Raw genomic sequence first — 55,944 nt, forward strand, 5'->3', positions numbered from 1 at the left:
AAAAGACTATTGGGCGACGCCACTGGAAACCTTAGGGCGACGTATGGGCGATTGTGAAGACTATGTCATTGGTAAGTACTTCTCGCTAATTCATGCGGGCATGCCGTCAGAGAAGTTACGACTGATCTACGTGCGCGCGCAGGTAGGGGGGCGCAGTATTGCACACATGGTGCTGGGCTATTACAGTCAACCCAATGCCGAGCCGTTGTTGCTTGATAATCTAACCAGTTCCATCCGACCCGCCAGCCAGCGTCCCGATTTAACCCCAGTGTTTAGTTTTAACTCGCAAGGTGTCTATGTGGCAGGGGCGGCGCCTGCATCGGTGGATAGCATTGGTAACTGGCGGGGGTTATTGGTGAAGATGCGCAACGAGGGGTTTAGGCCATGAGCAACTGGATGAAGCTAGGGCGAGCAATTTCCGCCTCATTAACGAGGCTCGTACACGTAGGAAGACCATGTCGTTACTGAAACACCTGCTATTAAGTGTCACCGTCATTATCCTGACTATTCTTCTGGGTACGGGGTGGTTTAGTGTGGACTCGGCGCGGCAATACTTAAGCACCCAGTTGCAAGCGCAAAGTGATTCGGCCGCCACCTCTTTGGCTCTCACCTTATCGCAACCTGCCAACCAAGACCCCGTAACGCAAGAATTACTGGTGTCGGCGCTTTACGATACAGGGCAATTTCATCGCATTCAGTTAATGGATACGTCCGGCGAAAGTATCGTTGTACGCGCACAGCCCGAGCGCACGGCTCAGCGCTCCGTTGCGCCCCAGTGGTTTAGTAATGCGTTGCCCATTCAGCATTCGGCGTCGGTGGCGCATGTTAGCGATGGTTGGAGGCAGTTGGGGCAAGTCGTGGTGCAGGCCGATGCGGCGTATGCGCGCGACACGCTCTGGTCAAGCTTTTTACGGGTGTTTACGTGGGTGCTTGTGGCGGGTCTGGTGTGGGCTTGCGTTGTCATTGTGCTGATACGATGGCTCCGCCGTGCCTTGCGTGTAGAGGTGGCCGATCGTGTGGCTGGGATGTTAAATGAACAGCCCGCCACGACGAAGCCTGCCCGCTCACGGTTTGCCGAGCTCGACGCCGTTAGCCAAACCATCGACGATGTACAAAAACGCGTGTTAGCAACCTCTCAAGAGCAGCATGCTCGTATCGAATCCCTTGAGTTCGAACTTCATCGTGACGAGGTCAGCGGCTTAGCAAATCGTCGTTATTTTGTGAATGAGTTACGCAAAGCCTTAAGCTCAGAATCACAATCTGAACAGAAGGTGGGCGGCCACGTTTTACTGTTTAGACAGCGAGATTTGGCGGCGATTAGCACGGTCATGACCCGAATGAATGTGGATGCATGGCTGCGTAATGTAGGAGATCAACTTAGCGAGACCTTAACGAAGAATACGACCACACCTGCGCAATTGGCACGTTTGAATGGGTCTGATTTTGTGGTGTTATTGCCCAGTCTTGAGGGGCCCGCTGTGTCGTTGTTCGCACAGCAGCTTAAGACCTGCTTGCTACAGTTGCGCGTTCAATTGCCAAGCGGGCAGTTTTGTCGCTGGGCGATGGCGCTGACGGATTACGGGGTAGGGGACACGTTGGCCATGGTGCTAGGGCGTTTGGATCAAGCCTTAATGTCAGCCGAAAGTGCAGGCCACACCGAGATTGAGTACCTATCGCGTAGCGCGAGTTTGCACAGCGCGATGGCGCAGGGGGTGGGTGAAACGCAATGGCGAGAGCTGATTCAAGACGGTTTGGCTCAAGATGCGTTTACGCTTGCCGTATTGCCGCAACCATTGGTCGATAGCAATACTACCGAGCCACATTATGAAGCCACATTGATGCTTCGACGCCCTCACGCTGACGGCGCTCAGACTGCACCTGAGGCCTTAACGTCTGATGCCTCCAGTATTTCTGCCTACCTTTTTATGCCGGTTGCCGTGCGGCTTGGCTTATCCGCGGTTTGTGATTTACGTGCCGTTAAGTTGGGACTGGATTGGCTAGCCCATAACGAAGGCCGTTTAGTGTTACGGGTATCCGTGCCGTCAATATTACAGGCCCGTTTTCTTGAAGAGCTTGAAAACGAATTAACGCAATCCAAGGTCGCGGCAGGCCGTCTCTACCTTGAGCTTGATGCCTATGGCGTGGTCAGTTACACCGAGCCTGTCGCGCACTTCGTGCAGACACTTACTGGCTTAGGCGTGCAGTTTGGTTTGCGCCGAGTCGTCGAGCAGCCCACAGCGCTTCAGTTTTTACACCGTTTTCCGATTGCTTATGTGCGGATCAATGCCGACTTTGTTCAAGAGCGCTTTGATGGCGTCGGTGGACGCGAATTAGCCTTGGCCACGTTTAAGACGTGTGCAGCTCTGGGTATCACGCTGCGATTCAATGTGGCCCCACAAGAGTTGCCACAGGCGATTCGCTCCTTGTTGCAAGAAAGTACTGTAAATCCAACAATTTAAGCGATTAATACTTGCGTTAAGGGGTTGGTTTCAGGTACTATTGTTGACTTACTTGTCTTTGGGGGCGCACAAGCCCGCACGTACAAGTAAAAAATAAACGTTTTGTCTCTCGCAAGATTTCAACCCAGGGTTCGGCGGATAAGCCATTTCAGCACAATGCTTGGTGTGGTAGAAGCGTCGAATCTGACGGGACCAAAACTGGTTGCGTTGTACTGTAAGCTATCTGCTCTCGGGGAAAACGCGGTTAAGTTGGAACAGGAAAAATCATGATTCAAATGCAGACCACGCTTAATGTGGCCGACAACACAGGTGCGCGCTCCGTTATGTGCATTAAAGTGTTGGGTGGCTCCAAGCGCCGTTATGCCGCTATCGGTGACATTATTAAAGTCACTGTTAAAGAAGCGGCCCCGCGCGGACGCGTCAAGAAGGGCGAAATTTACAACGCTGTGGTAGTTCGTACTGCCAAGGGTGTTCGCCGTAAAGACGGTTCGCTGATTAAATTCGGTGGCAATGCTGCCGTTTTGCTAAACGCTAAGCTGGAGCCTATTGGCACTCGCATCTTCGGACCCGTTACGCGCGAATTGCGTACCGAGAAGTTCATGAAGATCGTGTCTTTGGCACCAGAAGTGCTGTAAGGAGCCGAGGATATGCAAAAAATCCGTAAAGGCGACGAAGTTATTGTGTTGGTTGGTCGCGATAAAAAGCGCCGCGGCACAGTGCTTAACGTTGGTGCAGACCGTATTTTGGTTGAAGGTATCAACGTAGTAACTAAACATGTTAAGCCAAATCCTATGGCTGGCACGCAAGGTGGATTCGAGAAAAAATCCATGCCTATTCATATTTCTAACGTTGCTCTCTACAACCCGGAATCGGAAAAAGCCGATCGCGTGGGTTTTAGCGAAGTCGACGGCAAGAAAGTGCGTGTATACCGCTCCAACGGCAAAGTCGTTGGCGCGAAGGCTTAAGGGGCAAATCATGGCACGTTTACAAAATTACTACCGTGAAAAAGTGTTGGCCGAATTGCAAGGTAAATACAATTACGACAGCGTAATGGAAGTACCTCGCATCACGAAGATTACCCTGAACATGGGTGTGTCTGAAGCTGTTGCCGACCGCAAAGTTATTGATCAAGCCGCAGGTGATTTGGCAAAAATTTCTGGTCAAAAACCAGTAATTACCAAAACACGTAAAGCGATCGCTGGCTTTAAAATCCGCGAAGACTACCCAATTGGCTGCAAAGTCACATTGCGTGGCCGTCGCATGTACGAATTCCTGGATCGTCTGATTGCCGTGGCACTGCCACGCGTACGTGACTTCCGCGGTATTTCGGGTCGTGCGTTCGATGGACGCGGTAACTTCAACTTAGGGGTAAAAGAGCAAATCATTTTCCCTGAAATTGAATACGACAAAATTGATGCGGTTCGTGGTTTGAATATCAGTATCACCACAACTGCCAAGACCGACGACGAAGCAAAAGCGCTGCTTACAGCCTTCAGCTTCCCGTTCCGTAACTAAGGGGCGATGACGTGGCTAAACTTTCACTCATCAATCGCGATATTAAGCGCGCTAAGTTGATCGAAAAATTTGCTCCTAAGCGCGCTGCGCTGAAAGCAATCATTAACGATCAATCAAAAACCGACGAAGAGCGTTTTCAAGCTCGTCTGGAGCTTCAACAGCTTCCACGCAACTCGAGCCCATCTCGCTTGCGTAATCGTTGTGTAGTTACAGGCCGTTCGCGCGGTGTATACAAGCAATTCGGTTTGACTCGTCACAAAGTCCGTGAAATGGCTATGCGTGGTGAGATTCCGGGTATGACCAAGGCCAGCTGGTAGGAGAAAACACATGAGCATGAGCGATCCAATCGCCGACATGTTGACCCGCGTTCGTAACGCTCAAATGGTCAATAAAACGTCGGTTAGCATGCCCTCCTCGAAGCTGAAAGCAGCCATTGCTGCTGTGCTGAAAGACGAAGGCTATATCGAAGATTTCCAAATCGTTGGCGAAGCCGCGAAGCCTGTATTGGAAGTTAAACTTAAGTACTACGCTGGCCAACCAGTTATCGAGCGCATTGACCGTGTGTCGCGCCCTGGTTTGCGCGTCTACAAAGGCAGCAACAGCATACCTCAAGTCATGAATGGCTTAGGTGTTGCTATCGTGTCTACGTCTCGTGGCGTAATGACCGATCGCAAAGCTCGCGCAGCCGGCGTGGGTGGCGAAGTTCTTTGCTACGTGGCATAAGGAGAATATCAATGTCACGTATCGCAAAGTACCCCGTCGCACTGCCTAAAGGCGTAGAAACTACCATTGCAGCCGATCAAATCGTTGTTAAAGGTCCATTGGGTACATTAAGTCAGTCCTTGACTGGCGATGTAAACATCGAGCTAAACGACGGTCAGCTATCCTTTGCTGCAGCCAACGATTCCCGCCAAGCTAACGCCATGGCCGGTACAGTTCGTTCACTGGTTAACAATATGGTGACTGGTGTTAGCGCTGGGTTTGAGCGCAAGCTTAACTTAGTTGGCGTGGGTTTCCGTGCACAAGTTCAAGGCACAGCTTTGAAATTGCAGCTTGGTTTCTCGCATGATGTTATTCACGATCTACCTGAAGGCGTAAAAGCCGAATGCCCTACACCTACAGAAATTATTCTGAAAGGTTCGGACAAACAGGTAGTTGGTCAAGTTGCCGCAGAAGTTCGTGGTTACCGTCCACCAGAGCCTTACAAAGGCAAGGGTGTACGTTATGCCGACGAGCGCGTCATCTTGAAAGAAACCAAGAAGAAATAATCGCACAGGCAAGGACGAATTATGGATAAGAAACAATCTCGTTTGCGTCGTGCAGTGGCAACTCGCAAGAAAATCGCCGAGTTACGCGTACATCGTTTGGCGGTTCACCGCACGAATCTGCACATTTACGCCAACATTATTTCGCCAGAAGGCGACCGCGTGCTCGTTAGCGCTTCAACGCTCGAGCCCGAAGTTCGCAAAGAGTTGGCCAACGGCGGTAACACCGCTGCGGCTAGCATTATTGGCAAACGTGTCGCCGAAAAAGCGAAAGCGGCAGGTATTGAAACCGTCGCATTCGACCGTTCTGGCTTCCGTTATCATGGCCGCGTCAAGGCGCTGGCCGACGCCGCGCGTGAAGCCGGCTTGAAGTTCTAAGCAAGGAATTGTCAAATGGCTAAAGCACAAGGCAGACAAAATGCCGATCAAGAGCGCGACGACGGCCTGCGTGAAAAAATGATTGCGGTTAACCGCGTCAGCAAAGTCGTTAAAGGTGGCCGCACCATGAGCTTCGCTGCACTAGCAGTAGTAGGCGATGGCGACGGTCGTATCGGAATGGGTAAAGGTAAAGCACGTGAAGTGCCAGTGTCCGTTCAAAAAGCTATGGAACAAGCTCGTCGTGGTCTGTTCAAAGTGGCTTTAAAAGACGGTACGTTACATCACACTGTCGTAGGTAAGCACGGTGCCTCTACCGTACTTATTTCGCCTGCAGCTGAAGGTACTGGCGTTATTGCTGGTGGCCCAATGCGCGCGATTTTCGAAGTAATGGGTGTACGTAACGTGGTTGCTAAAAGCCTAGGCTCAAGCAACCCGTACAACATGGTACGCGCAACGCTAAATGGTTTGCGTGCTTGCTCCACACCAGCTGAAATTGCGGCTAAGCGCGGCAAATCAGTTGAAGAGATTCTGGGGTAAATCATGGCACAGAAGCAAGTCAAGGTCACACTCGTGCGCTCTGTTATTGGTACTAAGCAATCACACCGCGACACCGTTCGTGGGTTGGGTTTGCGTGGTATTAACAGCAGCCGCGTTTTGGTTGATACTCCCGAGGTTCGTGGGATGATCCGTAAAGTGGATTATCTCGTGACCGTTTCGGAAGCCTAAAAGGAACCGGTATGTCGCAATTGCAACTAAATTCGCTAAAACCCGCGGCAGGTGCTAAGCACGCTGCACGTCGCGTGGGTCGCGGCCCAGGTTCCGGCTTGGGCAAGACCGCAGGTCGCGGTCACAAAGGTCAAAAATCACGCTCTGGCGGTTTTCATAAAGTCGGTTTTGAAGGCGGTCAAATGCCTTTGCAACGACGTTTGCCTAAACGTGGTTTTACGGCTCCTGGCGGCCATTTGCATGCCGAAATCCGCTTGTCTGACTTACAACGCCTTGATGTCGAAGAAATCGACGTTAGCGTGTTGAAGCAAGCAGGTGTAGTCGGTCAACTGGTGCGTTCCGCTAAAGTTATTAAGTCCGGCGAGTTGTCGCGCAAAGTGGTGCTGAAAGGCATCGGCGCTACAGCAGGTGCCCGTGCTGCGATTGAAGCCGCAGGCGGTTCGCTAGCTGAATAAAAGGGGTTACGGTGGCTAAAGCACAGGCACAGGGTAAAGCAGGATCAGGTCTCGGCGATTTACAACGTCGAATCATTTTCCTATTGCTCGCGCTGGTTGTTTATCGTTTAGGTACTCATGTTCCTGTTCCGGGTATCAACCCGGATGCGCTAACCGATCTGTTCCAACAAAACCAAAGTGGTATTTTGGGTTTGTTCAACATGTTCTCGGGTGGTGCGTTGGAACGTTTCTCAGTGTTCGCGCTGGGAATCATGCCCTACATCTCTGCATCGATTATTATGCAGTTGGCGTCGGCAGTAGTGCCTACGCTTGAAGCAATCAAGAAAGAAGGTGAGTCGGGTCGGCGTAAAATTACGCAATACACCCGTTACGGTACTGTTTTCTTAGCATTATTTCAGGCCGTTGGTATTTCCATTGCTTTGGAGTCACAGCCGGGGCTCGTTATCGATCCTGGTTTGTTATTCCGCTTCACCGCGATAGTAACGCTGGTTACTGGCACCATGTTTTTAATGTGGCTGGGCGAGCAAATTACTGAGCGGGGTATTGGTAACGGTATATCTATCCTGATTTTTGCTGGGATTGTAGCTGGCTTACCTAGCGCGCTAGGTGGGATGCTCGATTTAGTGCGTACGGACGCAATGTCGATTTTATCGGTATTGTTCATCCTAGTGCTTGTCGCCGCCGTTACTTACTTTGTTGTTTTCGTCGAACGCGGTCAGCGTCGTATTACAGTAAACTACGCGAAGCGTCAGGTAGGTAATCGTGTTTATGGTGGTCAAAGCTCGCATTTGCCACTTAAGCTGAATATGGCTGGGGTAATTCCTCCCATTTTTGCTTCATCGATTATTCTGTTACCAGCAACGATTGCTAGCTGGTTCGCTACCACGCCAGGCTTGGGTTGGTTACGTGATTTGGAAGCTGCGCTTTCTCCACGCCAACCGTTGTACATCACGCTCTTTTCAGCGTTGATTATTCTGTTTTGTTTCTTCTATACGGCTTTGGTGTTTAATAGCCGCGAAACAGCAGATAACCTCAAGAAAAGTGGTGCGTTCGTACCTGGCATTCGCCCCGGTGAGCAAACAGCACGCTATGTAGATCGTATTCTTACTCGCTTAACATTGGCGGGCGCTATCTACATTACGTTTGTATGTTTGGTCCCCGAGATCATGCAGATTCGCTGGAATGTACCGTTCTATTTCGGTGGTACGTCCCTGTTGATTATTGTTGTAGTTACCATGGACTTCATGGCACAGGCTCAGGCCTACGTGATGTCCCAACAGTACGACTCGTTGCTCAAGAAGGCTAACTTCAAGGGTTCGGGTATGCCAATGCGATAGATAGACGAACAACGATGGCAAAGGACGACGTCATACAGATGCAAGGGGAGGTCATCGAAAACCTCCCGAACGCAACCTTTCGTATCAAGCTAGAAAATGGCCACGTGGTGTTAGGCTACGTTTCAGGCAAGATGCGTATGCATTACATCCGGATTCTACCGGGTGATAAGGTCACGGTGGAGCTCACGCCCTATGACCTATCCCGAGGCAGAATTGTATTCCGCTCTAAATAGCGGCCGGTAACAGGAAACTAGGAGTCAACCATGAAGGTAATGGCATCAGTAAAGCGGATCTGCCGCAACTGTAAAATCATTAAACGTCATGGCGTGGTACGTGTAATTTGCACCGATCCACGTCACAAGCAGCGTCAAGGCTAATAGGCCGAAACGCAACCGATTTAACAAGGAACAACCATGGCCCGTATTGCTGGCATAAATATCCCGCCGCATCAACACGCCGAAATCGGTCTTACCGCGATTTTCGGCATTGGTCGCACCCGCGCTCGTCAAATTTGTGACGCCTCGGGTATTGAGTATTCTAAAAAGGTCAAAGACCTTAGCGACGCTGAGCTGGAAAAAATTCGCGAACAGATTTCTCAGTTTTTAGTTGAAGGTGACTTACGCCGCGAAGTTCAACTATCTGTGAAACGTCTAATAGACTTAGGAACGTATCGTGGCATGCGCCATCGTCGTGGACTGCCAGTGCGCGGTCAACGTACTCGTACAAACGCTCGTACCCGTAAGGGACCACGTCGCGCTGCGCAGTCCCTGAAGAAATAATCGAGGAATAGAAGATGGCTAAAGCTTCTGGCGCATCGCGCGCTCGTAAGAAAGTTAAAAAGAATGTTGCGGACGGGATCGCTCACGTCCAAGCTACATTTAACAACACAATCATCACCATCACTGATCGTCAAGGCAATGCATTGTCTTGGGCGACCTCTGGTGGCGCGGGCTTTAAAGGTTCGCGTAAATCGACGCCGTTTGCCGCACAGGTCGCCGCCGAAGCGGCTGGTCGCACTGCGATGGAATACGGTATCAAAAACTTGGAAGTACGCATCAAGGGCCCAGGCCCTGGCCGTGATTCGTCGGTTCGCGCTTTGAATGCACTGGGTATTAAAGTAACCAGCATTGCAGACATCACGCCGGTTCCGCACAACGGTTGCCGTCCACCCAAGCGTCGTCGTATCTAAGGGGAAGCTAAGTGGCTCGTTATATTGGACCTAAATGTAAACTCTCGCGTCGCGAGGGTACCGATCTCTTTTTAAAGAGTGCTCGCCGTTCACTGGATTCCAAGTGCAAACTTGAATCCCGTCCTGGTCAACATGGTCGCACCTCCGGTGCTCGTACCTCTGACTACGGCTTACAGTTACGCGAAAAGCAAAAACTTAAGCGTATGTACGGTGTGCTAGAAAAGCAATTCCGTCGTTACTTCTCAGAAGCTGAGCGTCGTCGTGGAAACACAGGTGAAACGCTGATTCAACTTCTAGAGTCTCGCTTAGATAACGTGGTGTACCGCATGGGTTTTGGCTCTACACGTGCCGAAGCTCGTCAGTTGGTTACACACCGTGCTATCGAAATCAATGGCCGTACTGCTGACATCGCTTCGATGTTGGTTAAGCCCGGTGATGTGGTTTCGATTCGCGAAAAATCTCGCGGTCAAGGCCGTATTAAAGAAGCGCTTGATTTAGCTTCCAGCGTAGGCCTGCCACAGTGGGTTGACGTTGACAGCAGCAAATTAAGTGGCGTATTTAAACAAGTTCCAGATCGCGCTGATGTAGCCCGTGATGTGAACGAGTCACTCGTTGTTGAGTTGTACTCACGTTAATACGTAGCTGCTTTATTGCCAGTTCGCTACTCACACCCATGGCTTCTTAAGTCGATGGGTGTGAGTGGTTTTATAAAACGGTCTTTGTACCGGTTTTTCCATCAGCCTTATCGGTGTAACGAGCCGAGGGTATTGAGAAGGAATTTAAATGTCTCAAGGTTTTCTAAAGCCGCGTTCCATTGAAGTTGAACCCATTAGCAAAAATCATGCACGGGTCATTATGGAGCCGTTTGAGCGTGGTTACGGCCACACTCTAGGTAATGCATTACGTCGTATTCTGCTGTCATCCATGACAGGTTACGCACCGACTGAAGTTCAAATCACGGGTGTGGTACACGAATACTCGACGCTGCCAGGTGTACGTGAAGACGTTGTTGATATCATGCTGAACTTGAAAGGCGTGGTATTTAAATTGCACAGTCGTGAAGAAGTTACGTTGACGCTAACTAAGTCTGGCGCTGGTCAGGTTTTAGCAAGCGATATCGATCTTCCCCACGATGTAGAGATTATTAACCCTGATCACGTTATTGCTCACCTAAGCGAAGAAGGTAAGCTAGAAATGACGATCAAGGTAGAACAAGGCCGTGGCTATGTGCCTGGTAATGTTCGTGCGTTATCCGATGATCGCCAGCACACGATTGGTCGTATTGTGCTAGATGCGTCATACAGCCCAGTGCGTCGTGTTAGCTATGCGGTAGAAAGTGCTCGTGTAGAGCAACGTACTGACTTAGATAAGCTGGTGCTCGACATCGAGACTAACGGTGTATTGAACCCCGAAGAGGCAGTTCGTCAGTCGGCTCGTATTTTGATGGATCAAATTTCTGTGTTCGCAGCATTGGAAGGCGCAGAAGATCCGCTCGAGACACCTGAGCGCGCTACACCTCAGATTGACCCTGTGTTGTTACGTCCTGTAGACGATTTAGAACTCACCGTTCGTTCGGCAAACTGCTTGAAAGCCGAAAACATCTACTACATTGGCGATCTCATCCAGCGTACAGAAAACGAATTACTCAAAACGCCAAACTTGGGTCGCAAGTCCTTGAACGAAATCAAGGAAGTGCTTGCTGCACGTGGTTTGACATTGGGTATGAAGTTAGAAAACTGGCCGCCTCTAGGTTTAGAGCGTCCATAATCGTTCCGATTGGGGCTTTTAATACCTTATTAAAGTGTGTTATAAGTCCCATTCCCTACTTGGCCCGCAGTGCAAACTGATAGAAGAGCCAATGGGGGGTAACGGAATATTTTCCGTTCAAATAAGATTTATTTTTTTTAGGATAGTTATCATGCGCCATCGTCAAGGCCTACGTAAGCTGAATCGTACCAGCAGTCACCGTCTCGCTATGTTCCGTAACATGGCAGTGTCCCTCATTACTCACGAAGCGATCAAAACTACATTGCCTAAAGCAAAAGAGTTGCGTCGTGTCGTAGAACCCCTCATCACGCTAGCTAAAGAGCCTACCGTTGCAAATCGTCGTTTGGCCTTTGCTCGTTTGCGTGATCGTGATGCGGTCACTAAACTGTTTAATGATATCGGCCCACGCTTCCAAGAGCGTAACGGTGGTTACACACGTGTATTGAAAATGGGTTTCCGTCAGGGTGACAATGCACCCATGGCGTTCATGGAATTGGTTGATCGTCCAGAAGCTCAGGAAGACGCTGCTGAATAAGCACACGTTGTAGTAAGACCAGAAAACGGGCCTATAGGGTCCGTTTTTTTTTGAAGGCTACTTCCCTATGTCCAATGAACATCATTTAAGCGCTTTGAGCGCGCTAAGCCCTGAATCTGTCGTGATGGTGTTTAGTAATGCGCCCGATACCTTAACAGCGAAACGTATCGCTCATTACGTAGTCGAGGAAGGTTTGGTGGCTTGTGCGAACCTTGGCGCAGCTTCGTTGTCTATGTACATGTGGCAGGGTGACTTAGAGGGGGCCTCTGAGATACCACTTACGTTTAAAACCACGGTTCGTCGTATTGATGCACTACTGACTCGCATTACCCAACTGCATCCTTACGATGTCCCTGAAGTGCTTGTGGTGCCCGTGGTTGCAGGTTTAGATACCTATGTGCGGTGGGTGCAAGATGAAACGGCTGCTACGCCCACGTCAAAAGACTAATACTAGGATGTATTCATGCAGTCAGAAGTACCTCAGCAACGCTGTTTGTCTCGTCTCGCTTCACCAATCCTAAGCTCTGATGCGAGCTCTTGTGCGCGGCCTGTGCAGGCTTTGTCGTGCGATGCACTGGTGTTGTCGTTAAGGCGCTTCTTACTGCTTTTGCTTAGTGTCTTCGTTTTTGCATTACCTCAGGTGGCCCACGCGGGCGATGAGTACGATTACCTTGACCCTGAGGATGCCTTTCAGTTAAGTGTGGCAATGGCCACCGATACGCAGTTGCACGTGCATTTCGCGATCGCGCCCGATTACTACATGTATCGCGATCGTTTTGGGTTCGAGGCAAAACCCAGCTCTGATTGGTTGGGTGATCCTGAGTTCCCCCCAGCGAAGTTTGTTTACGATCCAAATTTTGATGAAACCATGGCGACCTATAGGCGTGAAGCCACCGTCGTGGTTCCGCTTAAGCGGGGATCGGCATTGCCATTAACGTTGGCCATTACCAGCCAAGGGTGTGCGGACGCGGGCTTGTGTTATTCGCCTATCGTTAATGAAATAACCCTTACCCCTACTGCTTCGGGTTACGAAGTGGGGGGTAAATGGGCGAAAAGTGATGTGCCAGCACCGTTAACAGAAGTGGTGCAAGAACATACGCGCTCTACGATGTCGAGTGTGTTTAGTGCGAATGACATGGGGGTAGCGCAATACTTAAACGACGCCAGCTTTTTGCAGGTGGTGGGTTTAAGTTTTGTGTTGGGGTTATTGCTTTCGTTTACTCCGTGTGTGCTGCCAATGGTGCCTATTTTGCTGGGCATTATCGCCGGACGCTCGAAAGATCAGACCTTAAGTCGACGCAAAGGCTTTGCGTTGGCCTTTGTGTATGTGCTGGGCGTGGCGTTGGTGTATTCCGTGCTGGGGATCAGTGCGGGGTTGGCGGGTGCCAGCTTGGCGATGTGGCTACAAAACCCTTGGGTACTTAGCATTTTTGCTGGGTTGCTTGTGTTGCTGTCACTGTCGATGTTTGATGTGTATCCGTTGCAGGCGCCGGTGGCATTGCAATCACGTCTGCAAGGGCGCATGCGTCGCCTTTCCGGTGGACGTTATGGCGGCGTGTTCATGATGGGCGTGCTCTCTGCTTTCATCGTTGGGCCGTGTGTCGCAGCGCCTTTAGCAGGTGTCTTGCTGTTTATTTCGCAAACCGGTGACATTTGGCTGGGTGGGTCGGCGTTATTTGCCTTGGCTTGGGGTTCCGGCGTTTTGTTGTTGGTATTGGGGGCCACCTCTGGCGGTTTGATGCCTAAAGCAGGGGCGTGGATGAATGGCGTCAAGCAATTCTTTGGGCTACTTCTGTTAGCGACAGCATGGTGGATGCTGTATTCGGTCGTGCCAAGTGCAGCTTTTGTGATGGGTTGGATCGTTTTGGCGCTATGGGCAGCCATTTTGCTGGGTGCGTTCACTACAGCGCCAGCGTCTCATCCTTTAATGCTGTTATTACGTGCTGTGGGCCTGCTGTTGGCGTTTTGGGCTTTGGCCCTGACGTTGGGTCTAGCCAGCGGCGGTCGTAGCGTTATAGCGCCGTTAAAACACCTAAGCATAAGCGGAACACAAAACGGTGCCGCCGTTGTAGCGCCAACTTTTATGCAAATCGACTCAGTGCAGGCATTAGACGAGGCACTAGCCCGAACCGATAGGCCTGTGATGTTGGATTTTTATGCGGACTGGTGCGTGTCATGCATAGAGATGGAGAACTTTACCTTCACCAATTCCACGGTTGCACGTCAGATGTCGGGCATGTTGTTATTGCAGGCTGACGTTACCGCGAACACCCCAGAGCATCGCGAGCTTTTGCAGCGATTTAACTTGTTCGGGCCACCGGGTATTTTATTCTTTGATGCAACAGGCCAAGCATTAAGCCAGCATCGTGTCGTGGGATTTCAGTCTGCAGAGCGGTTTTCGGCAATATTGGCTGAAGTTAACGGTAGTTAACCATCGTGCCCCTGACTTTGACTTTTGTATTTCGTCAGCCCTAATGCGGTGTGTTGTAGCACCGCATTAGGTTTCTGTGTCGCGCTCTGACAGCAATTAGCCGTTTTGCTGTTTTAGCAATTTGGCGGCTTCAATTGCAAAATAAGTAAGTATGCCGTCAGCACCTGCACGTTTAAAGGCCAGTAGTGATTCCATCATGACTTTGTCATGGTCCAGCCACCCGTTAGCAGAGGCGGCCTTGATCATGGCGTATTCTCCACTGACTTGATAGACAAAGGTAGGCATACCAAACGCGTCCTTAACGTCACGCAATATATCCAGATAAGGCAGGCCTGGTTTCACCATGACCATGTCGGCGCCTTCGCGTATGTCGGCGGCGACCTCACGAATGGCTTCGCTTCGATTGGCGGGGTCCATTTGATAGCTGGCTTTATCTGACTTACCTAAATTACTGGCCGAACCCACCGCATCACGAAATGGTCCGTAAAAAGCGCTGGCATACTTAGCCGAGTAGGCCATGATGCGCGTGTCGATACGTTGATTCTCGTCGAGAATGCTTCGTATGGCACCGACGCGGCCATCCATCATGTCGCTAGGAGCCACGATGTCGACGCCTGCAAACGCTTGAGTAAGCGCCTGACGGCGTAGTACGTCGACGGTGGCTTCATTCAACACGTAGCCGTTACTGTCGATGACACCGTCTTGTCCGTGACTGGTATAGGGGTCAAGGGCCACATCGGTCAAAATGCCCAGTTCAGGGAAATGCTTTTTTATCAGCGAGACGACGCGTGGGATAAGGCCGTCTGGGTTGGCCGCTTCGTGTCCGTCTGGGCTTTTTAACGAAGGGTCAATAGAAGGGAACAGAGACAGCACGGGTATGCCCAGTCTCAAACATTCTTCAGCCACTGCCAAGAGGGTGTCTGGCGAATAACGGTACACGCCAGGCATCGAATCAACGTTTTCCTTAACGTTTTCACCTTCACGCACAAAAACCGGATAAATAAAATCGTCGGTGGTGACAATGTTTTCACGCACTAAACGACGAGTGAAGTCGTCGCGACGATTGCGTCGAGGACGGCTATGAGGAAAATTAACGGTAGGCAAAAATTGAGTCATGGGACAACCTTTGGAGAGATCCAGTTTTCAATGTAGTGGGATGCTTCTTCAATACCGATGCGATGCGTCGCAGAGAACGGTAGAGCGTGCATCGGGCCGATGGCGGCCAGTTGCTTGCGTGTGGCGGCGACGGCTTGTACGCGCTTGCCATAGGCGAACTTGTCCGCCTTAGTGAGCAGCACAAGCAATGGTTTGCCCGTCGGGGCGATCCAGCGGGCTAGCTGCAGGTCAAGATCGGTGACCCCGCGGCGTATATCAATCATTAATACCACACCTGCTAGCGAGCTGCGCAGCCTAAGGTAGCTGCCCAGTACCAGATCCCACTCTTGTTTTTCTTGTCGGCCAACAGCAGCATAGCCGTAGCCGGGAAGATCCACCAGATAGCCCAAAGTGCCTTCTGGATCGAGGGGGTCGGGGATGCCAAACATATTAATCAGTCGAGTACGTCCAGGCGTTTTGCTTGAGAAGGCCAGACGACGTTGATTGGTTAATACGTTAATTGAGGACGATTTGCCCGAGTTTGAACGGCCAACGAAACAAATCTCAGGAGGCCCTGGAGGCGGCAGCTGCTCTAGCTTTGCCGCTGAAATAGTGAAGGTGGCGCGATGTAATATTGACATGGTTACGGCATTTTTCCGATTAAGTGCAAGCTGTATTGTATAATTGTGCGATTTGAAACAGTAACGTCGTATTGCCTGCAGCATTTTGTTGACAGGTTGCGGCGGGTTTGGCGGAGGCGCATGTTGCCGCACTCCGGTTGAATCGCGATTGTCGAGGACTACATGAAGCGCGTGCTTTCCAGATTCGTTATCGCCAGCAGCCTAGTAGCAGGCTGTTCCGTATTTACTCTAGCTCAGGCTACTGAAGTAGCCAAACCAGATGCTGCGAAAGGCGAGCAGCTCTACATCAACGGCGAAATGTCGCGTGGCGTACTGGCCTGTGTCACCTGTCACGGTGATGCCGGAAACAGCACCATCGGGGCAAATCCCAACTTGGCGGCCCAACCGTTCGAGTACTTAGTGAAGCAGTTACACGATTTTCGCCCCCGCGACGCAGAAAGACCAGCGACGCGTTTGGGATTAAACGGTGCGCCTCCTATTATGGCCAGTATCGTTGCCAACATGACAGAAGAGGAAATGCGTGATGTTTCCTTCTATTTGTCGCAGCAAAAGCTCGATTTAGAGATCGCGCCCAAGGCTGCAAATGAAGATACCGTTGCTCGCGGGCAACAGATCTGGCGTGGCGGCTTACCAGAACGCGGCGTGGCTGCATGTGCAGCGTGTCACGCGCCTAACGGAGCCGGTATTCCGGGTCAATACCCACGCATTGCAGGACAATACGCCTCGTACATTTCGGAGCAGCTAAAATTGTTCCGCAGTGGTGATCGAGCAAATGGTCCAATGATGCACGATATCGCTGACCGCATGAACGACGCTGATATTGAAGCCGTTTCCGATTACGCTGCAGGTTTGCGTTAACGCAATACCTTAAATCTGTGTCATGCGTATGCTTGCTGTAAGGGTAAGCATACCGCGGCGGTTTCGTTTTATGCGGCAAAAGCTCCTCGACGAGGAGCTTTTGCACGTTTACCGTTTCTGATAAATCGCGTGCGACTTTTCAGCTTGTATCGGTCTAACGCCTCGTTTTTGTCTTTCTTGCTACATGCCGAGAACCTTTATACGGCAGTGCTGTCCAACATCGGCAACGATTCATCTATTTCTCTTAAAGCGATCCTGTGACTGTAGCTTCTCCAACACGCCGAATTAGTGTCGACGATTTGTTTGAACTCTTGGGTTCAATGCGTTTCGCCATTAGCTTATTGATGTTCATTTGTATAGCCAGCATTATTGGTACGGTGTTGGCGCAAAACCAGTCGATGAATGTCTATATTGATCAATTCGGGCCGTTTTGGGTTGATTTATTCGACCGCTTCTCCATCTGGTCTATTTATAACAACTGGTGGTTCTTGCTCATTATGGGCTTCTTGGTGGTGTCGACCACCCTATGCGTTGTGCGCAATGCCCCGAAAATGTTGAAAGATGCTGCGTCGTTTCGTGAGTACGTTCGCGGCAGTAGCTTACGGGCCTTTCCGCATCGTGTTGAGGTCAAAAATGCCAACAGCAGCGAGAAAAACGCCACTGATATCCAGCAGTGGCTAAGTGCTAACGGCTATAAGTACAAAACACGCGAAGACGATGACGGCAGTTTAATGTTGGCTGCAAAAAAAGGCAGTAGCAATCGTCTTGGTTATATCTTTGGGCATGTGGCGATTGTGGTCATCTGTATCGGTGGCCTGATGGATAGTGAACTTCCCGTAAAGCTGCAGGTATGGCTGGGTGGGAAAACGCCCATTACCGAGAACATGCTCATTTCAGAAGTACCGCCCGAAGGGCGCTTATCGGTTAGTAACCCCAGTTTTAGGGCTAATATGTTGGTCCCCGATGGCGCGCGCACGGCGACAGCGGTAGTGAACGTTGATGAAGGGGTACTGGTACAACCTATTCCTTTTGTGCTCGAACTGAAGCAGTTTCTGATCGATTATTACTCTACAGGCATGCCAAGCAGCTTTAAAAGCGAGGTGGTTATCACCGACCCCGAAACGGGTGAAAGCTTTGAGCAAGTCATCGAAGTCAATGAACCCTTACGTTATAAAGGTGTAACGGTGTATCAGTCGGGTTTTGATGATGGTGGCTCAACCTTAGAGCTTCTGGCTTATCCCCTTGATGGTTCTAGTAGCCAGTCGTTTGCGGTTAACGGTAAAGTCGGCGAAAACACGCGTTTTGCTATTAATGATCAGGGCGACGAAGTAACGGTTAACTTTACCGAATTACGCATTATTAATGTAGAAGACCTAAGCTCTGGCGAACCTCAGCCCAAAGCCATGATCGAGCACGTTGCGGCCGTAACCGGCAGCGCGGCAGGCAAAAACAACGATAATTTGAAAAACGTGGGGCCAAGTGTGCATTACCAACTGATTGGTAATGATGGTCAAGCGCGTGAGTACACGAATTACATGCTGCCGATCGAACTCGATGGTTTTCCTGTGTACTTAATGGGCATGCGTGTTTCGCCTAACGACGGCTTCCGCTATGTACGCATTCCCGTCGATGAACAAAACTCCATGAACGAGTTTATGCGTTTGCGGGCAGCGCTTACTGAACCTGCATTGGTGAACGAGGCAGCCTTACGCTTCGCGCAGCGCAACGGCGATGAAACCCCCGATTCGCTTTTACACCGGGCAGCTCGAAACGCCTTACATGCTTTTGCTAACGAAGGGTTTAACGGCCTAGTGCAAACGGTACCAGCTGAAGATAGGGAAAAAATACTGGGCTTTACGGTGCCTATGATTCAGCTTTCTTTGATCGAGTTACGCGACATTGTGCGCGAACGCGCGAACGAAGAGGCCGTGGTTTATGCAGGAGAAGAAGGGATACGTGCTCAAGAGTGGGTGCAGTTAAGCCTTTTGGCTCTGGCAAACTTACCCGATTACCCCGCGCCAGTTATGCTGAATTTGCGTAATTTTGACCATGTACAGGCTAGCGTCTTTCAGGTCGCTCGTAGCCCTGGAATGTATATTGTGTATACCGGCTCATTATTCTTAGTTATCGGTGTCTTTACGATGTTCTATGTGCGTGATCGCCGTATTTGGGTTTGGATTCGCAACGACGATAAGCAGGGCACTACCATGCTAGCTGCTATGACCTCTCAGCGTAGAAATCTTGATTTCAATCGCGAGTTCGACCAGTTTAAACAAAGCTTTCAGCGCTTGTCTGCATAGCGAGGAAATTACCCATGTCTGAATCAGCAATGCTCTCTCAATCGACGACGTGGCAGTCGAATATGGCGGCCAGCGGAGACTCCCGCGGTGTCCGTGGACGTCCGCAACTTAGCGATTACCTGTTTTTTATCTTGTTATCGCTTGGCGCCGCTTATGCGTTATATGCCTACAGTGAATACATGGATGTCTATGAAAAAGGCATTCTGATCAGTGCCGTTCCGCTCTTGGCATGGATGGGCTGGTTGTGGCGTCCCTTACGTACCATTATGGTGCTTACTGGCGCCACGGCGCTATTTGCGATTTGGTTGTATAGCGTTGATGGCAACTTGTTGAATGGCGATATTGCCAAGTCTGAACAGGTTTTCTTATTACGCTATTTACTGTCCTCGCAGTCAGCTATTTTATGGATGTGTGCGTTATTTGTGCTGGCGACGGTCTGTTATTGGATCGGCTTTGCTAGCACGACCGCGGCATGGGTAGGCTCTGCTATGACGTGGGGTGCCGTGTATGCCGGCATTACAGGAATGCTGGTTAGATGGCGTGAAGGGCACTTATTAGGCCCCGATATCGGTCATATTCCCGTTAGCAACCTTTACGAAGTTTTCGTCATGTTTGCGCTGATTACGGCCTTGTTTTACCTGTACTACGAGCGTCGCTATGCAACCAAAGCCTTGGGTGGCTTTGTGCTGTTGGTGATCACCTCATCCGTTGTCTTTTTGTTATGGTATTCCTTCACACGCGATGCGCATCAGATTCAACCCTTGGTGCCAGCGTTGAAAAGTTGGTGGATGAAAATTCATGTCCCCGCTAACTTTATTGGTTACGGTACCTTCGCTCTGGCAGCGATGGTTGGTTTTGCCTATTTGGTGAAAGAGCACGGCGAAACCAAATCCTGGGCAAAGCTGACTCCTTTATTTATTCTTGGGGTCATTCTGTGCGCCGAACCCATGATCTTTGGCTCTCGAGAGCTCTCCATGACTTGGATGCTGTTCTTCGGCATCAGTGCTCTGATTGTGGGGGCAATTCTGGCACTGCGTGGGCCCATTTCTAAACAATTGCCGTCGTTGGAAGTGCTTGATGACATCATGTACAGAGCCATCGCGGTTGGCTTTGCCTTCTTTACCATTGCCACCATACTTGGTGCCCTATGGGCAGCGGATGCTTGGGGGGCGTATTGGCAGTGGGATCCCAAGGAGACGTGGGCATTAATCGTTTGGCTGAACTACGCAGCGTGGCTACATATGCGCTTAATGAAAGGTTTGCGTGGCTCGATGGCGGCTTACTGGGCCTTGCTAGGCTTAGTGATCACCAGCTTCGCGTTTCTGGGCGTGAACATGTTCTTATCGGGCTTGCACTCGTATGGCGAGTTATAAAGTAGTTCGTTAAAACGTTATACTTTTGGCTTTCAATGGCGCTCTACTTAACATAGAGCGCCATTTTTGTTTCTTTTATTGACAAACTATCAACGAAATACGTTGTTTTAAACGGATATTTCGTATTGTTTTGTAGTTATTGTAAAGAAATGTCAATGAAACGTTAATTACTGTTAAGAGTCCTTCGGCGCTATAACCGCGCAGCTTTTTACCCTATTTGTAGTGGTCTCTACTCTTATTCTTTAATTCAGTAGTGTATTACGCTTGTGGTAAGGCTCATCGACGCTGTCTATACTACGCTTTTCATTAACAATTTCATAAACTTACCCTGATCAAATCATTAACGTTATGTAAAAATGAGCATTAGTTTATGAGTGTTATGAAATGTATCTATAAAGAAAAACATCGTTAGCTCTCCTAAACAAAAAGCAAATAATAAAGCTGGTTTCGCAGTTAATGGGGGAAGCCTTATGCATTTACAAAACGCTGCCAGAGTTCAGTCAAGCGTTCTGCCTCAGGTGGTCGGCTTGGCCACTGAAACGTTAAATGTTTATCTCAATATGTTGCAACGAAGCTGGCCTCTGGAGGGGTGGGCAGTGTTGCAGAAAGTCAGGGATGACTACCGTTTATTGACGTCGCTGGGCTGTTTTAGGGCACTGTGCCCAGATAACGGTTTTGAGCAGTTGCTGCATCAACACTGGGGAGGTGCTGCCGGTTACGATGATTATGTGTATCGGCCGCTGCTGGAGCAGGAAACGGCTAGTTTACGTAGCCAGACCGATGAGGTGCTGCACGTGAAGTACCTGTTTCGTGTGGCATTGCACGACACCAAAGGTGAAGTTGTTGGGCAGTTAATGGGTGCCTGTGCTGACTTACCTTTTTATCGATGGTCGACCTTGTGCGATCACGTTGCAACCTGCATCACGTCAATGGCGCTTATGGTGGCATTGCTTGATGAGTTAGGGGCCGCAGAGGTCAGTTTAGCTGCGATTAAAAATGCTTCTTTTTACGATGCAGAGTCGGGTGTTTTGAATCGTGCGGGCTGGATCTATCAACTAAACATATCTGAGACCGCCAATCAGGTTCAGTCGAATAACCACACGAGTATTTTCGTTGTACGTTTGCCGGAGGTCTTTCAACACTCGGACAACTTAAGCGTACGCGACGTAGCCAGTCTTATTAAAAGCTTAGTGCGCGGTGAAGACGTTGTAGGGCGTATCGAGAAAAATACCTTCGCGATTATTGCGACACACGGCAATGCTTTTGTCACTCAACGACTGCAGACGCGTTTGGCTTATACCTTGGGTTGTGATGACGACGAGGTGGGCGTAGGCGCAGCAAGTTGCGAAGAAGGTGCTACCTTAAGTGCTAGGATGCAATTAGCCCTAGAGCGAGCCAATGAGGCCATTGCAGCGTCGACGTCAGCATCTAAGCAGGCGGCGTAGTCGGGCCAGTGGTCAGACTATGTTGGTTAATAAAATGAATCACTTTGGGCTCTGCTACTAAATCACGAATATCGGTAGCTTTTAGTATTTCAGCGGGTGATCTAGCGGCTGAGACCACGAAGCCTTGCACATAATCCACCTTAATTTCATGCAAAATGGCTAAGGTTTCGGGGTCTTCCACCCATTCAGCAATACTATTCATACCCAAATTACGAGCGAGCTCTACGATGGTGCGGACGATAGCAATATTGGTGTCTCGTCGCAACATGTCTTTGATAAGAGCACCATCAATTTTGATGGCATCGGCTGGTAGCTCGCGCAAGTAAGAGAACGAGGTGTAACCCGCACCGAAGTCGTCCAAGGCGATACGAGCGCCCATTTTCTGTAGGCGCTTCATAAACTCACGAGTACGTTCTAGGTCGTGTAAGGCAACGCCTTCTGTGATTTCAATGCATAGACAATGATTCAAGTGCTCGTAACGCGCAAGAATAGCAAAGAGGTCATCAATGAAGGTGTCTTCGTTCAGGGATACGCCACTGAGATTAATGTTGATAAATTGTGTACGTTGAAGTTGAGAGTAGTGTTTGTCTAACCACTCTAAGGTTGCGCTAACGACCCATTTATCAATAATTGAAATGGTGCCACTTTCTTCGGCAGCAGCGATGATCTTTCCGGTGGGTATCAGTTTGCCTTTAGAGTCGCAGACCCGCAGCAAGATTTCGAAGTTCAAGCTTTCAAGGGGTTGGTTCAGCGCCATAATAGGCTGCATTTCAAGATAGAACGCACTGGAAGAGCCGTCTTCTAATTCTTTAAATAAGCGTAGTTCTTCGGCGTGATCGTGCAGTTCTTGCGAGTCGCGTTTGTAAACGACAATAGGGGTGGGCTCACGTTGAGCATCGCGGCATGCTCGATTGGCAGCGGAGAGCAAATCGTCGGCTTTGGCATTGGCCGACACCTCAACTAAGCCAATGGAGCTTTGTAAATTAACGCTGCGATTACCAATCTGTATCGTTTGCTCGTTCAGTATGGCAATGATTTCTTCTGCGGCTATTTTTGCTTCTTCTGCAGAGCAGTTGTTAAACAGAATAACAAACTCGTCTCGACCTAGACGCCCCATGTCTTGATGGGGCTGCAACAGGGTGCCGATGCGTTCACTTACCTCGCGCAACAGGGCGTCGCTGGCGGCACGGCCATAGGTGCTGCTTACCTGTTTAACGTGATTCAAGCTTAAGTAAGCCAAAACGCAGTTTTCACCGTTTTTAGAGCGTTCGAGTGACGCAGCGAGTGCTTTTTCTACGCCCCGGATATTCAGCACATTGGTCACTGGATCGTTATCAGCCATCACTTGCAGTTCTCGCATGGCTTCGGCCTTCGCGTTGATATCGCGCAAAGAGCCTTCGATGTGGTCATCGATGCGTACCGCTCGTAGCCCAAAATAAAGGGGTAATACGTCAGGGCTATTCTTGATCGTTAAGCGGGTAATTTCTGTTTCATTGCCGTTTAACGATTGTTTAATGACGTTTTCCCAGTCTACTTCGGGGAAAAATTCAGTCCAATGTCGGGGCAGAAGGTCTTGTGCGCTAAGGCCGATTAACTGCTTAAACGCCGTATTGGCGTCTTCTATTTCTTCAGCGCTATTAAGACTAAATAAGCCGATAGGGATCAGGGTGTCGTTAGCACTGCCTTTTTGTCTAGCACGTAAATTAGCTTGGTAGTCGCTGTATATTCGGTCGCCAATGGCCATGGCGATGAGCAGGTTCGAAAGCAGTAATGCCACCACACCGTTTAAGATATCGACAAAGTGAGTGCGTCCAGTGATGCTTAGTAGCGTGCACGAAATAAGTAAACAAATGGCCATGCTAACCAGCACAAGATGCCAGAACCGTATATTAACGGCGTGCCTACTTTGTAGGCGTAATGTAATGATGGCAACGCAGGTGCTTAAGCCAGCTACCGCTAAGCCCCATATCAATGGGATAAATAGCGCAGCACTGAGGAAAAAGGAAGCCACAAATAAGGTGCAACCTGATATAAGTAGCGCCTGACGAACGCGAGCTAGTGGTAGTGGCCCGAGGGTTGATCGTAATAATTGTGTTAGTAGTACGTAGCTGATTAAGAAGTGAGCGGCTAGGCTAACGTTTCGGATAAGGGGAAGCCAATCGGTAGGAATGGTGTAGCCCAGCCATTGGGCATCCCACCCTAAGGCCATGAAACCCACGCGTAAATTACCAATCAGCCAAGCCGATAAACTTAGGTAGAGCAGCTGTTTATTGGTGATTGCCAGAATTAATAGAAAGGATGCCAGAGCGAGCAAACCGCCTTCTAGTAGGGCAACACTACGCGCGCGTTGAGTCTCTGCGACAAAGAGGTTCGCCGTTTCCCATTCTTCGACTTTGAAAGAGGGGCCCGAACCGTGGTTAATATTACACAGAATGTCAGCGGGCAAAGACGTGGCGCCAAGGTTCAAGCGATAAGAGTGGGGTAGCGTGGATCGTTTGAGTGTTAAGGCTTGTGTGGTCGAAACCCCGTCGTGAGTGTGAATAGCGGTACACCGTAATGGCGTTGGGTGTTGAGAGCTAATTCGGAAAGAGTGTCCGCTAGATTGATGTTGATCCGAAACGCTGAACACCGCCCAGACCCTGCGCTGCTGAGCAGCGGCTGAAGGGGGAGAGGTTTGTTTAAGTAAGGTCTGAGCCGCTAAACGTGCGTCGTCGTTTAAGTCGTTGAATGACATGACGTGCGCAGGCTGCACCTGCCCCATTACGTTGGGAAAGCTGTTGGGTAAACCGAAGATAGCGACGACAGACAGCAATATGAGAGAAATAGGGAGCAAGACGGCGGTAAGAATGTGCGTGACAAACTTAATACCGTCGTATTTGCTCTTACCATCTTCCCTGATATTGCTGAGGGGCACACCGTTGGCGTTGGTACCGTAATTAATCATTTGTGTTGGTAGCCTTATTCACGGTCTTAAGAAGGGGTCTGCTTTCTTAATGTGCAGTGAAAAATGAATATTGCTGACACAACTGGCTTATTGCGCGACAAGACGCAACAAATTAACCATTGTTAACTATTAACGGTAGGGTGTGGCTATTCTTTAAAAAGAATAAGACCTGTCTTTTAGGTCTTATTCCAAGGTTTTAAGGTAGAAGGCGTTCGGTAGCAAAGAGACTGGTTAATTCTTCTCTAGGGCGAACTAAGTGCACGGAGTCTTTATCGACCAGTACTTCGGCGGCACGGGGGCGCGTATTATATTGACTTGACATGGTGAAGGCGTAAGCCCCAGCGGACATAATCGCCAATAAGTCGCCTTGTTCAAGTTGAAGGTCGCGGTCGCGGGCTAGCCAGTCACCACTTTCGCAAATGGGGCCCACGATATCGTAGCGAGCAACCGCTTGAGTGGCAGAATTGGCTTTAACCGGCTCTACGTCATGCCAGGCGTCGTAAAGAGTGGGGCGAATCAGATCGTTCATGGCCGCATCTACCACGGCGAAATTCTTAGTTTCGCTTTGCTTTAGGTATTCCACGCGTGTCAGTAAAACCCCGGCGTTTCCTACCATTGAGCGGCCTGGCTCAAGCACAAGCTGCAAATGAGCTAGATTGCGTTGATCAAGGGCTTTAAACACTTCGCTAAGTAGCATGGTGGGTGTGGCTGGGGTTTCGTTTGTATAACGAATACCTAAACCACCACCGATATCCAGATGGCTCAGGTGTATGCCATTGGCAGCGAGCCCGTCGATGAGGTCTAGCAATTTATCGAGAGCGTCAAGATAAGGGCTGATTTCAGTGATTTGGGAGCCAATATGACAATCGACCCCTTTAATTTCTAAGCTATCTAACGTAGCGGCGAGCGCGTAGACTCTGGGTGCTTCTTCGATGGCAATACCAAACTTATTATCTTTTAAACCCGTTGAAATATAAGGGTGAGTATGAGCGTCAACATCTGGGTTCACACGCAGTGAAATGGGGGCCTTGATGTTTTTTTGCGCGGCAATTTCTGCAATACGAAGCAGCTCGCCTTCGGACTCGACATTAAAACATTTGATCCCTGCCGTTAATGCGGCTTCGATTTCCCAGCGTTGTTTCCCTACGCCGGAAAACACCACTTTTTTAGGGTCGCCTTTTGCGGCAATAACTCTAGCCAGTTCGCCACCCGACACGATGTCAAAGCCCGCGCCGTAACGGGCGAATTCGTTCAAGATTGCCAGATTAGAGTTGGCTTTCATCCCGTAGCAAACCAACACATCGCGTCCTTGTGCTGCCACGGCGTAGCTTTCCCACGCATCTTTTAGGGCATGACGAGAGTATACGTACAGTGGAGTACCGAAATCAGTCGCCAATTGTTCGAGCGATGTTTCTTCGGCATGCAGAGTATCGTTTTTAAATTGGAAATGCGGGGCAACAGTCATGATGTGAACGACACTAAAGTAAAATCGGTGCTATCGGTCTTTGCTGCCGTATCAGGCAAGGTTAGCGGCCCTTTATAGCCGCAACCACTTAGCGCAACGACCAGAACAGTGAGGATGGTTAATTTAAGGCGTAGCCGAGGCGTGGAGTGCATGATTAGGGCTCGATAAAGCTGCGCTGAATTTCTTCGAGGGCTTTATTATCATCTGGCTGGCCACGTAAGCCTTGCAAAATGTTGGTAATGCCATCGTTTGGAATATGCTCAACGATTTGATCCATGGGGCTTGGTAAGCCGACGCGCTCAATGGCTACCCCAGGCGGAAATTCGTTGTAGTAATAGTCACCGTTAATACGGCTTAGGCCATCGGGTATCGGACCTAAGGGTACCTGCGGCTTGCCGTCTAAGGCTTCGCGCATGTAGTTAATCCAGATCGGCATGGATACCCCGCCACCGGTCTCGCCTGAGCCCAATGATTTGGGTTGATCAAAGCCCATCCATGCAATACTGACCAGATCAGGCGTATAGCCGGCAAACCAGGCGTCGTGCGAGTCGTTAGTGGTACCGGTTTTTCCACCAATATCGTTACGCTTAAGAGTGGCGGAGGCTCGTGCAGCCGTACCGGATGTGGCAACACCACGCAAAAGGTCGCTCATGACGTAAGCCGTACGCGGGTCAATGACTTGAGCTTTAGCGTCACCGGCAATCACCGGTTTAGAGCGCATGATGATTTCACCTTGGCTGTCGGTAACGTAATCGATGAGATAGGGCTGTACGCGATAGCCACCGTTGGCGAATACCGCGTAACCGCCAGCCAGTTGTAAAGGCGTAACACTACCTGCACCTAAGGCTACGGGCAGGACGGGTGGCTGACGTTCGCGGTCGAAGCCAAAGCGCGTGATGTAATCTTGTACGTACTGAGGCCCAACGGCTTGCATGACACGAATGGATACCATGTTTTTCGACTTGTATAAGCCTTGGCGCATGGTAAGCATGGTTTCGTAGGTATTACCGTAGTTTTTAGGCGACCATGGACGGGACCCTGTTTGCTCACGGGTTAGGTGGAAGGGGGCGTCCGAGATTTGTGTTGCTGGGGTCAGGCCTTTTTCTAGGGCGGCTGCGTAAACAAAGGGTTTGAAAGCAGAGCCGGGTTGGCGCCACGCCTGCGTGACACGGTTGAACTTGCCGTCTGAGAAGTGGAAGCCGCCGACCATCGCTTTAATTGCACCGTCTTGCGGGGCAAGCGAGACTAAGGCTGCCTGAACGGAGGGCATATTGATGACCTCCCAGTAGTCGCCGTTATCGAATAAGTAGACCACGGAGCCCCGTGAGATACGTACTTTTTCGTTAGCGTTAGCGGTTAGCCCGCGTGCCACAATATTCAACGCCCGCTTTTCGCTAATGTCGATGACTTCATCGACACTCAGCGCAGCGGTAATCTGGGTTGGGCTAGCGGAAAGCACCACCGCTGACACGAGGTCTCCGGTATCAGGGTGCTCGCGCTGCACATTCGCTAAGATTTCACTAAAGGACTCGGGATCATTTTCGATGCCTTCGGGGAGGTTTACTCGACCTTCAGGCCCGGGGAACGGCATGCGTTTGGTGTAATTCAAAATACCATCGCGCACGCTTAAATACGCGGCTTCTTGGTCTTTAGAGTGCACCGTGGTGTAGATGTTGAAACCGCGGCTGTAGATATTGTCTTTGTACACACCATGCAGTAACTGACGCGCTAACTCGGCTACGTAGTCACCATGTATAGCGTACCCCCCAGCAGGGGTACCGGGGGCAGAGCGCAAGATAATTTCTTGTTCAACGGCTTGGTCGTACTCGGCTTGCGTGATGTATCCCAAATCAAGCATACGGTGCAATACGACCAGCTGTTGACGCTTTGCCTCGTTGAAGTTGGCAATAGGGTTATAGCGAGACGGCGCACGAGGAATACCGGCAAGCATGGCGGATTCGGCTAAGGTAATTTCGGTAAGTGGTTTACCAAAATAGGTTCGCGATGCGGATGCAAAGCCGTAAGCGCGGTGACCTAAGAAAATTTGATTCATGTAAAGATCAAGAATTTGATCTTTACTTAGCATGGATTCAATTTTGAAGGTTAGCAGTAGCTCGTAGAACTTACGCGTGTACGTTTTTTCGGACGACAAATAGAAGTTACGGGCCAACTGCATGGTGATCGTGCTGGCACCTTGCGATTTGCGCATGGTGGCGATGTTGGTCAGCGTTGCACGGGCTACACCACGTAGATCAATGCCGCCATGTTGGTAAAAACGATCGTCTTCAGCTGCTAAAATAGCCGATTTCATGACGTCAGGAATTTCTTCGAAACGCATGACGTTACGGCGCTCTTCACCGAACTCACCAATTAACACCTTATCGGCGGTATAGACGCGTAACGGTACACGCGGCCTATAGTCGGTCATGGCCGTAAGGTCTGGTAAATTAGGCCAGGCTAACGCTAATGCGAGAGACAATAGTAATATGCCGCACAGGCCTGCGCCGGCGACAATAGCAATCAGCTTAAAGAAAAAGCGTGCTAGCCAAGAACCCGTGGATTGTTCGGGGCGTTTATGCGAATTTTGGGCAGAGGAACTCATTGCAGGTGATTTTAAGCCCAATGATGTGAAGACTTCGAATTGCGCATTAGGTTTATGTAACCAAGTAATTCAAATTAGTGGTGTGCCTACCAAATGAATAGGCTAATGGGATAATACACAAATGACAGACTCTTTACCTTTAGATCGAATGCAAGTTGAACCGTTATCCCCGCTTTCTGAGGAATCACTTCGACTGTTATCACAGCCGGGATTACAGTCTGTGTTTTTAGTCGGCATGATGGGTGCAGGTAAGACTACCATTGGTAGACAACTCGCAAAAGCACTTGAGCGCCAATTTGTCGATCTGGATCACGAGCTAGAGGCACGTTGTGGTGTTAAGGTGTCGGTCATTTTTGACATTGAAGGCGAAGAAGGGTTCCGTAGGCGTGAGACTGCCACCCTAGACGCTTGTTCCCGTCAGACGAGTATTGTACTTGCAACAGGGGGTGGAGCGGTACTATCGGCGGAAAATCGTGCCTTTTTAAAACAACGCGGCGTGGTGGTTTATTTACGAGCTAACGCTGACGAGTTGTTTAGACGTGTTGCACGAGACAAAAATCGCCCGCTATTACAAACTGAGAATCCCCGTCAGCGATTGGGTGAGCTGCTGGCGCAGCGCGAGCCTTTATACGAAGACGTGGCTGATATAGTGTTTGATACGGGTAGTGCCCCAATTTCGACGGCGGTACGTAATTTGTTGTTGTTATTAAAAGAGAAAAAGGTCGTTTGATGAGTATCGTGCATGTTGACACCCCAGGGGGCTCTTATCCTATCTATGTGGCCGTTGGACGTTTAGATCAGTTAGATCAAAGTGTGCCGGCCGATGTGACCACGATTGCATTGATTAGCAATCCCACCGTCATGAAGCTCTATGGCGAGCGTATACAGGCTACGCTTGCGAAAACGGGAAAACGCGTGATCGAGGTTTCGATCCCCGATGGCGAGGCATACAAAAACGGTGAGACCTTAAACCTTATTTTTGATCGCCTATTAGGCGAGCGCCTAGACCGCAAGGCCTTAATCGTGGCCTTAGGCGGGGGCGTGGTCGGCGATATCAGTGGTTTTGCAGCGGCGTGTTTCATGCGTGGTATCCGCTTTTTGCAGGTTCCAACCACGCTGCTGTCTCAGGTGGATTCCTCAGTGGGCGGCAAAACGGCTATTAATCACCCGCTCGGTAAGAACATGATTGGCGCCTTCTACCAGCCTATTGCCGTTGAAATCGACATTCAGGTGTTAGAGACCTTGCCCGATAGGGAAATTGCAGCGGGTCTGGCTGAAGTGATCAAGTACGGCATGATTACCGATGCGGCCTTTTTTGACTGGTGTGAGACCAACGCGCCGGCTTTGGCTGGGCGTGATGTCAAGGCGCTTAGTTACGCTATCGAGCGATCTTGCGCTATTAAAGCGCAGGTGGTGTCTCAAGACGAGCGCGAGTCCGGTTTGCGCGCCATTCTTAATTTTGGCCATACGTTTGGCCATGCGATTGAGTCTGGCCTTGGCTACGGCGAGTGGTTGCACGGTGAAGCGGTAGGTTGCGGCATGGTGATGGCCGCAGAGCTGTCGGCGGAAGTGTGTGGTTTGGATCGTGGTAGTGTAGAGCGTGTGCGTGCCTTAGCGAAGGCAATCACCTGCCCCATCGAGCCCCCTCAGTGGCCTGCCGAGCGCTGGATTCAACTGATGGGCATTGATAAAAAGGCAGAGGGCGGTCAATTGCGGTTTGTGGTGATGCCTCGCATCGGGGAGACCCATGTAGAAACGGTCAGTCCCGAGGTGGTAGCGAAAGTCATCCAACGTTTTAGTACTTAGGAGAAAAATTTATGGCGTCACTCGCGGTCTATGCATGTCATCCAGAACAAAGCCGAGGTAGACGCCATCGCGAAGCGGCGCCAGTGGGGCGAAATGCCTTTCAGCGAGATCGTGATCGTATTATTCACTGCAATGCGTTTCGTTTGCTTGAGTACAAAACGCAGGTGTTTATCAATCACGAAGGTGATTTGTTTCGCACACGCCTCACCCACAGTATCGAAGTGGCACAAATTGCGCGTTCTTTGGCGCGTAATTTGCATTTGCATGAAGACCTTATCGAGGCCATTTCGCTGGCGCACGACTTAGGTCACACACCTTTTGGACATTCTGGGCAAGATGAGTTGAATGTCTGTATGCGCGAATTTAGCCCAGAGGCAGGGGGCTTTGAGCACAATCTACAAAGCTTGCGCATTGTGGATACGCTTGAAGAGCGTTACGCGGCGTTTGATGGTTTAAACCTTTGCTTTGAAACACGCGAAGGCATTTTGAAGCACTGCAATCTTAAACATGCCCGTCTACTGGGCGATGTAGGAGAGCGCTTTCTTCAGCGCCAAGAACCCTCGTTAGAGGCGCAAATTGCTAATTTGGCCGATGAAATTGCTTACAATAATCACGATATCGACGATGGCTTGCGATCAGGTTTAATCAGTATCGAGCAACTGCTTGAGGTCACTATTTTTGCTGAGCATCATGAAGCGGTGCTGAGTAAACACCCCAACGTTGAACGTAAGCGTCTTATTGCTGAAGTAGTAAGGTTAATGATCAACACCTTCGTGCAAGACCTTACCCGTACGACTCAAGATAGGATAGACCACGCCAAACCGCAAAGCGTTGATGAGTTACGTCAAGCAGGGCCGTTGGCCGCTTACTCTGATGAGATGCGAGAAAAAACGATCGAGCTTAAGCGCTTCTTACACAAAAATTTATACCGGCATCATCGGGTATTACGCATGATGTCTAAGGCGCGTCGTATTGTTCGAGAGCTATTTGTGGCATTTTTAAACGAGCCGCAGTTGTTAGCCGCCGAGCACAGACGAGACGACCCCATTGAGCAAGCCCGCGCCATTGCTGATTACATTGCAGGCATGACTGATCGGCATGCCATTCGCGAACATCATCACCTTTACAAAATGTAGGGGTGAGCCTTAACGAATACCGCCCGAGCCGCTTGGGTCTGAGCGGGCTCGGGGGCGTGTATCGCACGGGCCGCTACGCGGGTTCTTGCAATAAGGGTAGCAATGCTTTTAAGTAGTGTCCGGTATGACTTTGAGGGCATTGAGCAATGGCTTCAGGGGTGCCCTCCTTAACGATTTGTCCGCCTGCGGCGCCACCTTCTGGGCCCATATCAATGACCCAGTCGGCCGTTTTAATCACGTCCAAGTTGTGCTCAATGACGACAACCGTATTGCCGGCGTCTACCAGTTTGCGCAGCACCTCAAGCAGCAACGCAATATCTTGAAAGTGTAAGCCGGTAGTGGGTTCATCTAGCACGTACAAAGTGCGTCCCGTACTACGGCGAGAAAGCTCTAGTGCTAACTTGACGCGTTGCGCTTCCCCGCCCGAAAGCGTGGTTGCACTTTGACCTAAGCGTAAATAAGAAAGCCCGACATCCATTAGCGTTTGAAGCTTACGCGCAATAGCGGGCACCGCATCAAAGTACGGTAACGCTTGCTCTACAGTAAGGTCTAGCACTTCGCTGATGGTCTTGCCGCGATAGCGGATGTCCAGAGTTTCACGGTTGTAGCGAAGGCCGTGACAGACGTCGCAAGGCACGTACACATCGGGTAGAAAGTGCATTTCGACTTTAACTACCCCATCGCCCTGACAGGCCTCGCAGCGGCCCCCTTTTACGTTAAAGGAGAATCTGCCTGGGTCGTAGCCTCGGACACGAGCCTCGGGGACGCCAGCGAACAGCTCACGGATAGGGGTAAACATGCCGGTGTAGGTGGCAGGGTTACTGCGTGGTGTGCGGCCGATGGGGCTTTGGTCTACGTTAATGATTTTATCGAAATGCTCTAACCCCTCAAGGCTTTCGAAGGGGGCGGGTTCGGTTTGCGCACGATGTAAGCGCTGGGATACGGCTGTGGCTAAGGTGTCGTTAATAAGGGTGGACTTGCCTGAGCCTGATACCCCTGAAATACACACCAAACGCCCGGCGGGGATACGCAGGGTAACCGACTTCAGGTTGTTGCCCGTGGCTCCCTTGAGCGTTAAGTAATCAAGCTCGTCGGAGATAGGACGGCGCTTGGGAATACCAATGCTTTGTTGACCGCTTAAGTATTGTCCGGTTAGGGATGCGTTATTGGCCAGTACGTCGGCGGGCGTACCTGAAGCGACGACTTGGCCGCCGTGTTCGCCCGCGCCGGGGCCCATATCGACCACAAAGTCAGCGCTACGGATCATGTCTTCGTCATGCTCAACTACAATGACGCTATTGCCCAAGTCGCGCAAATGCTTCAACGTTTGGATCAACTTGTCGTTATCACGTTGGTGTAAGCCAATAGAAGGCTCGTCTAGCACGTACATTACGCCCGTTAAACCCGAGCCAATTTGGCTGGCAAGACGAATACGCTGAGACTCGCCGCCAGAGATGGTGTCGGCACTGCGGTCTAACGAGAGGTAATTCAAGCCCACGTCGTTAAGAAACTGCAGTCGGGCCTGTATTTCTTGAACAATGCGATCGGCAATCTCTTTCTTAGCGCCGCTAAGCTGTAAGGTCTGGAACCAGTGTAAGCAGTCGGCCAGAGGCAGGGCTTCGACCTGATAAATGGCTTGGGGATCGTTTTCCCCTAGGAGCACATGACGAGCTTCGGTACGTAGGCGGGCACCCTCGCACGCGGGGCAGGTACGGGTTCGACGTAATTTAGCGAGCTCTTCTTTTACGGCCGACGATTCGGTTTCACGCCAACGTCGTTCAAGGTTGGGAATAACGCCTTCAAAAGCATGGGTTTTAACGGTGGTTTTGCCTTTTTCATTTAAATATAAAAAGGCGATTTCTTCCGTACCGGAGCCATACAAAATACGTTCTTGAGTGACCTCATCCAGAGACTCAAAGGGGGCTTCGATGTCGAATTCGTAATGCGCGGCTAAGCTACTGAGCAAGGTATAGGTAAAGGCATTACGTCGATCCCATCCACTAATGGCGCCGCTAGCCAGACTTAGATCAGGAAAGGCGACGACGCGCTTAGGGTCGAAGAAATCAACATGGCCTAAACCACCGCAGTCTGGGCAGGCCCCGGCTGGGTTGTTAAAGCTGAACAACCGAGGCTCGAGCTCGGACAAGCTGTAATCGCAGGCGGGGCAGGCGTAATGGCTGCTAAATAAAAGTTCGCTCTGTTCGTCAAGATTAAGCGCAATGGTGCGCCCTTGAGCCAGATTTAACGCGGTTTCAAAGCTTTCTGCTAAGCGCTGGCTGCTTTCGGCTTTAACGCGTAATCTGTCGACGACGACATCAATGTTGTAGGGCTGGTCAGCAGCAGGCGCTATCGCATCGTCAATGCCGCTGGTGACGCCATCAACGCGCACTCGCACAAAGCCCTGTGCTTGCAAAGCTTGCATGCGTTGCTTGAAATCGTCAGTGACGGCTCGTGCGACGGGGGCTAAGATAGAGAGCCGAGTTTCTTCCGGCCAGGCCAGAATTTGGTCTACCATTTGGCTGACGTTAAGGGCCTGTAATGGAAGTTTATGCGTAGGGCAGTGCGGTGTGCCGACGCGGGCGTACAATAGCCGTAAGTAGTCGTGAATTTCAGTCGTGGTCCCCACCGTTGAACGGGGGTTATGCCCGGCTGATTTTTGCTCTATAGAAATGGCCGGCGATAACCCTTCGATTAAATCAACATCGGGTTTGTCCATGAGCTGTAGAAATTGCCGAGCATAAGCCGACAAGCTTTCTACGTATCGACGCTGGCCTTCTGCGTAAAGTGTATCGAAGGCTAAGGAGGATTTTCCTGAGCCAGATAGACCTGTAATAACGACGAGCTGTCGTCTTGGCAAGTCGATAGACAGGTTTTTTAAATTGTGCGTGCGGGCGCCCCTGATGCGTATCGCTTCCATCTGAGTCGGGTATCGGATCTTTTTAAAAGGCAACTTGCTACTATAGCGCGCTAGCCCAGCTTATGTGCCAGAGTGAGTGAGCCTAACTATGTATCAAACCGTATTTTGAGTGTCGCATGAGTCAAACAGAAGTCATTGGAAAAAACAAAGCAAAACGCGAGCGTCTTAGCCTGACACCGTCAGAGCGCAAATCCAGCATGATGCTGGCGTTATTGTTTGCGTCTCGGATGCTAGGGTTGTTTTTATTGACCCCGATTTTCGCCGTAGCGGCGCATTCACTTCCGGGGGGAAATGATGCAACCAAAGTGGGTTTGGCACTGGGGGCTTATGGGTTAACCCAAGCCATTATGCAAATTCCGCTAGGAATGGCATCGGATCGTTTTGGTCGACGACCCATTATTGTGGCCGGGATGATTCTTTTCATTATAGGCGGTATTGTTTGTGCGTTAGCAAATAGTGTCGATGGCATTATCGTGGGCCGTACGCTTCAAGGCATTGGTGCCGTGTCAGCGGCGATTACAGCGTGGGTTGCAGACTCTACCCGCCCCGAAGTGCGCACGCGTGCAATGGCCATGGTAGGCGCATCGATTGGCCTGTCATTTGCCGTATCGTTGGTGCTGTCTCCGGTGCTGGTTGGGCAGTTCGGCTTGTCCGGTTTGTTTTGGGTAATTAGTATCCTAGGCTTTATTTGCCTATTGATTGCTGCCTTTGTGGTGCCGTCCGTTCCGCGAGGTCCAGAGCCTATCGTTCAAGCGCGAGCCCGCGATGTCTTAGGCCATCGTGATTTATTGCGCCTTAACTTTGGTGTTTTCTCGCTACACTTCATTTTAATGATGCTGTTTATTGTGGTGCCCGGTGTGCTGGCCACGGTGGGTGGCTTTGGCACATCAAGCCTCTGGAAAGTTTATCTGCCCGTGATGCTGCTTTCCTTTGTTGGGATGGTGCCCGCCGTGTTCTACACTGAAACACGCAAGCGCCATAAGGGCGCCTTAGAGCTTGCGGTGTTGGTGTTGGCGTTGTCGCTGGGTTTTATGCCTTGGGCAATGCACAGCGTGATGGGGATGGTGGTTGCTCTACTGGTGTTCTTTGTTGCGTTTAATATATTGGAAGCGTTGCAGCCATCGTTGGTGTCCCGTGTGGCACCCCCAGAGTACAAAGGCTTGGCTTTGGGCTTCTATAATACGGCCCAGTCATTAGGGGTGTTTGGGGGTGGTGTCGTGGGCGGCCTGTTGGCGGCTTATGCAGGCCCGCAAATGGTGGCTTGGATTGCTTCGGGCTTAGCGTTAATTTGGTTGTTGAATACCAGACGTTTAGAAGCCACATTATAAATTTCAGGGCTGGGCTTGGACAATTACAGCAAATCGTAGTGTTACGTTAGCCCTAGGATTATCAGCCTACTATCGTCGATAATCCTACCCATTAGATTATTTAGTACAGGAAAAAATTATGGCATCGGTTAATAAGGTCATATTGGTCGGTAACTTGGGACGTGATCCTGAAGTACGCTATGGCGCAGAGGGAAACGCTATTTGCAATATTTCGATTGCTACTACCTCAAACTGGCGTGACAAAGCTTCGGGCGAACGCCGCGAGGAAACAGAATGGCATCGCGTGGTGTTTTATAACCGCCTAGCTGAAATTGCGGGTGAATACCTACGCAAAGGGCGTTCTGTGTATGTTGAAGGCCGTTTGCGCACACGTAAGTGGCAAGGCCAAGACGGTAAAGATAACTACACAACCGAGGTCATTGCCGACCAAATGCAAATGTTGGGCGGCCGTGATAGTGGTGGTGCCGAGTTTGGGGGCGACCACCAGTCGTCAGCCCCAGCCGCGCGTGCGCCTCAGCAACGTCCTGCACCGCAGCAAGCGCCAGCTCAGCAGCAACGACCCGCACAAAATCCTTATCAGGCACCGGTCGATAACCTAGCCGATATGGACGACGACATTCCTTTCTAAATTTGCATCCAGATACCCGATAAAAGGGTATTTCTTGATGGGCGAGTGTAGGCTCATCACATCAAATTAAGGCGAAATTAGGTAGTTATACCGATTTTATTTAGGGTTTTCCCCCTAATCGCGGTACACTACCTGATGCGCTGCAAGGTATTGCAGACGTCTTTCTCATCGCACTCTGACCCCGAACCCTTCTGCTTGCGGCATTCGTTCCCGCAACGTTGTAGGTTGATTGGTCGGCACGATGCTTCCAATCAACCAGCGTACACCTACCCCTAGATGTAGTGGCGCCTATGTGGCCGCGTTTTGCGGCGGAATAACTCATGTCTTTTGATTCCCTCGGTTTAAATACCGCATTGTTATCAGCTGTTGTTAAAGCTGGTTTTACAACTCCTACGCCTGTGCAAGAGCAATCCATTCCTAAAGCGATTGAAGGTATGGATTTAATGGTTTCTGCACAAACAGGCAGTGGCAAAACAGCCGCTTTTATGTTGCCCGCTTTGCATAAGCTGGCACAAAATCCGCCTGCAAAAAATGCAGGGGTTTCTGTATTGGTGCTAACGCCAACGCGTGAATTAGCGCTGCAAGTGGCTGACGCCACAAAAACCTACGGTGCCCATATCCGCGATTTGCGTGTGGCCGTTGTGGTAGGTGGTATGCCTTACGGTGCGCAGTTAAAAGCGCTATCACGTCGTGTTGACGTTTTGGTGGCAACACCGGGTCGTTTGATTGATCACTTGAATGCGAAACGCGTAAAACTTGGCGACGTGCATACCTTGGTGCTTGATGAAGCCGACCGCATGCTTGATATGGGCTTTATCGAAGACATCGAGTCCATCGTTTCAAAAACGCCTCGTCAACGCCAAACCTTACTGTTCTCTGCTACCTTAGACGGCACCATTGCACGTTTAGCGAGCAAAATGATGAACGATCCGGTTTCTATCGAAGTGTCAGGTCATAAACAGAAGCACGAGAATATCACTCAAGCTTTGTTGTACGCCGACGATAGTCAGCATAAAGGCCGTTTACTCGATCACTTATTGCGCGATACCTCGTTGGACCAAGCCATTGTGTTCACGTCCACAAAACGTGGTGCCGATGAATTGGCTGACCGCTTGTGCGACGAGGGTTTCTCGGCAGGGGCGTTGCATGGTGATATGAATCAGCGCCAACGTACACGTACCTTAGGCTTGTTGCAGCGCGGTCGTATTCGCATTCTGGTGGCGACTGACGTGGCCGCACGCGGTATTGATGTGCAGGGTATTAGCCATGCCATTAATTACGATTTACCGATGCAAGCCGAAGATTATACGCACCGTATTGGCCGTACTGGTCGTGCTGGAAACAGTGGTCTGGCTTACACGTTGGCGGTGCATTCCGAGCGTCATAAAGTGCGTCGTATTGAACACTTTATTGGTCAACCGATTCCTGTGGAAGTGGTTGCTGGCTTAGAGCCAACCAAATCTGTACGTCCTACATACAGTGCTCGTAAAGGCAAAGGTGCACCACGTGGCCGTCGTCCGGGCGCAGCGGGTGGTTACGCAGGCGGCGCTAAAGAAGGTTCAGGTCGTTTTGAGCGTCGTCGTGATAACGCGAGTACGCCGGCTACGGCTGGTGCACGTCGCGAGCGTCCGATCTTTGACGAGCGCATGCTTGAGCAGGCTCCTACCTTTGGTGTTAGTTCTGATCGTCCTCGTACATCGCGCGATAACAAAGATGCACGTAGACCGCGTAATGAGGGTGGTTTCTCAGAGCGCTCTCACGGTCGCGCAGGTTCACGTGATGCAAATGCTGGCCGTAAAGGTGGTTCAGGTCGTCCTAGCGCGCCGCGCCGTGGTAACGATCGCGGTGCAAGCCGTTCTTCGACACGTCCAACTGCCTAAGCCACAAGCCATTACACCGGCTGTTTAAGGCAGTAAAGAAAAAAGCCCGTGCTTCCAATGAAGTACGGGCTTTTTGCTGTGTGTTTCTTAGATCGTGCTATATCGTGGCCAGTTCGTTGAAGAATTAGGTGTTGGTGGTTGGTTTTTTCGAGATGGCTTGATAGGCCGTTGCGGCATTGTGAACGTGTTGCGTAGCGAGCAAATTGGCTAGATCGGCATTACCCGCGATAACGGCGTTGAGAATTTGAGCGTGCTCTTCCCAGTTTTGCTCGACGCGTTGAATATTACTTGGCGCAAAAAGGAGGGCGGTACGGTCACGTAAGGTGCGCATTAGATCGGTTAACACCACATTGCCCGCGGTGGTCGCTAAGGTTTCATGAAACTGACTGTTGAGCAGATTCACCGTTTCTAAATCGTTTGCGGCTAAGGCTTCACGCCCTTGCTGCAAGATGGACTGTAAGTTGCTAATGGTGTTGTCGTCCCGTCGCTGTGCGGCTAACTTGGCATTTAAGCCTTCAAGCGTGGCACGTACTTCGGCCATATCAAAAGCAATATCGTCTGACAGCACAGCCACCGAGGCACCACGGCGCGGTTCAATTGTAATAAGCCCTTCAGAGGCAAGCTCTCGCAGTGCCTCGCGTACAGGAATACGTGAAACCCCCATTTCTTCGGAAAGTTTCCCTTCTACCAAACGATCGCCGGGATGAAATTCGCCACTAAGTATACGCTTGCGTAGCTGATCTCGTACTACCGCAAACAAAGGAGCATGGCGGTCACCGATTTTGGCTTCGCTTTTGGTGGCGGCATAGTTGCCAAGGTTAATAGAGGGGATATTCATAAGGTAACGCCAAGGAACGCAATGAAAGATAGCTGCTTAAGCCACTATTATATCGTGAGAATTTGTATACAAGATTGAGGGCTAGTATAAGCGTTTTAAAAAACACTTTTGATGATTAAGCCCACGGCACTGATCGAGCACACAACTAACAATAATCGTCTTACGGCTGCGGCGCTTACCAGATGCCTAATTTTGCTAGACAGCGAAAAACCTAACAGCATAAACGGCCATAAAATAGCGCTTAGCAAGGCTTCATGACGGGTAAATAAACCGGCCACGCTTAGGCCTAACACTGAAAAAGAGGCCCCGAGAAATAAGGTGGCCCCAAGCGATGCTCGTAAATTCACAGGGGTGAGGTTTTGCATGGCAATCGCAAGTGGTGGTGCGCCCACTGAGGTGATCGTGCCCATGATGCCCGAACTGACGCCTGCTACGCCCATGATCTTACGATTCGGATCAATTTTTAGTCCCGAAATACTTAATAGCACGGCAACCAGAATAAAAATACCAAATAACAGTTCTAAGGTGCTCTTGCTAAGTTGTGTCATGACCAACACCGCAAAGACCGTGCCGACAACGCGGCCACTGATCGCGGTAACGACCACGTCAGGAATAATATGCTCTCGTTCGCGCAGCGCCGCTAACAAAGAAACAGAGCCCCCTAACGCAAGCAAGGGCCCGGGCACTAGCTCGGGGAAAAAAACCGCAGCTACCGGGGCGGCAAACATGGCGAACCCTACACCCCCTACGCCTTGCAAGAAAGCGGCGACAGCGATGACGCAAGCCAAAATTGAATATTGCCAAAAGACGGCCCAACTGAGTTCGTTGATGAGCATAGGGTTTAATAATGTGAACAAAAAGTAAAGCTTGATTGTATATCGTATCCAGTTGTTCGTTGTAAACGACTTTAGCTTGCAGGTTTACCCTGAATTACTGGTTTTTATGTTGTGACAACCATCAAATTACATATAGTATACAGTTCACTATTATTATAAAAGTGCATGTACCAGGAGGAGCTATGCAGGCAGATGTCGTATTAAACGCGGCCCATTGGGCCTATTTGCTGGGGGTGGTCGTGATCATTATCACGATGATCTTCCGAGCAAACGTTGTCGTCCCGTCGGTTATCGGGACTTTTTTTGTGGTCACAGCTCTTACTGGCAACCCGATTAACGGGCTTATCGGTATTTTTTCAGCAAGCTTTGTCGCGGCTCAAGAGCTTTTTAATATATTTCTGGTCATCACCTTTATGACCGCGTTGTTGAACTCATTAAAGCGTCTTGAGGCCGACGTAAAGATGGTGGCGCCGTTTCGGAAAGTGATGATTAATAGCAGTTCATCGTTTTTGATGATTGCCGCAGCAACGTATTTTATTTCGTTGTTCTTCTGGCCTACGCCTGCCGTACCGTTGGTGTCTGCCATTTTATTGCCTGCTGCCATTGCTGCGGGTTTGCCGCCGTTAGTGGGCGCCATGGTGATCGCGATTTGTGGTCAAGGTATGGCGTTGTCGTCTGACTATATTATTGGCGTGGCTCCGGGCATTAGTGCACGGGCAGCGGGTGTTGATGTCAGCGCCTTAGTCGTGGCTGACCGTGCTTTGGTGTTGTCGTGGATTACGGGTGTGGTGGCACTGGTACTTGTATTTGTGTTCATGCGTAAGCATTTTAGGTCTGCCAGCCAAACCCACTTAGACGAGTGGATGGGTCAAGCGGTGGATTCCGAGTTGGCACGTGTTGAAGCGGAAGGCACTCATGACAAGGCTGAAATTGCACGAGGTACCGCTAAAGATTCAGGCGAGTTGTATTCGAACTTGAGCCCTGAAGAAGAGAAGAAATCACGCTTTCTTGCTATTTTGACGCCCATTGCGTTCTTGTCGGTCATCGTGATCATGATCGTGCCTCGCTTTGTACCGGGCTTGCCTGTGTTGCGTGGTGGTGATGCGGCTGGTTTGGTCGGGGGTGTGGCTTTTATTTTGATGATGATCGCCACCTATTTGGCCGAAGGTCCACGACGTATGCTGGATGCCTGTCCGGATCACATGACGGATGGTTTCGTCTTTGCCTTTAGGGCGATGGGCGCTGTGTTGCCGATTGCTGGTTTCTTCTTCCTGGGTGCAAGTGAAGCTGCATCCGCTATTTTAGGTATTTCACCTGACGAGGCACCGAGTTTGTTGTTTGAGCTGATCTCTGCGGGACAACACTTTATTCCAGAAAATCACTTCATGGTGGCGTTCGGGGTGCTGTTGGTGGGGATTATCTCGGGTATTGATGGTTCGGGTTTTTCAGGCTTACCGCTTACCGGCACCTTGTCAGGCGCCTTGGGTCCCGTGTCGGGCATTGATCCTGCGACCTTAGCTGCTGTGGGTCAAATTGGTGCTATTTGGACGGGTGGTGGAACGCTGATTGCGTGGTCCTCACTGATTGCGGTGGCGGGTTTTGCTCGGGTTCATATTTTGGATCTGGTGCGAGCGCTAACCTTGCCGGTGTTAATTGGTATGGGGGTCTCTACCATTTGCGCGGTGCTGTTGTTTTAAATGTTGGATAACAGGTGGGCTTAGGGCCCGCCTGTTTTTGCGAGAAGCTCATGTCATTAGTGAAGTCTGCGATAGGGTCTACTTGGGCAATTTCCACTGGAAACCGATATGCGGCGTTAGCCGCTGAACGCATTTTAGAAGTGGGTGGTACGGCGGTTGATGCGGCCATTGCCGCGGATGCGGTGATGGGTGTGGTCGAGCCCATGGCCACGAGTATCGGGGGTGATGTGTTGGCCATGGTGGTCGAACCCAGTGGACGCGTTCAAGCGTATAACGGTACGGGCCGTTCTCCGACGGCGATGCGTGAAGAGCATGTTTTGCAATTCAAGGGGCACCGTATCCCCGAGCGTCACCCTTTCAGTGTGACCACGCCCGGCGCGGTGAGAGGTTGGTACGATTTGCATGAGCGATACGGCAAACTCGCTTGGCATCAGCTGTTTAACGATGCCATTCGTTTAGCGCAAGAGGGTTTTGAGGTGGCCGAGGTGGCTGCCCGAGAGTGGAAGATTTTTGAATTTGTGCTGCACACCGATCCTAACTGTGCTGCGCTATATCGTGCCGGTAATCCGCCGCAAGCGGGTGAGCGCTTCCGTAACCCCGCATTGGCAGCCCTATTGCATCGTATTGCGCAGGAAGGGTGGGAAGCCTTTTACCAAGGTGCTATTCCCGACGCGGCAGAAGCCGCCATGAAGAAAGTCGGTGGTTTATTACGTGCCAGTGATTTCGCTGCACACCAAGGAAACTTCTGCGATGCCTTATCGACAGATGTGGCCGGCGTCACACTGTATCAGTGCCCCCCTAATACACACGGTTGTGCCATTTTAGATGCCTTATCCATTGTGGGCGATGTGCCTGCCTCAGATCGCCTTGCAGACGAATTGCAGGTAATTGCGGCAACCTCCACCGCCTTAGCGCAAGCCGCTAAAACCGTCTGCGACAGCGGCGGTAATACGGTATGCACGGTCATTGTTGATTCGTCTGGGCTTGCCATTACCTTGATGTCCAGCATTTTTAAACGCTTTGGTTCAGCGTATGTGGTGCCGGAAGGGGGCTTTGTTTTGCAAAATCGGGGTTTTGGTTTTGCCGAGCCTGGGCATTGCAATGGTCCAGCGTCATCTAAGCGGCCTTATCACACGGTGGTGCCGGGAGCGGTAACGAAAGATGGGCAGTTTTACATGGGGATGGGTGTTGTAGGGGGGCTGATGCAACCCCAAGGTCAAATTCAAATTTTAAATCGAGTTTTACGGTGGAACGAACCCTTGGATCAGGCCGTGTTTGCGCCCCGATGGCGTCTTGAGCCGGGTAATACGTTAGCGATAGAAGGCGGAACGCCTGATGAGGCGGCTGCAACGTATCGTGCCAAGGGTTACGGCGAACCTGCTGCAGGTGTGGGTGACCTAGCCGGCCGCAGTGATTTTGGCGGAGCTCAGGTGGTAATGCGCTTGTCCTCAGGCGAATTATGGGCTGTGTCTGACTCTCGTAAAGACGGTGTAGCGAGAATCGCGTAGTGGAGCCGTATAAGGGAATGTCCCTACAGTATCAACAGCTAAACGGTATACAATATACCTAATTGCAGTAATTACGGACGTTTGACGGTTGTTGTTAGAACCCGCCAGCACTTAATATTTAAGGAACAATCATGGAAAAGCTCTTAAGTCGTGATGAATTTCGTTCAGCGTTAGAAACCGCCATTCAAGGTAAAAGCGCTAACAAGTCACCATTTAGTATCGCGTGGGCCACCGGCAAACTTAGCCGTGAGCACTTAGCACGCTGGACAGAAAATCACTATCACTATGTTGGCCCTTTTGCCGATTACCTCGGCTATTTGTACGCACGTACACCGGCACAGTGGGTGGATGCAAAAGACTTCTTGCTGGCCAATATGTACGAAGAGGAAATTGGTGGCGACCGCCATACCGATTTGCTTGTTCGCTTTGGTGAGGCATGTGGTACGACCCGCGAGCGTATTGAAAACGAAGACAACATGAACGCGACAACCCGCGCGCTACAGTCGTGGTGCTATGCCATTGCCATGCGCGAAGAGCCTGTGGTTGCCGTTGCGGGTTTGGTCGTTGGTTTAGAGTCGCAAGTGCCATCCATCTACCGTAAGCAAACACCGACTTTGCGTGAGACCTACGGCTTTACTGATGAAGAGGTTGAGTTCTTTGATCTACACATTGTGTCGGATGAAATTCACGGTGAGCGCGGCTACCAAATCGTGCTTGAGCATGCCGATACCGTTGAGTTGCAACAGCGTTGCTTACGTATTTGTGAGATCGGTGCAGAAATGCGCTTGCTCTACACCACAGCGCTTTACAACGACTATGTCAAAAACGAGATCAGCCTTGCTGAGCTTGAGTTAGAAGCAGCCTAACGTTGTTATCCGTGGTGCCACTGCGGTGGCATAGGTTTTAGAAGTTGGTAGGAGGAAGTAGTGGAAAATCTTCGAGAGGCAGTATTTCAAAATTATATTGATGGTCAATGGGTGTCGAGTGTTAGTGGGCGCACCAGCCACAATATAAACCCCGCGAATTCTGATGATAATGTGGGTAATTTTCAAGATTCAACGGCTGAAGATGCGCGGGCTGCGGTAGAAGCCGCCCAGCGTGCCTTTAAGGCGTGGCGGGCAACATCCATCTCGAAGCGTGCACAAGTACTGAATGCAGCAGCGGATTATCTTGAAGCAAACGTGAACGTGATTGCCGAAGGCCTGACTCGCGAAGAGGGGAAGGGCTTAGGGCAAAGTAAAGGTGAAGTTCAGCGTTCGGCGCAAACACTGCGGTTCTATGCCGTAGAGGGCCAGACGTACACGGGCGAAACCTTTCCGCACGATGATCCCAATATGCTGGTCTACACCCATCGCGAGCCGCTGGGGGTGGTAAGTGTGATTGCGCCTTGGAATTTCCCTATTTCCATTCCTGCCCGAAAAATTGCTCCGGCACTCATTATGGGAAATACGGTGGTGTTCAAGCCATCGTCAGATACCCCTTTGAGTGGTTATTACTTGGCAAAGGCGTTTGCTGAAGCCGGCGTGCCAGCCGGTGTTTTTAACTTTATTACCGGTAGAGCGTCTGCAGTAGGCCCAGAGCTAACTGAGTCGGCGGAAATCCGCGCGATTTCGTTTACAGGTTCAACGGCTGCCGGTGAAAAAATCGCCAAAGCGGCTCGAATGAGCACACGTACGCAAATGGAATTGGGTGGCAAAAACCCGCTTATCGTGATGGAAGACGCGGATCTGGATGTGGCGGTAAAGCTGGTCATTCAAGGTGGTTTCGCCTTAAGTGGTCAGGCGTGTACAGGAACAAGCCGAGTTTTGATCCATAAAGCGGTTAAAGCTGCTTTCACTCAAAAGCTGGTCGAGCAAGCGAAAGCCCTAAGCATTGGAAATGGTTTGACCGGAAGCTTTGATCTGGGCCCCATTGCGACCGAGTCGCAAATGCAAAGCATTTTGGAATACATCGAGATTGGTAAATCTGAAGCCACGCTGTTGTGCGGTGGTGAACGACTAACGGATAGCGAGTTCGCAAAGGGTTTTTATATTCAGCCTACCGTGTTCGATAACGTGACACAAAACATGCGTATTGCCCGTGAAGAAATTTTTGGCCCCGTCATTGCCCTGATCGAAATTGATGGCTACGACGATGCCTTGGCAAAAGCAAATGACACCGAGTACGGCTTGTCGGCAGCGATTGTGACGCAAAGTGCAGATTATGCGCATCGCTTTACGACGGATATCGAAGCGGGAACGGTAAAAATCAACCGCACCACCACCGGTAACTTGGTCAATGCGCCTTTTGGTGGGTTAAAGCAATCCAGCACGTCCACGTTCAGAGAGTCGGGCCGAGCCGGATTGGAGTTTTACACACAGATTAAAACGGTTTATCGCGGCGTCTAGTTCGTTATTACTGAACGAGTTTATAGCCTGATTTTTGTTTCACTGATTTTAAGAAGAGACCTATGAGAAAGTTTTTACGTTTAGAGCAAGCCGAAGCACGTTTAATGGTGGATGCCGCCGTTGCCAAATCTAAAGAAATTGGTGTGCTTGAAACGATCTGCGTTGTGGATGAAGGCGGCTTTCCAATTGTGCTAGAACGCATGGACGGAGCTCGTATTACAGGCCCACAAATCGCATGGAATAAGGCATTTACGGCAGCCGCGCACAAGCGTTCAACGCATTTGTTTACCACTCCTCCTAATGGCCCAGCGCTGCCGGGTAATGAAGCCTTTGGCATTCAGTTAAGTTTCGAAGGTAAGTTTGCTGCATTTGTGGGCGGCTTTCCTATCGTCGTTGACGGCGAGGTGGTTGGTGGTATTGGTCTCAGTGGTGGAAACGGCGAGCAAGATACCAAGGCTGGTGTTGCTGGCTTGCAAGCGTTGGCTGATGCGTTGTCCGAATCTGGGCTGGAAGTGTTAGTTCAAGCTGACATCAAGAAGTAAGGTATTCGTAAGAAGGAGCGGGTCATGGCACATCAAGTTGTGGTCATAGAAACAGGTGATAGATTTGACGTTGCGCCAGAAGAAACCATTCTGCAAGCAGCTCAGCGTCACGGTGTGCGCATTTATAGTGAGTGTGAATTTGGTGGCTGTGGTACATGCCGGATTCAAGTCGTTAAAGGTAGTGTGCAGTACGAAGACGACTTTCTTCCTATGAGTGTCAGTGATGAAGAGCACGAGCAGGGCTATGCAGCGGCCTGCCAAGCGAGACTGAATCAAGATGTGGAAATCAGTTTGGCGAATCACATTGTGACATTACCCGCCACGCAGGAATTGACGTTGGCCGTCGCCAAAGTGCAGCCCTTAAGCCAAGGTATTTACCAACTGGTATTAGAAGGGGAGGCCTTGCGTGACATCGATTATTGGCCTGGGCAGTACCTATCTATTGATGTGGGTGATGGCCGACAACGTAGCTTTTCGATGGCCAATGCCAGCAGTGCAGAGGGGCAGTTGCAATTGCACGTACGCGAGGTGGAAGGGGGCATGTTCACTCAGCAGCAGTTGCCCACCTTACAAGTGGGTGCGCCGCTACAGGTAACACTGCCTTTAGGCACGTTCTATTATCGCGACAAAGATTGGCGCCCGATGATTTTTGCGGCGACAGGTACGGGTATTGCGCCGTTGCGTGCGATTCTAGAGTCGCTACTGGATAACGAAGACTGCCCGCCCATTAGCTTGTATTGGGGGATGCGCACCGAGGCCGATTTGTATCAACAGGCCGAATTTGAGTCTTGGGCCTCACGCCTGTACGACTTTGAGTTCATTCCTGTGCTGTCTCAACCCAGCGCAGAATGGAGTGGCCGTACAGGATACGTACAACATGCAATTAGCAGTGACTTTGACGATTTGTCAGAGCACGCGTTGTACTTATGTGGTTCGCCCGACATGATTAACGATGCCCGTCGTCAATTTGCTGAGCGTGGAGCAGATGCCGCGTTTATTTATGCTGACGCGTTTAATTTTCAGCATGAACTAGCAACGCAAGATGATCTGAACTCACAAGCCGCTTAGGCTTGTGAAGGCAGCTCGTAGCTTTGACGTGGGATGTAACTGGATTTTTTGCTTTGGCCCAATTTGAAGCTTGGCAAATTAAAGACAGGAGTGCTGTGACGTACCGCTTTGCGGGCCGCTAAGTAAGGGGCGACATGCTCGCCTACAGGAAGGGAATAGTAACGTTTAAGTAGTATGTTCATGGTAAACACCTATTGTTTAGGAGTGAATTAAGTATACCAAGCCGGATGCTGCAACGCAAAAGCCGTTGGTCTTTATGCCCATGCAGAGGACTAAATGTGCGATGTTTGCAACGATTGCTTGGCTTTTAAGGGAAGTTAGGTGGTGTGCGCGGCGTTAATCTGCTTATGTGCGTATACAGTATTCGTTAATAAGTGATGTTTAGCGCTTTATGGCGCCTATAACACGGTTTTTGTAGGTGAATTATGCCGGTTATCGTTTTTCATAAAAATGGCGACACGCACAGCGGAGAAGTCAACGAGAACACGAACCTTGTGGTCAGAGCAGGAATTCGTCAGTTCCCTTTTCCGCATCTGACTTATGGATGTGGCATGGGTAAATGCGCAAAGTGTGCATGCAAAGTCATTGCGGGAGCAGAGCATTTGCCGCCCGCTAATTGGAAAGAGAAGAAGCAGCTGGGTGAGCGTTTAGACGATGGCTACAGATTGGTATGCCAGTTGTGGATTAACCATGACATTGAGTTGTCACAAGACCCAGCGCAGGAGGCATGAGTATGTATGTGGTATTAACGACTAAGCCTGGTGAGTATCGTAGCGAAGGAGGCGAAGGTGTGGAAATTGTCGCTTCTTACGAGTACCGATTTTATGGCAAAACCAAAGCAATTTTTAGTATTGCAAAGATTGGTGAGAATGCGCGAGTGCTTATTATTGAAGAAGGGCCCAATGGCACCACCAATAATATTACGACTCGACAAATGGAAAAATTCGACTCAGTGGAAGCAGCCTACGACGAGCTACAAAGCTTGACGCGTTTTGGAACCATTGATGCCGAGTTAATTAAGGCTGCTTAAGTTGCAAAGGGTTTGTCATGGTAGAAATTACATTTACAACGAACAATGATTTTAAGGCGCAGGCGGCAGAGAATAGCAACCTACTTCGTGTCTCCATACGTGAAAAAGGGGGCATTCCTTTTAAGTGTGGTGGTGGGCTTTGCGGTACCTGCAAGTGTAAGATTATTTCGGGTATTGAAAATACAGATAGCGTAAAAGCGAAAGAAAAAAAGCATTTAACGCCTGAAGAAATTGGTGAAGGTTTTCGTATGGCGTGCCAAACTTTTGTAAATGGAGATATCGCCGTAACGTGGTGAAGCCTCTAGCCTAGAGGCTTGTACCAACGAGCCTTTGGGGGCACTTTATGCTGTGGCAATAAATGAGTTTTTATGATGTGAAGTCAATCCGTAAAAGCAATAGGTGCAAAAACTGCTGAATACCGCCAAGCTGTGCGTTGGGGTAATTTGCTAATTAGCAGGAACGGACCATGGCCTTACAAAAATTTATCAGCCTAGGAGAATTAAAACAATCGTTAACACGCGATTACAATAAGATTAATAGTAAGATTTTTTCCTCAGGTGTGGTCAGTTTAAAGATCGAGATCATTGAAGAAAAAATATTCATGCTGGCCGTACATAAACGTCTTGTGTCACTCGATTATTTAAGTAAAGAAAGTAAATACGTAAGTGATTTGGCCGATTATTATTTAATCAAAGCATTTAAAACCGAGATGAAAGAAGTGCTTACCCAAAACTATGGGTTCACGGTCACTTCTATATTTAAAGATTACGATAGTGTCGACGAATTATCGTCAACACTTGTGCTGCTAGAAAAAAGCGTTCAGAAGTACCTGAGTTAATACAACGTATTGTCATTAACCTTTTGCCCTGAGCTTTTTTAAAGCTGGCTGGTTGATAAGTCTTGTGACTTCTGTACCTATATAAGAAGCGCTTGATACCGCCGGTACCAAACTTCGAGTTCAACTCGAGGCTTGGTGCCGGCTTTTTTTTTGGAGGTGACAAATGTTGAAGGTATCCGATTTATTCGACGCGCTGAATGTGATTACGGGTGGGCGCATGGTGAACTCATTAGAAGAAGCCAAAGAGGGCAACCATCCCTTCGTCATTCTTAAGTCGTCGGGCATTTATGGCAAAGAGGTATTGGAAATTCCGGGTTTAATTCATGGGAGCCCTGACAAACCCATCAAGAAGGTGGCGGTTTGCATGACCATGACGGAAATCAGTATTGAGTTAGCGGGTGCAACCGGAGTGGATGCCATTGTTGCGCACCATCCCATTGCCGATGCGGCGAGCTGTGGAGGGGTAACGCTAAAAGGCTATTTGGACTTGTATGACATCGCGGCGCTGGAATGCCATGAGGCTTTTCACGGCCTACACCCCGGCATTGCCTATTTGCATGGCCATAAAGTGCTTAAAAGTGATATTGCCTATGCCGGTATCCACGGCAACGTTATGTTCGTAGGCGAGCCGTTTCCTGACGTAAAAACCATGGGAGACATGTTGGATCGCTTGGATGCACACATGTGTTTAGAAGATGATGAGGCCATGCTTGCGGCAGAGCGTCGTATCAAGGGCGTGGATAGCATCCAAGAAACGAGCTTACTAACCCGTGGGCGAGTGATGGTGGGTGAGCGCACGAAGGCGGTGAATAAAATATTGCATATTTTTCCTCACACCGGTTTTACTAAGGAGCATTTACGTCAAGCGATTCGTGAGAACCCGGATGTGGATACGGTGTTGGCGTCAATTAGCCGTGTTTATGAAGGGCATGAGTTGGTGGATGAAGCCCGAGCGATGGGACTGAATTTTCTGGTGGGTAATAGCCACGTGCTGGAGATTCTGGAAAACGGCTTGCCTTTAGCTTACGCACTGAAAAACTTGCTTGATGGGGTAGAGATCGTGGTGTTCCGTGACAGAGTGACCTCTACGCCACTAGAACAGGTAGGACATCAACAACTGAAAGACTATGCCCAGCAGTTTTCAGAGGCGCATCTTTTAGGAAAAAATATTCTTAGTTGTCATGCCTAACATGTACACACCAAAGGAGGATGGACATGAGTAATAAGACAATAAAGCTTGATGCCGCAGTTGACTTACCCGCTGCACAACAGCCGCCTAAGCGTCGTCCATTAGAGTTTATTGAAGGAGTGGGACTGTTTTTTCTGGCCTTGGCCTTGGTGACCCTGTTTTTCTACCCAGGAACATTAGCCGGTGCTTTTGATAAAGTGCTGGCGACAGCCAAGCCGGTTGTCGTTGATGTGTTCTTGACGGGCAATGTGGGCGTGGCCGTTATTATTAGCGTGATTATTGGTCGTTTATTAGAACGGCTAGGCTTCACGGACGCCATGATGCGGGTTTTTCTGCCTGCGATGCGACTTATTGGTGTGAATCCTGCGGTGATCATACCTAGCGTCTATAACATTTTTGGCGATATCAATGCGGCTGGCCGTATTTCGGGCCCACTCTTAAAGCGCGCTGGTGCCACGAAAGACGAGCAGAAACTGGCCGTTGCCACCATGGTTCAATCGCAGCAGTCGTTTTCTACGTTTATGTTGGGGATGATGGCGTTGACCTTTGCGGGTGTGCAGGTGTTTGCCGTGGTTGTGGTGGCGATCTTCTTGCCGCTTATTATTTCTCCTTTGATCCTATCGCGCGTGATTTACCGAGACGTGAAATCGGTGGATTTGTTGACGGCGCCTAAATTTACGCCCACCGATGATTTCGCGCCCATCTTGTTTAAAGCCGCAAGAGAAGGGGTGGAGTTGCTGATTTTGGTGCTCATCCCCGCCGTAGCCTTGGTGTTCTGTTGTATCGGTTTACTGGACTACATGGGCATCTGGCAGCCGATCAGTGGTTTTCTAGAGCGCGCACTACTGGCTATCAATATTCACCCAGAAACCGGCGTGTTGTCGATATTGGTTAGTCCTACTTTAGCGATGGGTCAGCTACAATCCATTGCGTCAACGCTTGATCCGTCATTGGTGGTGGGCTCGTTTGTGTTGGCCTCGTCGGGTTTACCGTTGTCAGCCGTGTTTGGTCAAATTCCAGTGGTATGGGCTGAAAATTCGGACCTGACTGAAAAAGAAGCCATGGGTGCTGCTGTATTGGGTATCGTCATGCGCCTCATCACGGCAGTGTTGTTAGCCGTCTTCTTGACGCCCTTAATCGTGTAGTTTTTGAAAAACACCCCGCTTAGGTTGTCCCCATAGTGGGTTTCGCTATTGCGGAAAAAGCCGAATCTGAATTAAGGTTCGGTTTTTTGGTATTTACTCGGAGTACATCGTGTCACATTCGGACCTGACCTCGCCTTCTTTAGCTGACTTGCAGGCACAGCTTACTGCCATCAGCGATGAAGCTGGGCTAGCCAGTCACCTTCATGACTCCAGTGGTTACGTAGGCGGCGCGCCGCAGATGGTTTTTAAGCCGCGCACTACACAAGAGGCGGCGCAGATCGTACGAGCATGCGCTGCTGAGCAACGCTCGATCACCATACAGGGTGGTTTAACGGGGCTAGCGGGTGGGGCATCCCCGGATGAGGGGGATGTGGTGGTGTCCCTGGAGCGCATGAATCAGGTGCTGGAGTTCGACGAAGTGGGCGGCACCATCACGGTACAGGCAGGCATGGTGCTACAACGTCTTTGTGAGTACGTTGAAGAGGCGGGTTGGTATTTTCCGCTGGATTTTGGTGCGCGTGGCTCGTGCCAAATTGGTGGCAATGTGTCCACCAATGCCGGAGGTAATCGCGTGCTTCGTTATGGCACCACGCGCGAACTGGTGCTGGGGCTAGAGGTGGTGCTTCCCGATGGCCAAACCGTATCCATGCTAAATAAAGGTTTGAAAAACAATACGGGCGTTGATTTAAAACACCTTTTTATCGGTACCGAAGGCACCTTGGGTTTAATCACCGCTGTTGTTTTGCGTTTATTTCCTAAACCCGAGACGCGTTACAGTGCTCTAGTCGGTTTACGCTCTTTCGATGATGTTGCGACCTTGTTAACGTCAGCGCGCGCCGACGTTGCGGGTTTGTCATCGTTTGAAGTGATGTGGCAGGACTACATGGTGGCCGCTTGTAAGCTGTTAAAGCGTGACGTGCCATTTAATGGAGACTATCCGTTGTACGTTTTGGTCGAAACCGAGGGTAAGTTAAGCGATCGCAACGAGCAAGATTTACAAGATTGGCTTGAAAGCCAAATCGAAGCCGAGGTGGTGGCTGACGTGATCATGCCGCAAAGCTCTGAACAAGCCGCGCAGTTATGGCACATGCGGGATGCAAGCGGCGAACTATTAGGGGGGCTTGCACCGTCATTAGCGTTTGATGTGGGGGTGCCGGTGGCCAAGACCCCCGCCTTTATTGACGCGGTACGTCGTAAATTGGAAGCTCGTTATCCACAGGCTCAAAGTTTGTTCTTCGGCCATTTAGGGGACAGTAACCTACATATTGTCACCGGCCCTTATCAAGAAAGTGATTTTTTAGACGTAGAAGCGGTGGTTTACGATGAAGTTGCCGCAGCCGGTGGCAGTATTTCAGCCGAGCACGGTATAGGACGAATTAAAAAGCCCTTTCTTTTCCACAGCCGCAATCCTGAAGAGTTAGCGTTAATGCGTCAGTTAAAGCAGCTATTGGATCCTGCGCATCGTTTCAACAAAGGCCGAGTCTATCCCGAGTTAAGTCAGGGTGAGTAGTTGTTGATTGGCGTCTTGTTGTTGTTTGGCTTTGGCTAGAACCCATCGCTGAAAGTCACGGCAATGGGCTTTATCAAAACTACGGCTACGCCAAGTCAACACGTAGGGCCACGGTAAAGGCAGCGCATAAGGAAAGGGGATTCGTAACGCTCCCGACGCTAATTCTTTGGTGATGGTGGAATACTGGGCCAGAGCAATGCCTTGGCCTGCTAGTGCCGAATCAATCACCATATGTGAAAGCGTGAAAATACGATAGTTATCCACCACCCGTTCGGTGAGGTTGTTTCCGAAGCGGGTAAACCACTCGTGCCACGAAGGCGGTGACGAGAAGCGAGGTTGCCAGTCAGCGCTAAGCAGACGGCATTGCAGTAAATCGTTAGGGGTGGTGATGGATAATGAATCGAGCAACGCCGGGCTGCCAACCGGAACCACACAGTCAGTATAAAGTTCAACGGCATTGGCCTGATGGGTGTGTACCTGCCCGTAGGTCAAACGAAAATCTACGTTTTCTCTTTCCATTTCGGGTTCGGTGTGCCCCCCTTTTATGTACAGCGTCAGTTGAGGGTAATGGTGCTCTTGCCATTCAAAAAGCTGAGGCGCTAGCCAGCCCTTTAAGATTGAGGGCAGGGCGCTTACCGTCAGAACGGTATCGTGTTGGGTGCGATCGAGTTCGTGTTGCGCTTCGCGAAAGAGCTCGAAACCTTGGCTACACAACGCGTGATAACGCTGCCCTGCCTGGGTGAGCCTGATACGTTTGCCCTCTTTATAGGTCAATGCTGTGCCCAAAGCGGCTTCCAACAGCTTTAGCTGTTGGCTAACAGCGCCCGAGGTGATTTGTAAGCGGGTCGCGGCTTCATTCAGGTTTTGGCTATGCCCTAAGGTTTCAAATACTTGAAGGGCACGCAGCGGGGGCAAAGGTTTCATGACGCGCTAACTCGGCTTAAAAATAGGGTGAAATCAAGAAAGTGTGAAGCGGCGAAGTCGCACCGTATTTCACTTTAGTTATTCTAAACAATAATTCAATATAGCTATTTTTACTTTGATTTACTATAGCTACCATACGGCAAATAGCGGCGCGTTGGCGCTAAGGTAAATGGATAAGTCGTTGGTCAATGGGCCTAAGCCATGTGGCGGGTCAGGCCGACAATACGGAGTTGATACAGACATGTTTTTAAAGAATGCTTGGTATGTGGGGGCCTTATCCACCGAGGTAGGACGTTCCCTTCACGCGGTGAAAATGTTGAATGAAAACGTGCTGATGTATCGCAAACAAGACGGTACGCCCGTGGTACTAGAGGACTCCTGTCCCCATCGCCGACTTCCTCTGTCTATGGGTCGACTGATTGATGACACGGTTGAATGCGGCTATCACGGTTTGACCTTCGACTGCTCGGGCGGGTGCGTAAAAGCGCCGGGTGTGGCGCAAATTCCTAAAAGTGCGGTGGTGCGCAGCTACCCCTGTGTAGAGCGCTACGGCATGATTTGGGTATGGATGGGTGATGCCGAGCTAGCGGATGAACAACGCCTTGTAGATATCCCCGAGTGGGATCAAGAAGGGTGGGGTGTTAACAGTGGTGACGCGATGACAATCGCCTGTAATTATCGACTTATCACTGATAATTTGCTGGACCCCTCTCATGTCTCGTGGGTACATCAAACCTCGTTTGGCAGTAGCTCAATGATCGGTAAACCGTTAAAAGTCGATGTGGCTGAGAACGGTGTGACGGTTTCTCGCTGGTTGAACGATGTGGAGGTTGCCCCTTTTTACAAGAAATTTGTGAGGTTTTCGGGCAATTGCGATCGTAAACAGCAGTATGAAGTCCGTTTTCCTTCTGTTGCCATTATCAAAGCGATTTTCACACCGGCAGGCACTGGCGGTGATGGAGTCGAGCCGCATCCCGATATCTTCTTAATGGATTCGTATAATCTGCTGACACCGATTGACGAGAAAAACACGCGATATTTCTGGTTCCAGCTACGCAATTTCAGTGTGAATGATACTGACGTGTCTCGCGTTTTTAACGAAGATGTGCGATTTGCCTTCAGTGAAGACAAGGCTGTGCTTGAGGCCGTGCAAGTTGGCCTAGACGAGCGTCCTGCCGCATTGGATCTTCCACTTGATTCCGGCCCTATGCGTTTCCGCCGTCGTTTGCAGCAACTGATTGAGGCAGAGCAAGCCGCCACTCTCGCTGTTGCCGAGTAAGGATTTTATCGTTCAGCATGACAAACCCAGCCCTTATACAGCACGATGCCGATTCTGCCGCTGACCACCGCGCTTTTCGTCAGTTCTTGGTGGTGGCCAAAACAAGAGAAAGCGAACTGATCACGTCCTTTCTTTTAGAGCCTGTCACCGACATACCGTTGCCCGACTGGAAAGCGGGGCAGTACCTTGTGTTCAAACTAAATATTGATGGGCAGCAGGTATTACGTAATTACAGCATGTCGGCGGGGCCAGATGGTGGGCGGCAATTACGCATTGCTGTGAAGCAAGAGTCGGCACCCATAGAGCAGCCCGAGTTGCCGGCTGGGCTAGTGTCAAGTTACTTGCATGAGCGCGTGCAACCGGGTGATACGCTTACCGCCGCGGGGCCCATGGGCGATTTCTTTTTAGATGAGTCGTCTGAGCGCCCCGTTGTACTGTTGAGTGGGGGCGTGGGCATTACGCCCATGCTAAGCATGCTGCATCGGCTGGTTCAAACCCCGTCGCGTGCGGTGCATTTTATTCATGCATGTGAGAATGGTCAGGTACATGCCTTTGCAGAAGAGGTGTTGGCACTGGCCGCGGCCCATGAAAACGTGTCGGTGCATTTCTGCTATCGAAACCCTTCTGCCGCAGATCGTCAACAGGCTGGCTATCACGCCGAAGGTTTACTGAATAAAG

General features: G+C 50.3%; 58 protein-coding genes (2 of these 58 running past the window's edge). 47 read left to right on the top strand and 11 right to left on the bottom strand.

Annotation, left to right across the window (positions count from 1 at the left end):
- From AC2UZI_RS01555 to dsbD, 22 genes are all read left to right on the top strand, one after another.
- Nucleotides 1–388, top strand: partial view of a transglutaminase-like cysteine peptidase gene (locus tag AC2UZI_RS01555; protein ID WP_486942071.1) — the 3' portion only. It extends 323 nt beyond the left edge of the window; only the last 388 of its 711 coding nucleotides appear in the window; its start codon lies off the left edge, out of view; the stop codon is at nt 386–388.
- A gap of 67 nt (nt 389–455) precedes the next feature.
- A complete protein-coding gene (locus AC2UZI_RS01560; protein WP_486942072.1) occupies nt 456–2,459 on the top strand; it encodes a bifunctional diguanylate cyclase/phosphodiesterase in 2,004 nt (667 codons plus the stop codon).
- A gap of 266 nt (nt 2,460–2,725) precedes the next feature.
- Nucleotides 2,726–3,094, top strand: coding sequence for a 50S ribosomal protein L14 (gene rplN / locus AC2UZI_RS01565; protein WP_077734081.1), 369 nt, complete (start codon nt 2,726–2,728; stop codon nt 3,092–3,094).
- A gap of 12 nt (nt 3,095–3,106) precedes the next feature.
- Nucleotides 3,107–3,424: a 50S ribosomal protein L24 gene (gene rplX, locus AC2UZI_RS01570; protein WP_486942073.1), complete on the top strand. Its 318-nt coding sequence runs from the start codon at nt 3,107–3,109 to the stop codon at nt 3,422–3,424.
- 10 nt (nt 3,425–3,434) lie between these two features.
- A complete protein-coding gene (gene rplE, locus AC2UZI_RS01575; protein WP_486942074.1) occupies nt 3,435–3,974 on the top strand; it encodes a 50S ribosomal protein L5 in 540 nt (179 codons plus the stop codon).
- Nucleotides 3,975–3,985: 11 nt separating this feature from the next.
- Complete coding sequence (gene rpsN / locus AC2UZI_RS01580) at nt 3,986–4,291, top strand: 30S ribosomal protein S14 (RefSeq protein WP_486942075.1); 306 nt, start codon at nt 3,986–3,988, stop codon at nt 4,289–4,291.
- Nucleotides 4,292–4,301: 10 nt separating this feature from the next.
- Nucleotides 4,302–4,697 (top strand): 30S ribosomal protein S8, encoded by a 396-nt coding sequence (gene rpsH / locus AC2UZI_RS01585; RefSeq protein WP_486942076.1) that lies wholly within the window; start codon nt 4,302–4,304, stop codon nt 4,695–4,697.
- Between the two features lie 11 nt (nt 4,698–4,708).
- Nucleotides 4,709–5,242, top strand: a complete 534-nt coding sequence (gene rplF, locus AC2UZI_RS01590; protein ID WP_486942077.1) for a 50S ribosomal protein L6 — start codon at nt 4,709–4,711, stop codon at nt 5,240–5,242.
- Between the two features lie 21 nt (nt 5,243–5,263).
- Nucleotides 5,264–5,617, top strand: a complete 354-nt coding sequence (gene rplR / locus AC2UZI_RS01595) for a 50S ribosomal protein L18 (RefSeq protein WP_486942078.1) — start codon at nt 5,264–5,266, stop codon at nt 5,615–5,617.
- A gap of 15 nt (nt 5,618–5,632) precedes the next feature.
- Nucleotides 5,633–6,154: a 30S ribosomal protein S5 gene (rpsE, locus tag AC2UZI_RS01600; RefSeq protein WP_486942079.1), complete on the top strand. Its 522-nt coding sequence runs from the start codon at nt 5,633–5,635 to the stop codon at nt 6,152–6,154.
- Nucleotides 6,155–6,157: 3 nt separating this feature from the next.
- On the top strand, nt 6,158–6,343 hold the full coding sequence (rpmD, locus tag AC2UZI_RS01605) for a 50S ribosomal protein L30 (RefSeq protein WP_486942080.1): 186 nt from the start codon (nt 6,158–6,160) through the stop codon (nt 6,341–6,343).
- A gap of 20 nt (nt 6,344–6,363) precedes the next feature.
- Nucleotides 6,364–6,798 carry a 50S ribosomal protein L15 gene (gene rplO / locus AC2UZI_RS01610; RefSeq protein ID WP_486943689.1) on the top strand — a complete coding sequence of 145 codons (435 nt, stop codon included), beginning with the start codon at nt 6,364–6,366 and terminating at the stop codon, nt 6,796–6,798.
- 11 nt (nt 6,799–6,809) lie between these two features.
- Nucleotides 6,810–8,135, top strand: a complete 1,326-nt coding sequence (gene secY / locus AC2UZI_RS01615) for a preprotein translocase subunit SecY (RefSeq protein ID WP_486942081.1) — start codon at nt 6,810–6,812, stop codon at nt 8,133–8,135.
- Nucleotides 8,136–8,149: 14 nt separating this feature from the next.
- A complete protein-coding gene (infA, locus tag AC2UZI_RS01620; protein ID WP_486942082.1) occupies nt 8,150–8,368 on the top strand; it encodes a translation initiation factor IF-1 in 219 nt (72 codons plus the stop codon).
- 30 nt (nt 8,369–8,398) lie between these two features.
- On the top strand, nt 8,399–8,512 hold the full coding sequence (gene rpmJ, locus AC2UZI_RS01625; protein WP_003805360.1) for a 50S ribosomal protein L36: 114 nt from the start codon (nt 8,399–8,401) through the stop codon (nt 8,510–8,512).
- A gap of 36 nt (nt 8,513–8,548) precedes the next feature.
- On the top strand, nt 8,549–8,914 hold the full coding sequence (gene rpsM / locus AC2UZI_RS01630; protein WP_486942083.1) for a 30S ribosomal protein S13: 366 nt from the start codon (nt 8,549–8,551) through the stop codon (nt 8,912–8,914).
- A 14-nt stretch (nt 8,915–8,928) separates the two neighbouring features.
- Entirely contained in the window at nt 8,929–9,324 is a 396-nt protein-coding gene (gene rpsK / locus AC2UZI_RS01635) for a 30S ribosomal protein S11 (RefSeq protein WP_486942084.1), read from the top strand.
- Nucleotides 9,325–9,335: 11 nt separating this feature from the next.
- Complete coding sequence (rpsD, locus tag AC2UZI_RS01640) at nt 9,336–9,959, top strand: 30S ribosomal protein S4 (protein WP_486942085.1); 624 nt, start codon at nt 9,336–9,338, stop codon at nt 9,957–9,959.
- Between the two features lie 148 nt (nt 9,960–10,107).
- Nucleotides 10,108–11,091 (top strand): DNA-directed RNA polymerase subunit alpha, encoded by a 984-nt coding sequence (locus AC2UZI_RS01645; protein WP_486942086.1) that lies wholly within the window; start codon nt 10,108–10,110, stop codon nt 11,089–11,091.
- A gap of 151 nt (nt 11,092–11,242) precedes the next feature.
- On the top strand, nt 11,243–11,626 hold the full coding sequence (gene rplQ / locus AC2UZI_RS01650; protein ID WP_486942087.1) for a 50S ribosomal protein L17: 384 nt from the start codon (nt 11,243–11,245) through the stop codon (nt 11,624–11,626).
- Nucleotides 11,627–11,693: 67 nt separating this feature from the next.
- The gene (gene cutA, locus AC2UZI_RS01655; protein WP_486942088.1) at nt 11,694–12,074 is read left to right on the top strand and encodes a divalent-cation tolerance protein CutA; all 381 of its coding nucleotides are present in this window, start codon (nt 11,694–11,696) and stop codon (nt 12,072–12,074) included.
- A 15-nt stretch (nt 12,075–12,089) separates the two neighbouring features.
- Nucleotides 12,090–14,057: a protein-disulfide reductase DsbD gene (gene dsbD / locus AC2UZI_RS01660; RefSeq protein WP_486942089.1), complete on the top strand. Its 1,968-nt coding sequence runs from the start codon at nt 12,090–12,092 to the stop codon at nt 14,055–14,057.
- A 96-nt stretch (nt 14,058–14,153) separates the two neighbouring features.
- On the opposite strand, the gene hemB is transcribed toward dsbD, so the two are convergent.
- Complete coding sequence (hemB, locus tag AC2UZI_RS01665; RefSeq protein ID WP_486942090.1) at nt 14,154–15,173, bottom strand: porphobilinogen synthase; 1,020 nt, start codon at nt 15,171–15,173, stop codon at nt 14,154–14,156.
- Complete coding sequence (gene yihA / locus AC2UZI_RS01670; protein WP_486942091.1) at nt 15,170–15,793, bottom strand: ribosome biogenesis GTP-binding protein YihA/YsxC; 624 nt, start codon at nt 15,791–15,793, stop codon at nt 15,170–15,172. Before yihA ends, hemB begins: the two co-directional genes overlap by 4 nt.
- A gap of 162 nt (nt 15,794–15,955) precedes the next feature.
- Between yihA and AC2UZI_RS01675 the strand changes: the two genes are divergently transcribed.
- The 4 genes from AC2UZI_RS01675 to AC2UZI_RS01690 all read left to right on the top strand — a co-directional run bounded on the left by AC2UZI_RS01675 (nt 15,956) and on the right by AC2UZI_RS01690 (nt 21,769).
- Nucleotides 15,956–16,651: a c-type cytochrome gene (locus AC2UZI_RS01675; protein ID WP_486942092.1), complete on the top strand. Its 696-nt coding sequence runs from the start codon at nt 15,956–15,958 to the stop codon at nt 16,649–16,651.
- Nucleotides 16,652–16,971: 320 nt separating this feature from the next.
- Nucleotides 16,972–18,951 (top strand): cytochrome c biogenesis protein ResB, encoded by a 1,980-nt coding sequence (locus AC2UZI_RS01680; protein ID WP_486943690.1) that lies wholly within the window; start codon nt 16,972–16,974, stop codon nt 18,949–18,951.
- 14 nt (nt 18,952–18,965) lie between these two features.
- Nucleotides 18,966–20,324: a c-type cytochrome biogenesis protein CcsB gene (gene ccsB, locus AC2UZI_RS01685; RefSeq protein WP_486942093.1), complete on the top strand. Its 1,359-nt coding sequence runs from the start codon at nt 18,966–18,968 to the stop codon at nt 20,322–20,324.
- Nucleotides 20,325–20,794: 470 nt separating this feature from the next.
- Nucleotides 20,795–21,769: a nucleotidyl cyclase domain-containing protein gene (locus AC2UZI_RS01690; protein ID WP_486942094.1), complete on the top strand. Its 975-nt coding sequence runs from the start codon at nt 20,795–20,797 to the stop codon at nt 21,767–21,769.
- On the opposite strand, the gene AC2UZI_RS01695 is transcribed toward AC2UZI_RS01690, so the two are convergent.
- The 4 genes from AC2UZI_RS01695 to AC2UZI_RS01710 form a co-directional block, all read right to left on the bottom strand.
- Entirely contained in the window at nt 21,753–24,713 is a 2,961-nt protein-coding gene (locus AC2UZI_RS01695; protein ID WP_486942095.1) for an EAL domain-containing protein, read from the bottom strand. The two genes, AC2UZI_RS01690 and AC2UZI_RS01695, sit on opposite strands and share 17 nt — an antisense overlap.
- Nucleotides 24,714–24,909: 196 nt before the next feature.
- Nucleotides 24,910–26,178, bottom strand: coding sequence for a diaminopimelate decarboxylase (gene lysA, locus AC2UZI_RS01700; RefSeq protein WP_486942096.1), 1,269 nt, complete (start codon nt 26,176–26,178; stop codon nt 24,910–24,912).
- A complete protein-coding gene (gene lptM, locus AC2UZI_RS01705) occupies nt 26,175–26,330 on the bottom strand; it encodes an LPS translocon maturation chaperone LptM (protein ID WP_486942097.1) in 156 nt (51 codons plus the stop codon). The genes lysA and lptM overlap by 4 nt, the downstream gene beginning before the upstream one ends.
- Nucleotides 26,331–26,332: 2 nt before the next feature.
- Nucleotides 26,333–28,780, bottom strand: a complete 2,448-nt coding sequence (locus tag AC2UZI_RS01710) for a penicillin-binding protein 1A (protein WP_486942098.1) — start codon at nt 28,778–28,780, stop codon at nt 26,333–26,335.
- Between the two features lie 121 nt (nt 28,781–28,901).
- Between AC2UZI_RS01710 and AC2UZI_RS01715 the strand changes: the two genes are divergently transcribed.
- From AC2UZI_RS01715 to AC2UZI_RS01725, 3 genes are read left to right on the top strand one after another with little or no spacing between them, the layout of a single operon-like run.
- The gene (locus AC2UZI_RS01715) at nt 28,902–29,510 is read left to right on the top strand and encodes a shikimate kinase (RefSeq protein WP_486942099.1); all 609 of its coding nucleotides are present in this window, start codon (nt 28,902–28,904) and stop codon (nt 29,508–29,510) included.
- Nucleotides 29,510–30,586, top strand: a complete 1,077-nt coding sequence (aroB, locus tag AC2UZI_RS01720; RefSeq protein WP_486942100.1) for a 3-dehydroquinate synthase — start codon at nt 29,510–29,512, stop codon at nt 30,584–30,586. The genes AC2UZI_RS01715 and aroB overlap by 1 nt, the downstream gene beginning before the upstream one ends.
- An 11-nt stretch (nt 30,587–30,597) precedes the next feature.
- Complete coding sequence (locus AC2UZI_RS01725; protein ID WP_486942101.1) at nt 30,598–31,722, top strand: deoxyguanosinetriphosphate triphosphohydrolase; 1,125 nt, start codon at nt 30,598–30,600, stop codon at nt 31,720–31,722.
- Nucleotides 31,723–31,795: 73 nt separating this feature from the next.
- Here the strand turns inward: AC2UZI_RS01725 and uvrA are convergent, their stop codons facing one another.
- Nucleotides 31,796–34,639, bottom strand: a complete 2,844-nt coding sequence (gene uvrA, locus AC2UZI_RS01730; RefSeq protein WP_486943691.1) for an excinuclease ABC subunit UvrA — start codon at nt 34,637–34,639, stop codon at nt 31,796–31,798.
- Nucleotides 34,640–34,755: 116 nt separating this feature from the next.
- Between uvrA and AC2UZI_RS01735 the strand changes: the two genes are divergently transcribed.
- From AC2UZI_RS01735 to AC2UZI_RS01745, 3 genes are all read left to right on the top strand, one after another.
- Complete coding sequence (locus tag AC2UZI_RS01735; RefSeq protein ID WP_486942102.1) at nt 34,756–35,967, top strand: MFS transporter; 1,212 nt, start codon at nt 34,756–34,758, stop codon at nt 35,965–35,967.
- 118 nt (nt 35,968–36,085) lie between these two features.
- Complete coding sequence (gene ssb / locus AC2UZI_RS01740; RefSeq protein WP_486942103.1) at nt 36,086–36,595, top strand: single-stranded DNA-binding protein; 510 nt, start codon at nt 36,086–36,088, stop codon at nt 36,593–36,595.
- 320 nt (nt 36,596–36,915) lie between these two features.
- Nucleotides 36,916–38,475, top strand: coding sequence for a DEAD/DEAH box helicase (locus AC2UZI_RS01745; protein ID WP_486942104.1), 1,560 nt, complete (start codon nt 36,916–36,918; stop codon nt 38,473–38,475).
- A 124-nt stretch (nt 38,476–38,599) separates the two neighbouring features.
- Here the strand turns inward: AC2UZI_RS01745 and AC2UZI_RS01750 are convergent, their stop codons facing one another.
- Nucleotides 38,600–39,313: a GntR family transcriptional regulator gene (locus tag AC2UZI_RS01750; RefSeq protein ID WP_486942105.1), complete on the bottom strand. Its 714-nt coding sequence runs from the start codon at nt 39,311–39,313 to the stop codon at nt 38,600–38,602.
- Nucleotides 39,314–39,408: 95 nt separating this feature from the next.
- Nucleotides 39,409–40,149 carry a TSUP family transporter gene (locus AC2UZI_RS01755; RefSeq protein ID WP_486942106.1) on the bottom strand — a complete coding sequence of 247 codons (741 nt, stop codon included), beginning with the start codon at nt 40,147–40,149 and terminating at the stop codon, nt 39,409–39,411.
- Nucleotides 40,150–40,331: 182 nt separating this feature from the next.
- On the opposite strand from AC2UZI_RS01755, the gene AC2UZI_RS01760 reads away from it, so the two are divergent.
- The 6 genes from AC2UZI_RS01760 (at nt 40,332) to AC2UZI_RS01785 (ending at nt 47,351) form a co-directional block, all read left to right on the top strand.
- Entirely contained in the window at nt 40,332–41,846 is a 1,515-nt protein-coding gene (locus tag AC2UZI_RS01760) for a hypothetical protein (protein WP_486942107.1), read from the top strand.
- A 50-nt stretch (nt 41,847–41,896) separates the two neighbouring features.
- Complete coding sequence (locus AC2UZI_RS01765) at nt 41,897–43,354, top strand: gamma-glutamyltransferase family protein (RefSeq protein ID WP_486942108.1); 1,458 nt, start codon at nt 41,897–41,899, stop codon at nt 43,352–43,354.
- A gap of 131 nt (nt 43,355–43,485) precedes the next feature.
- The gene (locus AC2UZI_RS01770) at nt 43,486–44,220 is read left to right on the top strand and encodes an iron-containing redox enzyme family protein (protein WP_486942109.1); all 735 of its coding nucleotides are present in this window, start codon (nt 43,486–43,488) and stop codon (nt 44,218–44,220) included.
- Nucleotides 44,221–44,280: 60 nt separating this feature from the next.
- Nucleotides 44,281–45,741, top strand: a complete 1,461-nt coding sequence (locus tag AC2UZI_RS01775; RefSeq protein WP_486942110.1) for an aldehyde dehydrogenase family protein — start codon at nt 44,281–44,283, stop codon at nt 45,739–45,741.
- 62 nt (nt 45,742–45,803) lie between these two features.
- Complete coding sequence (locus AC2UZI_RS01780) at nt 45,804–46,283, top strand: GlcG/HbpS family heme-binding protein (RefSeq protein ID WP_486942111.1); 480 nt, start codon at nt 45,804–45,806, stop codon at nt 46,281–46,283.
- A 24-nt stretch (nt 46,284–46,307) separates the two neighbouring features.
- Nucleotides 46,308–47,351, top strand: a complete 1,044-nt coding sequence (locus AC2UZI_RS01785; protein ID WP_486942112.1) for a 2Fe-2S iron-sulfur cluster-binding protein — start codon at nt 46,308–46,310, stop codon at nt 47,349–47,351.
- Here the strand turns inward: AC2UZI_RS01785 and AC2UZI_RS01790 are convergent.
- Nucleotides 47,348–47,533 (bottom strand): hypothetical protein, encoded by a 186-nt coding sequence (locus tag AC2UZI_RS01790; RefSeq protein WP_486942113.1) that lies wholly within the window; start codon nt 47,531–47,533, stop codon nt 47,348–47,350. The two genes, AC2UZI_RS01785 and AC2UZI_RS01790, sit on opposite strands and share 4 nt — an antisense overlap.
- Before the next feature lie 243 nt (nt 47,534–47,776).
- Between AC2UZI_RS01790 and AC2UZI_RS01795 the strand changes: the two genes are divergently transcribed.
- From AC2UZI_RS01795 to AC2UZI_RS01825, 7 genes are all read left to right on the top strand, one after another.
- Nucleotides 47,777–48,082 carry a 2Fe-2S iron-sulfur cluster-binding protein gene (locus AC2UZI_RS01795; RefSeq protein WP_486942114.1) on the top strand — a complete coding sequence of 102 codons (306 nt, stop codon included), beginning with the start codon at nt 47,777–47,779 and terminating at the stop codon, nt 48,080–48,082.
- On the top strand, nt 48,079–48,381 hold the full coding sequence (locus AC2UZI_RS01800) for a ferredoxin (RefSeq protein WP_486942115.1): 303 nt from the start codon (nt 48,079–48,081) through the stop codon (nt 48,379–48,381). Before AC2UZI_RS01795 ends, AC2UZI_RS01800 begins: the two co-directional genes overlap by 4 nt.
- Before the next feature lie 17 nt (nt 48,382–48,398).
- Nucleotides 48,399–48,677 (top strand): 2Fe-2S iron-sulfur cluster-binding protein, encoded by a 279-nt coding sequence (locus tag AC2UZI_RS01805; RefSeq protein WP_486942116.1) that lies wholly within the window; start codon nt 48,399–48,401, stop codon nt 48,675–48,677.
- Between the two features lie 170 nt (nt 48,678–48,847).
- Nucleotides 48,848–49,219, top strand: a complete 372-nt coding sequence (locus AC2UZI_RS01810; protein ID WP_486942117.1) for a DUF2294 domain-containing protein — start codon at nt 48,848–48,850, stop codon at nt 49,217–49,219.
- Between the two features lie 163 nt (nt 49,220–49,382).
- Nucleotides 49,383–50,408, top strand: a complete 1,026-nt coding sequence (locus AC2UZI_RS01815; protein ID WP_486942118.1) for a Nif3-like dinuclear metal center hexameric protein — start codon at nt 49,383–49,385, stop codon at nt 50,406–50,408.
- 26 nt (nt 50,409–50,434) lie between these two features.
- Nucleotides 50,435–51,553 (top strand): hypothetical protein, encoded by a 1,119-nt coding sequence (locus tag AC2UZI_RS01820; protein WP_486942119.1) that lies wholly within the window; start codon nt 50,435–50,437, stop codon nt 51,551–51,553.
- A 109-nt stretch (nt 51,554–51,662) separates the two neighbouring features.
- Entirely contained in the window at nt 51,663–53,063 is a 1,401-nt protein-coding gene (locus tag AC2UZI_RS01825) for an FAD-binding oxidoreductase (RefSeq protein ID WP_486942120.1), read from the top strand.
- On the opposite strand, the gene AC2UZI_RS01830 is transcribed toward AC2UZI_RS01825, so the two are convergent.
- A complete protein-coding gene (locus AC2UZI_RS01830; protein ID WP_486942121.1) occupies nt 53,046–53,987 on the bottom strand; it encodes a LysR substrate-binding domain-containing protein in 942 nt (313 codons plus the stop codon). The two genes, AC2UZI_RS01825 and AC2UZI_RS01830, sit on opposite strands and share 18 nt — an antisense overlap.
- Nucleotides 53,988–54,228: 241 nt before the next feature.
- On the opposite strand from AC2UZI_RS01830, the gene AC2UZI_RS01835 reads away from it, so the two are divergent.
- The gene (locus AC2UZI_RS01835) at nt 54,229–55,266 is read left to right on the top strand and encodes an aromatic ring-hydroxylating dioxygenase subunit alpha (RefSeq protein WP_486942122.1); all 1,038 of its coding nucleotides are present in this window, start codon (nt 54,229–54,231) and stop codon (nt 55,264–55,266) included.
- A gap of 17 nt (nt 55,267–55,283) precedes the next feature.
- Nucleotides 55,284–55,944, top strand: partial view of a 2Fe-2S iron-sulfur cluster-binding protein gene (locus AC2UZI_RS01840; RefSeq protein WP_486942123.1) — the 5' portion only. The gene runs 524 nt beyond the window's last position; only the first 661 of its 1,185 coding nucleotides appear in the window; it begins with the start codon at nt 55,284–55,286; its stop codon lies beyond the right edge, outside the window.

This window comes from Paenalcaligenes sp. DL 463, assembly GCF_057475185.1.

What these genes read in the sequence shown, in the direction of transcription:
- AC2UZI_RS01680 (WP_486943690.1), top strand. Translation starts at nt 16,972, where the DNA reads ATGCGTTTCGCCATTAGCTTATTGATGTTCATTTGTATAGCCAGCATT.
- AC2UZI_RS01805 (WP_486942116.1), top strand. Translation starts at nt 48,399, where the DNA reads ATGGTAGAAATTACATTTACAACGAACAATGATTTTAAGGCGCAGGCG.
- AC2UZI_RS01735 (WP_486942102.1), top strand. Translation starts at nt 34,756, where the DNA reads ATGAGTCAAACAGAAGTCATTGGAAAAAACAAAGCAAAACGCGAGCGT.
- rplF (WP_486942077.1), top strand. Translation starts at nt 4,709, where the DNA reads ATGTCACGTATCGCAAAGTACCCCGTCGCACTGCCTAAAGGCGTAGAA.
- AC2UZI_RS01710 (WP_486942098.1), bottom strand. Translation starts at nt 28,780, where the DNA reads ATGAGTTCCTCTGCCCAAAATTCGCATAAACGCCCCGAACAATCCACG.
- rplQ (WP_486942087.1), top strand. Translation starts at nt 11,243, where the DNA reads ATGCGCCATCGTCAAGGCCTACGTAAGCTGAATCGTACCAGCAGTCAC.
- AC2UZI_RS01770 (WP_486942109.1), top strand. Translation starts at nt 43,486, where the DNA reads ATGGAAAAGCTCTTAAGTCGTGATGAATTTCGTTCAGCGTTAGAAACC.
- AC2UZI_RS01755 (WP_486942106.1), bottom strand. Translation starts at nt 40,149, where the DNA reads ATGCTCATCAACGAACTCAGTTGGGCCGTCTTTTGGCAATATTCAATT.
- AC2UZI_RS01725 (WP_486942101.1), top strand. Translation starts at nt 30,598, where the DNA reads ATGGCGTCACTCGCGGTCTATGCATGTCATCCAGAACAAAGCCGAGGT.
- rplN (WP_077734081.1), top strand. Translation starts at nt 2,726, where the DNA reads ATGATTCAAATGCAGACCACGCTTAATGTGGCCGACAACACAGGTGCG.
- AC2UZI_RS01815 (WP_486942118.1), top strand. Translation starts at nt 49,383, where the DNA reads ATGTTGAAGGTATCCGATTTATTCGACGCGCTGAATGTGATTACGGGT.
- AC2UZI_RS01765 (WP_486942108.1), top strand. Translation starts at nt 41,897, where the DNA reads ATGTCATTAGTGAAGTCTGCGATAGGGTCTACTTGGGCAATTTCCACT.
- AC2UZI_RS01645 (WP_486942086.1), top strand. Translation starts at nt 10,108, where the DNA reads ATGTCTCAAGGTTTTCTAAAGCCGCGTTCCATTGAAGTTGAACCCATT.
- rpsH (WP_486942076.1), top strand. Translation starts at nt 4,302, where the DNA reads ATGAGCATGAGCGATCCAATCGCCGACATGTTGACCCGCGTTCGTAAC.
- rpmJ (WP_003805360.1), top strand. Translation starts at nt 8,399, where the DNA reads ATGAAGGTAATGGCATCAGTAAAGCGGATCTGCCGCAACTGTAAAATC.
- hemB (WP_486942090.1), bottom strand. Translation starts at nt 15,173, where the DNA reads ATGACTCAATTTTTGCCTACCGTTAATTTTCCTCATAGCCGTCCTCGA.
- AC2UZI_RS01820 (WP_486942119.1), top strand. Translation starts at nt 50,435, where the DNA reads ATGAGTAATAAGACAATAAAGCTTGATGCCGCAGTTGACTTACCCGCT.
- AC2UZI_RS01830 (WP_486942121.1), bottom strand. Translation starts at nt 53,987, where the DNA reads ATGAAACCTTTGCCCCCGCTGCGTGCCCTTCAAGTATTTGAAACCTTA.
- AC2UZI_RS01780 (WP_486942111.1), top strand. Translation starts at nt 45,804, where the DNA reads ATGAGAAAGTTTTTACGTTTAGAGCAAGCCGAAGCACGTTTAATGGTG.
- AC2UZI_RS01690 (WP_486942094.1), top strand. Translation starts at nt 20,795, where the DNA reads ATGCATTTACAAAACGCTGCCAGAGTTCAGTCAAGCGTTCTGCCTCAG.
- AC2UZI_RS01785 (WP_486942112.1), top strand. Translation starts at nt 46,308, where the DNA reads ATGGCACATCAAGTTGTGGTCATAGAAACAGGTGATAGATTTGACGTT.
- rplR (WP_486942078.1), top strand. Translation starts at nt 5,264, where the DNA reads ATGGATAAGAAACAATCTCGTTTGCGTCGTGCAGTGGCAACTCGCAAG.
- infA (WP_486942082.1), top strand. Translation starts at nt 8,150, where the DNA reads ATGGCAAAGGACGACGTCATACAGATGCAAGGGGAGGTCATCGAAAAC.
- AC2UZI_RS01745 (WP_486942104.1), top strand. Translation starts at nt 36,916, where the DNA reads ATGTCTTTTGATTCCCTCGGTTTAAATACCGCATTGTTATCAGCTGTT.
- AC2UZI_RS01810 (WP_486942117.1), top strand. Translation starts at nt 48,848, where the DNA reads ATGGCCTTACAAAAATTTATCAGCCTAGGAGAATTAAAACAATCGTTA.
- rplX (WP_486942073.1), top strand. Translation starts at nt 3,107, where the DNA reads ATGCAAAAAATCCGTAAAGGCGACGAAGTTATTGTGTTGGTTGGTCGC.
- AC2UZI_RS01760 (WP_486942107.1), top strand. Translation starts at nt 40,332, where the DNA reads ATGCAGGCAGATGTCGTATTAAACGCGGCCCATTGGGCCTATTTGCTG.
- AC2UZI_RS01560 (WP_486942072.1), top strand. Translation starts at nt 456, where the DNA reads ATGTCGTTACTGAAACACCTGCTATTAAGTGTCACCGTCATTATCCTG.
- rpsM (WP_486942083.1), top strand. Translation starts at nt 8,549, where the DNA reads ATGGCCCGTATTGCTGGCATAAATATCCCGCCGCATCAACACGCCGAA.
- rpmD (WP_486942080.1), top strand. Translation starts at nt 6,158, where the DNA reads ATGGCACAGAAGCAAGTCAAGGTCACACTCGTGCGCTCTGTTATTGGT.
- aroB (WP_486942100.1), top strand. Translation starts at nt 29,510, where the DNA reads ATGAGTATCGTGCATGTTGACACCCCAGGGGGCTCTTATCCTATCTAT.
- AC2UZI_RS01790 (WP_486942113.1), bottom strand. Translation starts at nt 47,533, where the DNA reads ATGAACATACTACTTAAACGTTACTATTCCCTTCCTGTAGGCGAGCAT.
- AC2UZI_RS01675 (WP_486942092.1), top strand. Translation starts at nt 15,956, where the DNA reads ATGAAGCGCGTGCTTTCCAGATTCGTTATCGCCAGCAGCCTAGTAGCA.
- rplE (WP_486942074.1), top strand. Translation starts at nt 3,435, where the DNA reads ATGGCACGTTTACAAAATTACTACCGTGAAAAAGTGTTGGCCGAATTG.
- AC2UZI_RS01695 (WP_486942095.1), bottom strand. Translation starts at nt 24,713, where the DNA reads ATGATTAATTACGGTACCAACGCCAACGGTGTGCCCCTCAGCAATATC.
- yihA (WP_486942091.1), bottom strand. Translation starts at nt 15,793, where the DNA reads ATGTCAATATTACATCGCGCCACCTTCACTATTTCAGCGGCAAAGCTA.
- ccsB (WP_486942093.1), top strand. Translation starts at nt 18,966, where the DNA reads ATGTCTGAATCAGCAATGCTCTCTCAATCGACGACGTGGCAGTCGAAT.
- AC2UZI_RS01800 (WP_486942115.1), top strand. Translation starts at nt 48,079, where the DNA reads ATGAGTATGTATGTGGTATTAACGACTAAGCCTGGTGAGTATCGTAGC.
- ssb (WP_486942103.1), top strand. Translation starts at nt 36,086, where the DNA reads ATGGCATCGGTTAATAAGGTCATATTGGTCGGTAACTTGGGACGTGAT.
- AC2UZI_RS01750 (WP_486942105.1), bottom strand. Translation starts at nt 39,313, where the DNA reads ATGAATATCCCCTCTATTAACCTTGGCAACTATGCCGCCACCAAAAGC.
- AC2UZI_RS01835 (WP_486942122.1), top strand. Translation starts at nt 54,229, where the DNA reads ATGTTTTTAAAGAATGCTTGGTATGTGGGGGCCTTATCCACCGAGGTA.
- dsbD (WP_486942089.1), top strand. Translation starts at nt 12,090, where the DNA reads ATGCAGTCAGAAGTACCTCAGCAACGCTGTTTGTCTCGTCTCGCTTCA.
- rpsK (WP_486942084.1), top strand. Translation starts at nt 8,929, where the DNA reads ATGGCTAAAGCTTCTGGCGCATCGCGCGCTCGTAAGAAAGTTAAAAAG.
- lysA (WP_486942096.1), bottom strand. Translation starts at nt 26,178, where the DNA reads ATGACTGTTGCCCCGCATTTCCAATTTAAAAACGATACTCTGCATGCC.
- lptM (WP_486942097.1), bottom strand. Translation starts at nt 26,330, where the DNA reads ATGCACTCCACGCCTCGGCTACGCCTTAAATTAACCATCCTCACTGTT.
- cutA (WP_486942088.1), top strand. Translation starts at nt 11,694, where the DNA reads ATGTCCAATGAACATCATTTAAGCGCTTTGAGCGCGCTAAGCCCTGAA.
- rpsE (WP_486942079.1), top strand. Translation starts at nt 5,633, where the DNA reads ATGGCTAAAGCACAAGGCAGACAAAATGCCGATCAAGAGCGCGACGAC.
- uvrA (WP_486943691.1), bottom strand. Translation starts at nt 34,639, where the DNA reads ATGGAAGCGATACGCATCAGGGGCGCCCGCACGCACAATTTAAAAAAC.
- AC2UZI_RS01795 (WP_486942114.1), top strand. Translation starts at nt 47,777, where the DNA reads ATGCCGGTTATCGTTTTTCATAAAAATGGCGACACGCACAGCGGAGAA.
- AC2UZI_RS01715 (WP_486942099.1), top strand. Translation starts at nt 28,902, where the DNA reads ATGACAGACTCTTTACCTTTAGATCGAATGCAAGTTGAACCGTTATCC.